Annotated in this window: 51 protein-coding genes and 1 other RNA gene (1 of these 52 only partly in view); 31 read left to right on the top strand and 21 right to left on the bottom strand. The window is 32.1% G+C overall.

Features of this window, described 5'->3' with window-relative positions; translation table 11 throughout:
• The 3 genes from HRU50_RS13655 to HRU50_RS13645 form a co-directional block, all read left to right on the top strand.
• On the top strand, positions 1-402 hold the 3' end of the coding sequence (locus tag HRU50_RS13655) for a T9SS type B sorting domain-containing protein (RefSeq protein ID WP_296351656.1). Its footprint begins 7905 nt before the window's first position; the window shows 402 of its 8307 coding nt (coding positions 7906-8307); its start codon lies off the left edge, out of view; it ends in the stop codon at positions 400-402.
• 72 nt (positions 403-474) lie between these two features.
• The gene (locus tag HRU50_RS13650) at positions 475-1278 is read left to right on the top strand and encodes a DUF1853 family protein (protein ID WP_296351655.1); all 804 of its coding nucleotides are present in this window, start codon (positions 475-477) and stop codon (positions 1276-1278) included.
• The gene (locus HRU50_RS13645) at positions 1269-1838 is read left to right on the top strand and encodes a pseudouridine synthase (RefSeq protein ID WP_296351654.1); all 570 of its coding nucleotides are present in this window, start codon (positions 1269-1271) and stop codon (positions 1836-1838) included. The genes HRU50_RS13650 and HRU50_RS13645 overlap by 10 nt, the downstream gene beginning before the upstream one ends.
• On the opposite strand, the gene HRU50_RS13640 is transcribed toward HRU50_RS13645, so the two are convergent.
• Positions 1828-2436, bottom strand: a complete 609-nt coding sequence (locus HRU50_RS13640; RefSeq protein ID WP_296351653.1) for a hypothetical protein — start codon at positions 2434-2436, stop codon at positions 1828-1830. The two genes, HRU50_RS13645 and HRU50_RS13640, sit on opposite strands and share 11 nt — an antisense overlap.
• 227 nt (positions 2437-2663) lie before the next feature.
• Positions 2664-4172: a DEAD/DEAH box helicase family protein gene (locus tag HRU50_RS13635; protein ID WP_296351652.1), complete on the bottom strand. Its 1509-nt coding sequence runs from the start codon at positions 4170-4172 to the stop codon at positions 2664-2666.
• Positions 4173-4310: 138 nt separating this feature from the next.
• Between HRU50_RS13635 and HRU50_RS13630 the strand changes: the two genes are divergently transcribed.
• Complete coding sequence (locus HRU50_RS13630) at positions 4311-4877, top strand: biopolymer transporter ExbD (protein WP_296351651.1); 567 nt, start codon at positions 4311-4313, stop codon at positions 4875-4877.
• A gap of 714 nt (positions 4878-5591) precedes the next feature.
• Here HRU50_RS13630 and HRU50_RS13625 read toward each other — a convergent pair.
• Entirely contained in the window at positions 5592-7904 is a 2313-nt protein-coding gene (locus tag HRU50_RS13625; protein WP_296351650.1) for a T9SS type A sorting domain-containing protein, read from the bottom strand.
• A gap of 133 nt (positions 7905-8037) precedes the next feature.
• Complete coding sequence (locus HRU50_RS13620; RefSeq protein WP_296351649.1) at positions 8038-10038, bottom strand: dehydrogenase E1 component subunit alpha/beta; 2001 nt, start codon at positions 10036-10038, stop codon at positions 8038-8040.
• 127 nt (positions 10039-10165) lie between these two features.
• On the opposite strand from HRU50_RS13620, the gene HRU50_RS13615 reads away from it, so the two are divergent.
• Genes HRU50_RS13615 through HRU50_RS13595 form a run of 5 tightly spaced genes read left to right on the top strand, consistent with a single transcriptional unit; the run spans position 10166 to position 14154 of the window.
• A complete protein-coding gene (locus HRU50_RS13615; RefSeq protein WP_296351648.1) occupies positions 10166-11116 on the top strand; it encodes a 2-oxoglutarate and iron-dependent oxygenase domain-containing protein in 951 nt (316 codons plus the stop codon).
• A 37-nt stretch (positions 11117-11153) separates the two neighbouring features.
• Positions 11154-11483 carry a translation initiation factor gene (locus HRU50_RS13610; protein WP_296351647.1) on the top strand — a complete coding sequence of 110 codons (330 nt, stop codon included), beginning with the start codon at positions 11154-11156 and terminating at the stop codon, positions 11481-11483.
• A gap of 3 nt (positions 11484-11486) precedes the next feature.
• Positions 11487-12428: a DUF1835 domain-containing protein gene (locus tag HRU50_RS13605; RefSeq protein WP_296351646.1), complete on the top strand. Its 942-nt coding sequence runs from the start codon at positions 11487-11489 to the stop codon at positions 12426-12428.
• Positions 12418-13290: a nucleoside phosphorylase gene (locus HRU50_RS13600; RefSeq protein ID WP_296351645.1), complete on the top strand. Its 873-nt coding sequence runs from the start codon at positions 12418-12420 to the stop codon at positions 13288-13290. Before HRU50_RS13605 ends, HRU50_RS13600 begins: the two co-directional genes overlap by 11 nt.
• Before the next feature lie 6 nt (positions 13291-13296).
• Positions 13297-14154, top strand: coding sequence for a substrate-binding domain-containing protein (locus HRU50_RS13595; RefSeq protein ID WP_296351644.1), 858 nt, complete (start codon positions 13297-13299; stop codon positions 14152-14154).
• A gap of 257 nt (positions 14155-14411) precedes the next feature.
• Here HRU50_RS13595 and ung read toward each other — a convergent pair whose 3' ends face one another.
• Positions 14412-15086 carry a uracil-DNA glycosylase gene (gene ung, locus HRU50_RS13590; RefSeq protein WP_296351643.1) on the bottom strand — a complete coding sequence of 225 codons (675 nt, stop codon included), beginning with the start codon at positions 15084-15086 and terminating at the stop codon, positions 14412-14414.
• A gap of 106 nt (positions 15087-15192) precedes the next feature.
• Between ung and HRU50_RS13585 the strand changes: the two genes are divergently transcribed.
• From HRU50_RS13585 to HRU50_RS13570, 4 genes are all read left to right on the top strand, one after another.
• Positions 15193-17358 carry a DNA mismatch repair protein MutS gene (locus HRU50_RS13585; RefSeq protein WP_296351702.1) on the top strand — a complete coding sequence of 722 codons (2166 nt, stop codon included), beginning with the start codon at positions 15193-15195 and terminating at the stop codon, positions 17356-17358.
• Positions 17359-17373: 15 nt separating this feature from the next.
• The gene (locus tag HRU50_RS13580; RefSeq protein ID WP_296351701.1) at positions 17374-17793 is read left to right on the top strand and encodes a thiol-disulfide oxidoreductase DCC family protein; all 420 of its coding nucleotides are present in this window, start codon (positions 17374-17376) and stop codon (positions 17791-17793) included.
• 297 nt (positions 17794-18090) lie between these two features.
• Positions 18091-20208 carry a mucoidy inhibitor MuiA family protein gene (locus HRU50_RS13575; protein ID WP_296351642.1) on the top strand — a complete coding sequence of 706 codons (2118 nt, stop codon included), beginning with the start codon at positions 18091-18093 and terminating at the stop codon, positions 20206-20208.
• Positions 20209-20537: 329 nt separating this feature from the next.
• Positions 20538-21233: an SIMPL domain-containing protein gene (locus HRU50_RS13570; RefSeq protein WP_296351641.1), complete on the top strand. Its 696-nt coding sequence runs from the start codon at positions 20538-20540 to the stop codon at positions 21231-21233.
• A 13-nt stretch (positions 21234-21246) separates the two neighbouring features.
• Here HRU50_RS13570 and HRU50_RS13565 read toward each other — a convergent pair whose 3' ends face one another.
• The 8 genes from HRU50_RS13565 to aroC form a co-directional block, all read right to left on the bottom strand.
• Entirely contained in the window at positions 21247-22407 is a 1161-nt protein-coding gene (locus HRU50_RS13565) for a flavohemoglobin expression-modulating QEGLA motif protein (protein ID WP_296351640.1), read from the bottom strand.
• A complete protein-coding gene (locus HRU50_RS13560) occupies positions 22407-23237 on the bottom strand; it encodes an N-formylglutamate amidohydrolase (RefSeq protein WP_296351639.1) in 831 nt (276 codons plus the stop codon). The genes HRU50_RS13565 and HRU50_RS13560 overlap by 1 nt, the downstream gene beginning before the upstream one ends.
• Before the next feature lies 1 nt (position 23238).
• Positions 23239-23568, bottom strand: a complete 330-nt coding sequence (locus HRU50_RS13555; protein WP_296351638.1) for a hypothetical protein — start codon at positions 23566-23568, stop codon at positions 23239-23241.
• A gap of 26 nt (positions 23569-23594) precedes the next feature.
• Positions 23595-24632 carry a glutathione synthase gene (gene gshB, locus HRU50_RS13550; RefSeq protein ID WP_296351637.1) on the bottom strand — a complete coding sequence of 346 codons (1038 nt, stop codon included), beginning with the start codon at positions 24630-24632 and terminating at the stop codon, positions 23595-23597.
• A gap of 84 nt (positions 24633-24716) precedes the next feature.
• On the bottom strand, positions 24717-26045 hold the full coding sequence (locus tag HRU50_RS13545) for a dicarboxylate/amino acid:cation symporter (RefSeq protein WP_296351636.1): 1329 nt from the start codon (positions 26043-26045) through the stop codon (positions 24717-24719).
• 10 nt (positions 26046-26055) lie between these two features.
• On the bottom strand, positions 26056-29259 hold the full coding sequence (locus HRU50_RS13540) for an AsmA-like C-terminal region-containing protein (RefSeq protein WP_296351635.1): 3204 nt from the start codon (positions 29257-29259) through the stop codon (positions 26056-26058).
• Between the two features lie 131 nt (positions 29260-29390).
• Positions 29391-31571, bottom strand: a complete 2181-nt coding sequence (locus tag HRU50_RS13535; RefSeq protein WP_296351634.1) for a S9 family peptidase — start codon at positions 31569-31571, stop codon at positions 29391-29393.
• 28 nt (positions 31572-31599) lie between these two features.
• The gene (aroC, locus tag HRU50_RS13530) at positions 31600-32661 is read right to left on the bottom strand and encodes a chorismate synthase (protein WP_296351633.1); all 1062 of its coding nucleotides are present in this window, start codon (positions 32659-32661) and stop codon (positions 31600-31602) included.
• Between the two features lie 211 nt (positions 32662-32872).
• On the opposite strand from aroC, the gene HRU50_RS13525 reads away from it, so the two are divergent.
• On the top strand, positions 32873-33727 hold the full coding sequence (locus tag HRU50_RS13525; protein WP_296351632.1) for a UDP-2,3-diacylglucosamine diphosphatase: 855 nt from the start codon (positions 32873-32875) through the stop codon (positions 33725-33727).
• Here HRU50_RS13525 and HRU50_RS13520 read toward each other — a convergent pair.
• Positions 33719-36649 (bottom strand): FAD-binding and (Fe-S)-binding domain-containing protein, encoded by a 2931-nt coding sequence (locus HRU50_RS13520; RefSeq protein WP_296351631.1) that lies wholly within the window; start codon positions 36647-36649, stop codon positions 33719-33721. The two genes, HRU50_RS13525 and HRU50_RS13520, sit on opposite strands and share 9 nt — an antisense overlap.
• Positions 36650-36753: 104 nt before the next feature.
• Between HRU50_RS13520 and HRU50_RS13515 the strand changes: the two genes are divergently transcribed.
• The 8 genes from HRU50_RS13515 (at position 36754) to HRU50_RS13480 (ending at position 44805) form a co-directional block, all read left to right on the top strand.
• On the top strand, positions 36754-37227 hold the full coding sequence (locus tag HRU50_RS13515) for a hypothetical protein (protein WP_296351630.1): 474 nt from the start codon (positions 36754-36756) through the stop codon (positions 37225-37227).
• A 103-nt stretch (positions 37228-37330) separates the two neighbouring features.
• On the top strand, positions 37331-38413 hold the full coding sequence (gcvT, locus tag HRU50_RS13510) for a glycine cleavage system aminomethyltransferase GcvT (RefSeq protein WP_296351629.1): 1083 nt from the start codon (positions 37331-37333) through the stop codon (positions 38411-38413).
• A 26-nt stretch (positions 38414-38439) separates the two neighbouring features.
• Positions 38440-39270: a sugar nucleotide-binding protein gene (locus tag HRU50_RS13505; protein ID WP_296351628.1), complete on the top strand. Its 831-nt coding sequence runs from the start codon at positions 38440-38442 to the stop codon at positions 39268-39270.
• Positions 39271-39318: 48 nt separating this feature from the next.
• On the top strand, positions 39319-39609 hold the full coding sequence (locus tag HRU50_RS13500) for a 4a-hydroxytetrahydrobiopterin dehydratase (protein ID WP_296351627.1): 291 nt from the start codon (positions 39319-39321) through the stop codon (positions 39607-39609).
• A gap of 3 nt (positions 39610-39612) precedes the next feature.
• Positions 39613-41658 (top strand): S41 family peptidase, encoded by a 2046-nt coding sequence (locus HRU50_RS13495; RefSeq protein WP_296351626.1) that lies wholly within the window; start codon positions 39613-39615, stop codon positions 41656-41658.
• Between the two features lie 13 nt (positions 41659-41671).
• Positions 41672-42697, top strand: coding sequence for a hypothetical protein (locus HRU50_RS13490; protein ID WP_296351625.1), 1026 nt, complete (start codon positions 41672-41674; stop codon positions 42695-42697).
• Between the two features lie 74 nt (positions 42698-42771).
• Entirely contained in the window at positions 42772-43509 is a 738-nt protein-coding gene (locus HRU50_RS13485) for a YebC/PmpR family DNA-binding transcriptional regulator (RefSeq protein ID WP_296351624.1), read from the top strand.
• Between the two features lie 129 nt (positions 43510-43638).
• Positions 43639-44805: a heparan-alpha-glucosaminide N-acetyltransferase domain-containing protein gene (locus HRU50_RS13480; protein ID WP_296351623.1), complete on the top strand. Its 1167-nt coding sequence runs from the start codon at positions 43639-43641 to the stop codon at positions 44803-44805.
• Here the strand turns inward: HRU50_RS13480 and HRU50_RS13475 are convergent.
• Positions 44771-45694, bottom strand: coding sequence for a LysR family transcriptional regulator (locus HRU50_RS13475; protein ID WP_296351622.1), 924 nt, complete (start codon positions 45692-45694; stop codon positions 44771-44773). The two genes, HRU50_RS13480 and HRU50_RS13475, sit on opposite strands and share 35 nt — an antisense overlap.
• Before the next feature lie 88 nt (positions 45695-45782).
• On the opposite strand from HRU50_RS13475, the gene HRU50_RS13470 reads away from it, so the two are divergent.
• The 4 genes from HRU50_RS13470 (at position 45783) to HRU50_RS13455 (ending at position 47926) form a co-directional block, all read left to right on the top strand.
• Positions 45783-46040, top strand: a complete 258-nt coding sequence (locus tag HRU50_RS13470; protein ID WP_296351621.1) for a hypothetical protein — start codon at positions 45783-45785, stop codon at positions 46038-46040.
• A gap of 18 nt (positions 46041-46058) precedes the next feature.
• Positions 46059-46370 carry a hypothetical protein gene (locus HRU50_RS13465; protein ID WP_296351620.1) on the top strand — a complete coding sequence of 104 codons (312 nt, stop codon included), beginning with the start codon at positions 46059-46061 and terminating at the stop codon, positions 46368-46370.
• A gap of 34 nt (positions 46371-46404) precedes the next feature.
• On the top strand, positions 46405-47376 hold the full coding sequence (locus tag HRU50_RS13460) for a sodium-dependent bicarbonate transport family permease (RefSeq protein ID WP_296351619.1): 972 nt from the start codon (positions 46405-46407) through the stop codon (positions 47374-47376).
• Between the two features lie 88 nt (positions 47377-47464).
• Positions 47465-47926, top strand: a complete 462-nt coding sequence (locus HRU50_RS13455) for a nuclear transport factor 2 family protein (RefSeq protein WP_296351618.1) — start codon at positions 47465-47467, stop codon at positions 47924-47926.
• Between the two features lie 109 nt (positions 47927-48035).
• Here HRU50_RS13455 and HRU50_RS13450 read toward each other — a convergent pair whose 3' ends face one another.
• The 5 genes from HRU50_RS13450 to HRU50_RS13430 all read right to left on the bottom strand — a co-directional run bounded on the left by HRU50_RS13450 (position 48036) and on the right by HRU50_RS13430 (position 52833).
• On the bottom strand, positions 48036-48584 hold the full coding sequence (locus tag HRU50_RS13450; protein WP_296351617.1) for a 1-acyl-sn-glycerol-3-phosphate acyltransferase: 549 nt from the start codon (positions 48582-48584) through the stop codon (positions 48036-48038).
• Between the two features lies 1 nt (position 48585).
• Positions 48586-49647, bottom strand: a complete 1062-nt coding sequence (locus HRU50_RS13445; protein ID WP_296351616.1) for an iron-containing alcohol dehydrogenase family protein — start codon at positions 49645-49647, stop codon at positions 48586-48588.
• Positions 49648-49813: 166 nt separating this feature from the next.
• The gene (locus tag HRU50_RS13440) at positions 49814-50512 is read right to left on the bottom strand and encodes an HAD family hydrolase (RefSeq protein WP_296351700.1); all 699 of its coding nucleotides are present in this window, start codon (positions 50510-50512) and stop codon (positions 49814-49816) included.
• A 3-nt stretch (positions 50513-50515) separates the two neighbouring features.
• Positions 50516-51244 carry a 3-deoxy-manno-octulosonate cytidylyltransferase gene (kdsB, locus tag HRU50_RS13435; RefSeq protein ID WP_296351615.1) on the bottom strand — a complete coding sequence of 243 codons (729 nt, stop codon included), beginning with the start codon at positions 51242-51244 and terminating at the stop codon, positions 50516-50518.
• A gap of 149 nt (positions 51245-51393) precedes the next feature.
• Positions 51394-52833, bottom strand: coding sequence for an AAA family ATPase (locus HRU50_RS13430; protein WP_296351614.1), 1440 nt, complete (start codon positions 52831-52833; stop codon positions 51394-51396).
• Between the two features lie 155 nt (positions 52834-52988).
• On the opposite strand from HRU50_RS13430, the gene HRU50_RS13425 reads away from it, so the two are divergent.
• Genes HRU50_RS13425 through rsmD form a run of 3 tightly spaced genes read left to right on the top strand, consistent with a single transcriptional unit; the run spans position 52989 to position 55063 of the window.
• Positions 52989-53717 (top strand): hypothetical protein, encoded by a 729-nt coding sequence (locus tag HRU50_RS13425; RefSeq protein ID WP_296351613.1) that lies wholly within the window; start codon positions 52989-52991, stop codon positions 53715-53717.
• 3 nt (positions 53718-53720) lie between these two features.
• The gene (locus HRU50_RS13420; RefSeq protein ID WP_296351612.1) at positions 53721-54524 is read left to right on the top strand and encodes a DUF3822 family protein; all 804 of its coding nucleotides are present in this window, start codon (positions 53721-53723) and stop codon (positions 54522-54524) included.
• On the top strand, positions 54524-55063 hold the full coding sequence (rsmD, locus tag HRU50_RS13415) for a 16S rRNA (guanine(966)-N(2))-methyltransferase RsmD (RefSeq protein WP_296351611.1): 540 nt from the start codon (positions 54524-54526) through the stop codon (positions 55061-55063). Before HRU50_RS13420 ends, rsmD begins: the two co-directional genes overlap by 1 nt.
• 43 nt (positions 55064-55106) lie before the next feature.
• Here the strand turns inward: rsmD and rnpB are convergent.
• Positions 55107-55424: RNase P RNA component class A (gene rnpB / locus HRU50_RS13410), an RNA gene on the bottom strand.
• Positions 55425-55532: 108 nt separating this feature from the next.
• Here rnpB and HRU50_RS13405 point away from each other — a divergent pair.
• Both HRU50_RS13405 and HRU50_RS13400 read left to right on the top strand, forming a co-directional pair.
• Positions 55533-57254: a DNA polymerase III subunit gamma/tau gene (locus HRU50_RS13405; protein ID WP_296351610.1), complete on the top strand. Its 1722-nt coding sequence runs from the start codon at positions 55533-55535 to the stop codon at positions 57252-57254.
• A gap of 3 nt (positions 57255-57257) precedes the next feature.
• A partial coding sequence (locus HRU50_RS13400) for a hypothetical protein (RefSeq protein WP_296351609.1) occupies positions 57258-57671 on the top strand: 414 nt, incomplete at its 3' end.

Raw genomic sequence — 57671 nt, 5'->3', positions numbered from 1 at the left:
TATGAATTTTGGATGGATGGACAAAGCTATGGCACTAATAATGAATTTTTAATTTCTGAAACTGGTATTTATAACGTTACTGTTACAGATGCTAATGGTTGTTCAGCTCAGGCTCAAATTGAAATGGAATTCTTTGATATTTGTATCCCTAACTGGTTTACACCTAATGGTGATGGTGAATATGACACCTGGGCGCCAGGATGCATTGAGAATTACCCAAATCTTACCTTCGATATATTTGATAGATATGGACGTAAAATAGCGACTTATAGAGTTGGTGAAGTATGGGATGGCAAATATAATGGCAACGAATTACCTACTGGTGATTACTGGTTCGTAGTTAAAACTAATGACCCTAATACTGATAGAGAATTTACTGGACATTTTACGTTATATAGATAATTTCATTTAGTTAAATCCACATAGAAAATCACTTATCGTATATTTGGTAAGTGATTTTTTAATTGAATTAATTTGACTGGTGCTGCACTTCTATATAAAATGTTTGAAGGTTATCAATCCACAGAATTGCTTTGGAATGATAATGAGTTAAACAATCTGAAGCAGCTAAAACTTCAGAGTTCTTTTGAAGAATTTAAGCCCAAAACATCTAAAAAACTGCGTTTGGGAAAATGGGTAGAGCAATTCGTTTCATTTTTGATACAAAATCAAAAAAAATCAGAATTATTAGCAGAAAGTATTCAAATTAAAAACGGAAAGATTACAATTGGTGAACTAGACTTTTTGTACGTTCAAAATAAAAATCCTATTCACCTTGAAGTCGTTTATAAGTTTTATCTCTATGATACAGCCAAAAAATATGATAATCCTTTAGAACATTGGATTGGCCCTAATCGAAAAGATGCTTTAACGCTTAAGTTAGATAAATTAAAAGAGAAACAATTACCTTTATTATACCATGAAGCTTGTACTGAGATCTTGAAACAACTTAACCTCAGACTACAAAATATTAAACAATATGTACATTTTAAAGCGCAATTGTTTGTACCGTATAATACTAATGTAAATACATCATTAAACGAAAATTGCATTGTAGGTTTTTATTTATCTATTGAACAATTAGATATATTTAAGAATCATCTATTTTACATACCAACAAAATTAGAATGGTTGGTACTACCCAATGATGCAGTGAATTGGCTTGGCTATGATGAGACAAAATATATAATTGAAGAGCAGCATAAGAGAAATCAATCGCCTTTGCTTTGGGTAAAGCAAGGTAATACAATTGAAAAATGTTTTGTCGTATGGTGGTAAAAAAACATTCTTATTATAAGCTATATAAACCCTACGGTTATCTCAGTCAATTTATTAACAATCAAAACAAAAGAAGAAATAAAAAGTTACTGAGTGATATTATTGATTTTAAGGAAAATTTAATGGCTATAGGTCGTTTAGATGAAAAATCTGAAGGACTATTACTCTTAACTACTGATGGTAAATTCAGTAATCATATTACAAGTGCTAAGTTTGAAAAGGAATATCATGTAATGGTTGATGGTGCTATTACTGAAAATGCAATTAGTCAATTAAGAAATGGAATTCAAATTACTGTTAATGGTAAACCATATGTAACCAAATCTTGTAAGGCAGAGATCTTAGAAGATACATCACATCTTTTGGAACGTTTTGTGAGAGATGAAAAGCACGGTAAAACGTCTTGGATTAGTATTACTTTAACCGAAGGTAAGTTCAGACAAGTACGTAAAATGACTGCTAAAGTAGGATTTCCTACCTTGCGTTTAGTGCGTGTACGCATTGGTGACTATAAATTGGAAAAGATGCAACCAAAAGATTTAGAAGCACTTAATTATTAGATACTTCGTCTTTGTCCTCTTCATTACTTTCTGAAGATCTTTCTTTGATGGTTACTTTTTCATTGTTAAATACAATGATGGCTTTCACACCTGTGAGTAAATTCCATTCTTTTGATGAAATAAGATTACCCTTATCATCATAGACCACAAATTCAGCAGTATTAGGTCCTGAATCACCTTGGTTGAGAGCTTCAATTTCAACAGTATTTTTACCTTGAACCAAGTCAACTTCAATTCTCCTGTAACTATTAGTAAGCGTAATACTTTGCCTCACTATTTGTTTGTTAATATATATTCTAACACGATCACCATCAGCATACTCGTGATCTCTACAAATAATATTTACAAATTTAGTGTCTACCCGATGTTCACCTAAGAATTGATCAGACATTGTTTTTATAATACCGCCTTTTTCAAGATCTTTATTCCAACGTTTCTCAAATATTTCACCAGAACTTTTTAGGCCATCTTTTTCAATCATAGAAAAAGGCTTGCGTTCAGATTTTTTCATAACAAACCTCTTATCCTCTTTCTTTTCGCCACTCGATTTATCTTCTTCTTTCTCTAGTTTAGGTTGCACCTTTATTTTTTCTGGCATTGAATCCTTCTTTGTCTCAGATGGTTCAGCAGGTATACGAATCGTTTTCCTTTCTCTATCCGGTACTTGAGAAAAGGCAACTGTACTGAAAGTTATACAGAATAAAGTGAATATGAGTCTAAAGGATTTCAATTAAAAAAACAATTCTATCTCTTACAAAGGTAAAATCAAAAACCATACCTATTTCAAATTAAACGTTTAAAAGTGGATTTCCTTACAAGAAAACGTTAAAACTTCCCGTTAAAACTTATGCGTAGTTTGCGGTTATATTCTTCAAACAACCAATCTTTATAATTTTGAGTACTATTCATTATACAATAGCAATACTGCTTAATTCTATAAGAGATATCATCTTGAAGCAGTTTTATAAGATCTCTTGCCTCATAAACATCTTCACTATTCTCAATACAAATACGAGAATGTTGGGCGATAGAGTTTTCAATAACTTTAAATGATTTTTTACCTGAAGCTACTACCTTTTTATATTCTTCTTTAATGTCGAACTCAATTGAGTCTGACTTTCTGAATTTGTCTCTAACATTTTTTGGCATTTCATAAACAAAATCACGCTCTAAAATGTCATCATCAATGATATTTTCTAAGTATAAATCTGGATATTTAAAAATGTGTTGCCAATCTACCGGCTGATTCCAAGGTCCAAACCTCGAAATATTATTACCTAAATCAATAACCTGAAATGTATTACGGTTTTGATAAATTCGACTACCACGACCAATCATCTGAAAATATAATGTTAAAGATCGTGTTGCTCTATTGAGAATTATAGATTCTACCGATGGTTCATCAAAACCTGTGGTTAGTATACTTACCGAAGTTAGCACTGCATTTGGAGTTTCTTTAAACCATTTTAAAATGTCCTTACGCTCTTGTTTACTTGCTGTATTATCAAGATGCTCAACATTATAACCGGCTTTTTTAAAGGTATAATAAACCTCTCGAGACGTGTATATACCATTATTAAAAATGAGGGTCTTTTTACCTTTTGCTAGTTCTTCATAGGCTGTCAAAAGTTTAGACTGCATTAGTGAGTTAGTATATAAAGCTTCAGAAGATTTTACTGTATAATCTCCATTAATACCAATCTTTAATGAAGTTAGACCAACATCGTAATGATAAAGTTCAGCATTGGCCAAAAAGCCATTTTTGATTAAAGTAGATATATCATCACCAACTATAAGTTTATCATAGTTATCCTTCATTGGTAATTTAATATTACTACTCAGTGGTGTAGCAGTTACACCTAGGATAAAACAATTTTCAAAAAACTTAAATAGCTTTCTAAAGGAGTTGTAATGGGCTTCATCTATAATAACAAGACCAATATCTTTAAGCTCAAAATCTTTATCCGACAGTCTATTATTTAAAGTTTCTACCATTGCCACAAAACATTGATATTCGTCTTGGTCTGGTAATGTTTTCACCTTACTATTAATAACCTTGTTTTTAACTTTAAAGCCCGAAAGTACATTTGAAGTTTGCTTGCATAACTCAATTCTGTGAGTTAGAATAACAACCTTTTTATTTTTCTTCTCAATGTAACGTCTAACTATTTCAGAAAAAATAACGGTCTTACCGCCACCTGTTGGCAGTTGATATAATAAGTTAAAATCATCAGCTTCTTCATACATCACATCAAAAATGCGATGCAAATCTCTTACCTGATAATCATATAGGTTTTTCTCTTTTAAAGTATTTTGAACTGTATCTACAGACATATAATGCTTAACACATGTGTTGATTTTTGCAAAAATAGCACATTGTAAGTGTTTTAGATTGAAATTGTTAATAACCTTTAACAAGATTGGTATTGTTCTTGTGCTTATGAAAATATTAACATTTTAAATACTTTAATTATGAAATCATTTAGAAGACATTCTGCGACGGTCAACGCAGGATCTATGGCAGACATTGCCTTTTTGTTACTTATTTTCTTTTTAATTACTACAACTATTTCTGCAGATAAAGGCATTATTAGAAAACTGCCGAGCGATTGCCCAAATATTGATGATTGTGTAAAGGATACTTACGAAAGGAACATTTTGAGAATTGAATTAAATAAAAATCAAGATATTTTTATTGAAGATAAGTTAGTTGCACTCAAAGATGTTAAACAAATGGTCATTGATTTTGTTGATAACAACGGTAAATCTAATTGCGATTATTGTCTAGGATCAAAAAAACCTGAATTATCAGACCATCCTAAAGAAGCTATAATCTCCTTAAGTCATGATGCATTTACAAAATATCAACTGTTTATTTCTGTTCAGGATGAAATTACGAAAGGATATTATGAGTTAAGGTCTAAATATGTAAAAAACACTTTTAATAAGGACATAAATAGTATTTCTGAAGATGAGTTGCTAAAAGTTAGAAAAGCATATCCATTTATAGTGTCTGAAGTCATGGTTAAAAGGGATTAATTCCCTTTTGACTTTTTATTGAGATAATTCTCTGAATAGTTAAAATTTGTTAAATCGGTACTATGTTTTACAAAGTACTGTAACAAAATTATTTTTCTATCGTCTATTTGGTGTAATCAATTAAAAAACGAATAATCATGAGAACTTTAAACAACAATCAATTAACGAGTACATCTTCAGAAACTAAAAGTTATACTTGGAACAGCAAAAGACGTTATAGATAAATAACGGATTAAATCAATCATTTTATCAATCAATCAAAAAACAAACAATTATGAGAACTTTAAACAGCAATCAAATCACAAGTACATCTACCGAAACTAAAAGTTATACTTGGAACAGTAAAAGACGTTATAGATAAATAACGGATTAAATCAATCATTTTATCAATCAATCAAAAAACAAACAATTATGAGAACGTTAAACAATAATCAAATCACAAGTACATCTTCAGAAACAAAAAGTTATACTTGGAACAGTAAAAGAAGATATAGATAAATAACCTATTTCATCAATCAAAAGCATCAATCAAATTATCAATCAATCAAAAAAAAGAACAATTATGAGGACTTTATCTAAAATTATCAATACGTCTAATAGCTTAGATGATGACTTAGAAAATTCAGTTAAATGATGAGGAATAATCAACCCTATCAGATAGAATAAAAAAGCGGATGTATAATTACAACCGCTTTTTTTATAATGTATTATAGATTATTTCTTTACAATCTTTTTTGTGAAACTACTGTTACCTGAAGTTAACTTAATAAAATACACACCGCTTTCTTGCTGTGACATATCTAATGTATGGTTTCCACCTACGTTAAAACTGCCCTTCAATAAGGACTGCCCTAAAAGATTAATAATTTCGTAGTTGACATCTTCACTTATATTTAAATCAATATTTAGCTTATTCTTTACTGGATTAGGATATATACGTACAACACTTTCCAAACCAAATTCATATATACTAAGTGGATTTAAAGCGCTAAAAATAATAGATTCTGATGAGTTAAATTCACCTCCAGAAATAATAATATTACCATTGTCATCCTCTAAACTGTAACTACCGTTTCCAAATGCACAACAAATACCGTCACCATAAGAATCAAAAATCGTAAACGTATAACATTCATCTAAGACAGGTATTGCAATCGTCTCTTGATAGTTTGTTCCATTTGCATAATTTGATGTAGGTCCGCTACTCACCACAATATCAGAACTATTCCTTAATTCCCAAGATGTTTCACCTCCATAATTATCTGTTAGTATATTTAGGATAACATTATTAGTAGCGAATGCTGGCGACACATTAAAGTTAAATGTAAAACTATCATTAGCAGGGTTTTCATCAGTTACACCGCCATTAATATTAGACACTGTAATACTAAATGAATGTGCACCTGCCGATAAATTGTTATATGATGGTGTAGCTACAATTGTATTTTGACCTTCTGTAAGTGAACCTGTCCAATTTACAACAGAATTAGTACCTGAATCTAAATTATAAGTTATTGTCGCTGAGTTTAAAGTGTTTGTACCGTTATTAACTAAAGTTACTTCTGGTGTAAATGCAGTACCACATAATTCTGAAGTTACATTTGCTCCAGCGTTTACGGAAGCATCATTTGCCAAGGCCTGAATCGTAGGAAAAATATCCACCGTTGTTGCACCAGTGTTTCCTGGATCTAACCAATCGCTTAACCTAGATGCAGCATTACTACCAAAATTCCAAGCTACACCAAAACGACCATAAATATCCGAACCTCCGTTATCATTTGTTCCAGCACATGCAGCGGAACCACCTGACAACATACCCACTATACGACCATTTTGATCAAATAATCCAGATCCTGAAGAACCAGGTTCAGTAACACCTAAATCCCAATCAGAAACCAACCACATCTGAGCATCAGGATCACCATTGAAACCAGTTGTCACTCTTGATGGAGCTTGGTCATCTCTACATGTTTTTTGTATATCTCCACTCGGGTGATGAATTCCGAAGGTTGTATTTGGTATTTGAGAAGTCGATCTGTTCCAACCAGCCCAAACAACATCAGGGTTATTATTAAAGAAATTTGTATCATTAATTTGAACTAACTCCATATCTGACTGAGAACTTGCGGCTCTTAATGTTGAGCCACTTACAGTTTGGTTCCAAGATCCATTTGTACTATTAGTGTTTGTACCACAAGAAGGATTTGGGCTTCTCCAATTAAATCTAAATGCCCAACCTGCTTCACCACCACCGCAATGATTTGCAGTTAAAAAATAGGGTGTACCATCATTATTTGTGTTATTAACTAAAGTACCTGTACAAAAACCATTTGCACCTGTAACCATCATGCCAACAGCCTTTTTTACTTCCTCTTTACGTGTATTTAATTGAAAAGGATCACTTGCAGGTGTAATATCACAATCAACATCCTGATTACAAGGTCCTGAATCATTTAATGCTTTTTGAAAACTATTTAAGGTTCTGTATCCGTGAACAACAGAACCAACCACGATCCTAGATTGTCCCACAACATTTGCTGGTTCATATAATTCTATCCAAGCATGATCACCATTTACTAACCATGTACCTAGAACCTCTTCTGGATTATTATTATGATGCGTAAAAGGTCTAATTAAATCTGTTTTATCATCATTGTAGACATATAGTTTGGCACCTATTGGTAAATAAAATGTATCGAACATAAAATTTAAGGTATTCGCACCATCAGACTTGTAATTCATTCTCCATATACGATCTCCATTATCAAGGGTCGTCCAATTACCGTAGCTGTTTATATCATGATCTACATAAAGCTCATGTCCAAAACGCCAAGGTTTTGATTTGTCTAAATCATTGATTACATCTTCATCTTGCAAGGTTTTTAAATCAAAAGAAGGTAATTTATGAGCTCTAAAATTATCTAAACTTGTCATTGACCAGCTAGGTGGTTTAATGTCATTGGGAATTTGTTGTGCAAAGGATACTACAGTAAAAACCATAGTAACTAAAAGTAATATTCGTTTCATAATTAGTATTGGAAATTTTTGCTAAAAATAAAACAAATAATAAGATTACAAGAAAAATATCTATTTGGAAATTAAATTCTCAAAAACCTCATAAGATATTCATTAAAATAAAAATAGAAACACCAATAAAATATTAATACTGCAAAAGACTTAACAATTCGTTTTTAAACCTTCCTTTTGCTAAATATTGATTTTCTAATTGAGTAGCAAAAGGGATTGGTGTTTCAATACTTGCCACACGTTTAACAGGTGCATCTAAATATTCAAAACAGTTTTCCATAATCAATGAAGAGATATCACTAGATATTCCTCCAAATAGAGAATCTTCTTGAAGAATGATTGCCTTGCCTGTTTTCTTAACAGAGGCATAAATAGTTTTAGTATCTAAAGGTTGTAAGCTTCTTAGATCAATTAAATCAGCATTTATATTAGCATTATCATTTAGCACCTCTAGTGCCCAATGCACTCCTGCTCCATAGGTTATTATAGTAATTGCTTCACCATTTCTCAATGTTGAGGCCTTTCCAAAAGGTAAATTATAATACTCTGTCGGTACATCTTGCCTAATACTTCTATACAAACCTTTATGCTCGAAAAACAAAACTGGATTAGGATCTTCAATTGCAGTTGCTAATAAACCTTTTGCATCATATGGAAATGCAGGGTAAATTACTTTAAGTCCTGGTGTTTTGGTAAACCAAGCCTCATTAGTCTGAGAGTGAAATGGACCAGCAGAAACACCACCACCACAAGGCATTCTTATGACTACATCTGCGTGTTGTGACCATCTATAATGGGATTTTGCTAAATAATTAACTATAGGGTTAAAACCAGAGGTTACAAAGTCAGAAAATTGCATTTCCATTACAGCTTTCATTCCGGCAATTGAAAGTCCCATTGCAGTTTCTACTATAGCAGATTCACAAATTGGCGTATTTCTTACTCTTTCTTTACCAAACTCTTCAACAAAGCCTTCAGTGATTTTAAAAACACCGCCATATTCTGCTATATCTTGTCCCATTATTACGAGATCATCATACCGTTGCATAGATTGATTTAATCCTTCAGATATAGCATCTACCAACCTTATTTCTTTAGTTATATTATTACCTTTAATTTCTTGATATACAAATGATTTGTAAACATCATTTAATTCATCAGTTAAATTAGGGTCTATGAATTCTTCATTAAAGGCAATTTCGAGATTATCATGAATTTCTTGCATGATTTCCTCTTTCATTTTCACCTCTTCTTCTTCTGTTAAAACGCCATGATCTCGCAAGAAAGATTGGTAGTTTTCAATAGGATCTTTTTTAGCCCATTCTTCCATCAATTCTTTTGGAACATATTTAGTACCACTCGCCTCTTCATGACCGCGCATTCTGAAAGTCTTAAACTCTATAAGAACTGGCCTTGGGTTTTTTCTAATACTTTCGGCCAAAGTATTAACCTTTGTATATACTTCAATTACATTATTACCATCAATAATATGTGATTCTATACCATAGCCTTTTCCTCTATCAGCTAGATCTTTACAATAGTATTGTTCACTTGTAGGCGTTGACAAACCATATCCGTTGTTTTCAATACAAAACAGCACTGGCAATTGCCACACAGAAGCTACGTTTAAAGCTTCATGAAAGTCACCTTCACTAGTGCCACCTTCACCAGTAAAAACGGCAGTCACTCTATTATTTTTCTTTAATAAATTTGCTAAAGCGATACCATCAGCAACCCCTAATTGTGGTCCTAAATGCGAAATCATTCCGACAATTTTATAATCTTGAGTACCAAAATGAAATGAACGATCTCTCCCCTTTGTAAACCCACTAGCTTTTCCTTGCCATTGTCCAAATAAACGATTTAGTGGAATGTCTCGAGTTGTAAATACACCAAGATTTCTATGCATTGGTAATATATACTCTTCTTTATCAAGCGCCATGGTAACACCTACAGCAATAGCTTCTTGCCCTATGCCAGAAAACCATTTAGATATTTTTCCCTGCCTAAGTAGAATAAGCATTTTTTCTTCTATCATCCTTGGTTTAAGCATGCTTTTATAAAGTTTTAAAAGCATTTCATTATTCAAGTTATTGGTATTGAATTCAATATTATTCTTGATAATTAAAGACATCTTTTGTTATTTATTTAGTTCATCAAATGTAACTAAAAATGATTCAAAAGTTGTCGCATATTTTCAAATTTAAAGGGCCTTTTTCAGTACATTTTGTATATTCAACCAAAATTTAAATTCGAGCCTAATGGACAGAATACCTAGTGTGGATTTAAAAGATTTCTTATCTGAAGATCCAAAACGAAAGCAAAAATTTATTGACGAAATTGGCCAGGCTTATCAAGACATTGGTTTTGTTGCGCTTAAAGGACATTTTTTAGATGATGAACTCGTAGATAAACTATACGATGAAGTAAAAAACTTTTTTAATCTACCTCTAGATATAAAGGAAAGTTATGAAATACCTGGCATTGGTGGACAAAGAGGTTATGTGTCTTTTGGAAAAGAAAGTGCTAAAGGTAAAAAAGAAGGTGATTTAAAAGAGTTTTGGCATTTTGGACAATATGTTGAAGATGATGATGTTCGTAAAAAAGAATATCCAGAAAATGTTGAAGTAAAGGAATTACCAGAATTTAACAACGTAGGTAAGCAAGCGTATCAAATGCTTGAAAAAACGGCAAAATACGTACTTAGAGCCTTAGCATTACATTTAGACTTGGAAGAAACGTATTTTGATGGTTATATACACAATGGAAATTCAATATTAAGACCTATTCATTATCCACCAATATTAGAAGAGCCTAATGATGCTGTTAGAGCTGCTGCACATGGTGATATTAACCTAATTACACTGTTAATGGGTGCTCAAGGTCGTGGATTACAAGTGCAAAGACATGATGGTGAATGGCTAGATGCTATTGCTGAGCCTGATGAATTAATGATTAATGTTGGAGACATGCTTTCAAGACATTCTAATAACAAGTTAAAGTCTACCATTCATCGTGTTGTGAATCCACCAAGAGAACTTTGGGGAACATCTCGTTATTCTATACCTTTCTTTATGCATCCAATCAGTGAAATGAAATTAGATGTTCTAGAAAGCTGTATCGATGAGAATAATCCAAAACAATTTAATGATATAACTGCTGGTGAATTTTTAAATGAACGTTTAATTGAATTAGGTTTAATAAAGAAATAACGCTTTCCTAATTAAAAACTAATTATCTTAATTACTAATGGATTTAAAAGATCAATTAAAGAACTTATTTCCAGACCATATTGAAGAGCCTTCAGAAGATGAAAACATTGAAGGAAGTGATATTTGGCTTCAAGACGAGCCAATTATATGCAAGTATGAAAAACGAAAAGGCAAACCTATAACAATTCTTGAAGGCTATAATGGTGCTAATGAAGACTTTAAAAAGTTGGCTAAAGAAATAAAATCTAAACTCAGTGTTGGAGGAAGTTTTAAAGATGAGAAAATCATTATTCAAGGAGATTATAGAGATAAAATTATGACAATACTGAAAGATAAAGGATTTAAAGTAAAACGTGTTGGAGGTTAATACATGGCAAAAGAAATTCTACATATTACAAACGGCAGTGCCGTAACCAATTTTTTAAAAGACTTAGATTTTAAAGACGATATTTTGACATGGCAAGAAATGTTGTGTGAAGGTCCTACTATCGCTAAAATAGATTCAAAAGAGTTCTTTAATATAAGACGCGAATTCCTGAATGATCACTATGATATTGAGGTCGATCAAAATGCATTAGAAGCAGAACTCTCAAAATTAGACAACATCGATAAATACTCTGAAATCAACCTTTGGTTTGAGTATGATTTGTTTTGTCATATTAACTTAATTGGTGTACTTAATTTATTACACCAAAAAGAAATAGATCTGCCACTTTACTTAATTTGTAGCGGAAGAGTTGAAGGCGAAAAGAATCTTAAGGGTCTCGCAGAACTAAGTCCAAGTCAATTGAGAAAACACTATAATGACAAGGTATTACTTACACGAGAGGACAAAGAATTAGCAGTCGCATTATGGCGCACGTATTGTGGAACTGACCATAATATACTTAAGCCATATATAGTCACAAATTCGAGCTTTAAATACATGACTAACTGCCTAAAGGCACACTTAAAACGATTCCCGCATCAAAAAAGTGGCTTAAGCGTATTAGAAGATAATATTTTACGAATCATTAGAGATAATGATATTAAATCTAGGCATCATTTGCTGGGTTATAGCTTAAATTATCAAGGTTATTATGGGTTTGGTGATTTGCAGCTAAAAAGAATGATAGACAAATTATCCATCTTTTTTGAAGAAACTGAAGATAGTCTTACACTCAATAGAAAAGGACATACCGCACTTTTGAGGCAAAATAATTTTGCGACAGAAGTTGGAAATGATATGACCTATGGTGGCGTCGATCGTTTGGAATTTCAATTTAGTGTGGATCAAAATAAACTCATAAAGACCATTATACATGTCGATTAAAAATTCTGAACTTATTTTAAACCCAGATGGAAGTGTGTATCACTTAAACCTAAAGCCTGAGAATATTTCAGACACTATTATTTTTGTTGGTGACCAAGATAGGGTTGAAAAAATCACAAAACATTTCGACAGTATTGAATTTAGTACACAAAAAAGAGAATTTAAAACTCAAACAGGTTATTATAAAGACCGAAGAATAAGTGTTATTTCTACAGGAATTGGTCCTGATAATATCGATATTGTTTTAAATGAACTTGATGCCTTAGTTAATATAGATCTCAACACTAGAATACCAAAGTCGACCTTAACTCATTTAAATATAATAAGAATTGGTACTTCGGGTTCTTTGCAAGCAGATATACCTGTAGATTCTTTTTTAATTAGTACTCATGGGCTTGATGTGAATGGTATGCTACATTTTTATCAAATAAAGGATATCTGCAATCCTGAAATTGAAGATGCCTTTATAAAACACACCAATTGGGATACAAACAAAGCCAGACCACTTATTATTGATAATAGCAAATATTTACAAAAATATTTTGAAAGTGATACTGTTTACACTGGTATGACTGGAACTGCTGGTGGTTTTTATGGACCTCAAGGAAGGGTTTTAAGGTTACCATTGCATGATGCCAATTTAAATTCTAAACTAGACAGCTTTAAGCATAAAGATTTTAGAATCACCAATTTTGAAATGGAAACCTCAGTAATCTATGGACTGTCTAAACTGCTAGGTCATGAGGCTTTATCCTTAAATGCAATTATAGCAAACCGTGCTACTGGTAATTTTAGTAAGGACCCAAAAAAAGCTGTTGAGAAACTTATTGTTTATGCTTTAGAGCGCATCGTAAATATCTAGTTAAACATGAAAAAAGTTAATATTGGTGGAGTACCTGAGCATTTCAATTTAGCATGGTATTTAACTTTAAAAAATGGTGAATATAAATCTGAGGATATCAATCTTAGATGGCATGACTATTATGGTGGAACCGGTGAAATGTGTAAAGGGTTAAGAAATGGTGATATTGATATTGCCGTTATTCTTACCGAAGGCATTATCAAAGACATTATTGCAGGAAACCCTTCAAAAATTGTTCAGACCTTTGTGCAATCCCCACTTATATGGGGAATTCATGTAGCTTCTGGGTCTAATTACGAATCAATTAATGAATTAAAAGGAACTAAAGCAGCAATCAGTAGATTTGGTTCTGGATCGCACTTAATGGCCTATATAAATGCTAAAAACCACAATTGGGACTTAGATAAAGATTTAAACTTTGAAGTTATAAGAAATTTAACTGGTGCTGTGGAAGGATTGACTAATGGTGATGCTGATTATTTTATGTGGGAAAAATTTACAACAAAACCATTGGTTGATGATGGAACATTTAGACGTATCGGAAACTGTCCATCGCCATGGCCATGTTTTGTAATTGCCGTGAGGGAAGAATTTATAAACAACAATAGAAAAGACTTAAAAACGATCTTAGATATTATCAACAATACAACCATCGACTTTAAATCTATACCTAGTATAGACCGCACTATTGCAAATAGATACGAACAAAAATTAGAAGATGTACAAGAATGGTTATCTCTAACAGAATGGTCCCAAGAACTCATTGATGGAGATACAATTTCTAAAGTTCAGGACGAATTATTTAAATTAGATATCATTCCAAGTAAAGCCAAATACTATGATCTTATAGAAGATTTAAACTAACCAAATTGTTATTAACCAGAGTTTTACTTTTAAGAAATAATTAGGTTTTTTTGGGATAAAACATGTAATTCGAAAAATTCTTTATATTTGTATCAAGCTGCTGCTATTAACTGCTTTTAATTAATTTATGATCCTAACTATCTCCCTTGTCATATTAGCTTTGGTTGCACTAAATTTTCTGTTGTTATGCTTTAGTTGTAATAAAATAACTAAGCAATCTAAACAAGCAAAGCCAAAAGTTATTAGAAATGAAAAACCTAAAGTAGCTTCCACTCAATTGCAGGCAAACCCACTTGCACCAACTGGCAGTTAGTTTTACTAAAGTGTCTATTCCCGAACCAATAACCTCTATTTGCACTTAATGGTGAAGGATGACCTGTTTCAAAAACAAAATGTTTTTTAGTGTCTATTAGTTTCTTTTTCTTCTTAGCATAACCACCCCAAAGTAGAAATACAACATTACTTTTTTGTTCACTTACTATTTGAATCACTGTATCAGTAAATTGCTCCCAACCTTGTTTTTGATGACTACCAGCTTTATGAGCTCTTACGGTTAAGGTTGCATTAAGTAATAAAACACCTTGGTTTGCCCATGTCGTTAAATCGCCACTTTTGGGGTAAGGTATGTTCAAGTCGTTTTCAATCTCTTTAAAGATATTTATCAATGAAGGCGGATGCTTAATTCCTTTTTTAACAGAGAAACATAAGCCATTTGCTTGTCCTACTCCATGGTATGGATCCTGACCAATAATCACAACTTTAAGGTTATCTAAAGGGCAAAGATTAAAGGCATTAAAAATGGCATTGCCAGGTGGAAAACATTGATGGTTTTTGTATTCCTGCTTCACAAAATCTGTCAAATTTTTAAAATAAGGTTTTTCAAATTCTGACTGTAATAAGGTTTTCCAGCTAGGATGAATATCAACATTCATAACACAAATTTTTATTCAAAAATAAGGATATCAACAAGAAGTTAAACCTTAATGATATCACTAATAATTAACATAACTTTGCATGACAACAATCTATAAAATCAACATGATTCGTATTCACGAAAAAACCTTAAAAGACCTTGAGTTTTTTTCAGTTTTAGAACAACTTAGTGAACACACAATAACAGCACTTGGTAAGGAAGCTGTATTATCTATTCTACCAATTGAAGTTGAAGCACAACTCAAACGCGAATTAGATTATGTAAACGAATATTTATCATCGTTTGAAAATGATAATCGTATTCCAAATCATGGTTTTGAAAGTATTTCTAAAGAGATTAAACTTTTAAATATTGAAAATACCTTTTTAGAAGTACCAAGTTTTCAAAAACTTGTGAGTATCTCCATCACCGTAAACGACATTGTAAAATTCTTAAATAAATTTATTGAATATTACCCGAAGTTACAGCAATATAGTCAGCATATTGAGGTGACTACGGCTATTATTGAACAAGTGGATGCTGTTATAGATCGTTTTGGCGATATTAAGGATAATGCCTCAACTACCTTACAAGAGTTAAGAAGAGAAATCAATAAACTGAAAGGAAAAATTAACAGTAGTTTTTCATCAGCGCTTAATACATATCATAGATTAGACTATTTAGATGACATTAGAGAATCTGTAGTTGAAAACAGACGTGTTTTGGCGGTAAAAGCCATGTATCGTAGAAAAGTTAGAGGTGCTATAATGGGAGGTAGTAAAACTGGAAGTATCGTTTATATTGAACCAGAAACTACCTTGCAATACACCAGAGAACTCAATAATTTAGAATACGAGGAAAAAGAGGAAGTTATTAAGATTCTCCGAGAGCTTACTGATTATATAAGACTGTTTTTACCGTTAATTAACGACTATCAGTCTTTTTTAACTAAAATTGATGTCATTTCGGCTAAGGCAAAATATGCAAGTAGCATAAACGGAATTTTACCAAAATTGAATGTTGACCGAGACATTTATCTAAGAGACGCCTATCATCCTCTACTCTATCTCACCAATAAAGAAAAAGGAGAAAAAACGTTTCCTCAAACAATCAGCCTTAACAAAGACAATAGGATTATTGTTATCTCTGGACCAAATGCTGGTGGTAAAAGTATCACTTTAAAAACAGTCGGACTGCTACAAGTAATGCTACAAAGCGGTATGTTAATTCCTGTTCACGAAAGAAGTTCTACCTGTTTATTTGAACGTGTACTTAGCGATATTGGTGACAACCAATCTATAGAAAATCATTTAAGTACATATAGTTACCGTTTAAAGCAGATGAATTATTTTCTAAAAAAATGTAATTCTAAAACACTGTTTTTAATCGATGAGTTTGGTACAGGTAGTGATCCTGAACTTGGTGGTGCATTGGCAGAAACATTTTTAGAAGTCTTTTATGATAGAAAGGCATACGGAATTATCACAACGCATTACTCAAATTTAAAGCTTTTGGCTAATGAGCTACCTAATATGCAAAATGCAAATATGTTGTTTAATGAAAAAAGTCTTGAGCCAATGTACAAGCTAGTGACAGGACAAGCAGGTAGTTCTTTTACTTTCGAAGTTGCTCAAAAAAATGGTATACCATACAATTTAATTAATAAGTCTAAAAAGAAAATAGAGCGTGGCAAGGTTAGATTTGACGCGACTATAGCAAAGCTTCAAAAAGAACGAAGTAAATTAGAACGTACAGAACGTTCTTTAAAAGAAAACGAAAAAAAGAAGCTTTCTGAGGCCGAAAAATTAGAAGAAACTAATGCTAAAATTCAAAAGAAATTAGAAAGCTTTCAAGAATTATACGACAGTAATCAACGTTTAATTTATTTAGGTCAAAAAGTTTATGACTTATCCGAAAAGTATTTTGAAAATAAACGTAAACGAGAACTCATGGCTGAGTTGTTTAGATTAGTACAAATAGAAAATGCTAAGCGTAAAAAAATGTCTGCCAAGCAAAAACGTGCAGAAAAAGCCAAGGAAAAACAGATAAAGCAAGAAGCTGAAAAGAAAGTTGAGGTCATACGACAAAAGAAAAAGGCAGCTAAGAAAAAAGAGGTTGTCATTGAAAAACCTAAGCCAATATTAAAAATTGGCGATCGTGTACGAATGCATGATGGTAAAGCCGTTGGTAGTATTGATGATCTTGAAAAAGGTAAGGCGACGGTTAACTATGGCTTGTTTACAACCAATGTAAGTGTAGATTTACTTGAGCTAGTTGAAGCCAAAAAATAATATCTTTGTAATATGATGGATAACATGCCAAAAGATAAAGAATTAATACTATTTGATGGTGTCTGTAATTTATGTAACAGTAGTGTGCTTTATGTTATTAAGAGAGACCAAAATAATAGGTTTTTATTCGCTCCACTAGAAAGTGAAACCGGACAAGCGGTTATTAAAAAGTTTAATATAGATACTGATGCGATCGACTCTATTTTACTTTATAAACCAAAGAATGATAAAATATTTTTTAAATCAACTGCGGCATTGCAAGTAGGTAAACACCTTGGTTTTCCTTTAAACCTTGCTTCAATATTTTTTATCATACCAACATTTATAAGAAATTGGGTATACGACTACGTTGCAAAAAATAGATATAAGTGGTACGGAAAAAAAGATGCCTGCATGATTCCTACACCTGAATTGAAATCAAAATTCTTATCATAATAAAAAAGCCTTTTAGGGATCAACTAAAAGGCTTCTTTGAATTAACAACTTACTTAAAAAAACTAATTTCTCTTAACAGAAAAGAGTTTTGAAGACAGATGTAATCATCTATCAATAACAAATATATTTGATTGATTGTTTTCCACTAAAAAAACTCGACATAAGGCTAATTATCAATGATTAATACAAAAATTAGTCTAAATTCATTTCACTCATTCAAACAGTTAATACACTCATTTTAGTTTTATTCCAAATCCCTCATAGTATAGTTTTGAGTAAACTTTTAACTATATCACCATGAAATTAACTATTATCTCAATTCTATTTCTAGTATCATTAATTACGACTACAGAAGCTCAAGAAAAAACCAAAATTACTGATGTTACAGTGTATTTAGACGGAGCAGAAATTACCAGAATCGCAGAAGTTACGGTTCCGAAAGGCAACACCGAATTTATCTTTAACAAACTATCGCCTCTTATAGAGGAAAGTAGTATTCAAGTTTCTGGATTAAACAATACTTCTATCCTATCTATTAATTACGGCATTAATTATCTTACTAAGCAAAAACAGAATGATTCTATTACAGAGCTTCAAAATGAACTAAAAGTTATTCAAAACGAGATTCAGCACCAATACAATTTAATTGAAGGTTATAATGAAGAACTTAGCCTTATAAAACATAATAAAAGCCTTAGTACAGAAACAGAAGCTGTCACTCTAGAAGAGTTAAAGAAGTTTGCTAGTTATTACAGAGCTAGGGTTACCGAAATCAAAACCGATATTAATACATCTAATATTAAGATTACAGAATTAAACAAGACTAAGATTGCAATTAACAAACAACTTAATGAGCTTAATGTGGATGAAAAAGTACAAACAGGTGAAATTAAAATAAAATTGAATTCGGATGAATTGACTAAAGTAAACCTTAAACTAACTTATAATGTTAAAGACGCTGGTTGGTTTCCTATCTATGATTTGAAAGCTACAAAAATTAATGAACCAATTCAATTAGAATATAAGGCGCATATATACCAAAATACAGGTTGCGACTGGGAAGATGTTAATTTAGTTTTATCAACGAATGATCCGAATACAAATAATGAAAAACCAATCTTAAACCCTAAGTATCTTAATTTTATAAATGCGTATAGTAATTATACCTCACAAAGAGCTACAAAAAGCTATAATTATAAATATAATCCGTTGGTAAAGAACGTTTCAGGTATTGTAACATCATCTTCTGACGGATTACCATTACCTGGTGTAAATATTATTGAAAAAGGTACATCTAATGGCACTTCTACAGATTTTGATGGTCACTATTCACTAAAAACTACAACTGGTAATACTTTGCAATTTTCTTATTTAGGCTTCGAAATTGAAGAACTGCCGATTCACTCAAGTATTATGAATGTAAGTCTTAATGAAGACACAAATGCATTAGAAGAAGTAGTCGTAGTAGGTTATAGCACAACTAATTCAAGTTCATCATACGTAAAACCAGAATATAATTCTCAAGAAATTGTAAATCGATTATACGGAAAAGCTGCAGGCGTTACAATCAGAGGTGCAAGTACAATCAACAATAAAAATAATCCACTCTTTATTATAGATGGTGTCGCTGTAAAGTCAAATGCAGCTAAAAATATTGATCCAAATTCAATAGCAGACATAGAAGTATTAAAAGGTACGAATGCCACATCAATATATGGAAATAGAGCTTCTGATGGTGTTATTGTAATCACTACAAAAAATCACTCCACAAGAAAAACAAATGACCTAGGCATTGTAGTAGATACCGGAATCACAAACACAAGATTTGAAATAGACAAGACCTACTCTATTCCATCAGATGGTGACATTACTGTTATTGATATTGATAAGTTTTCACTACCAGCAACTTACGATTATTTTGCTGCACCAATACTAAATGAAAATGTATTTCTCACTGCCAAAATTGGTAATTGGGAAAAGTATAACTTACTACCTGCAGAAGCCAACGTTTACTTTGAAGGTAGTTTTTCTGGTAAGACAAATATAAATCCCAATGCTACAACAGATAGCCTAACAATATCATTAGGTGTAGATCCTAATATTAGTGTAAAAAGAAAACAGCTTAATGATTTTAAAAAATCAACATTTATAGGTAATAATAAAGTGATTTATAAAGGTTTTGAAATTGAAATTAAAAACAATAAAACTTCAGCTATAAAGCTCACATTATTAGACAGAATTCCAATAACACAAAACAGAGCAATTAAAGTTGATGATATTATCACCGGTAACTCTATCTACAATAAAGACAAAGGTATATTAGAATGGCAGATTAATCTAGAATCTGGCGAGCAAGAAAAGGTTGAATATTCGTATTCAGTAAAGTATCCAAAAGAAAAGCGTGTCAATCTTTAACTCATTGAAATGGATAGTTCACTCAAAACAATGTGCGAGTTACTCAATATGACTTTTACACTTCCTGTAGTCATCATATCTTAGCAGTATACTTATTATAAGTTAATGGTTTTTAAGATTAGTAATGAGAAACCTCAAAGCAAAATAGTTAGTTCAACCCTATCTTCTGTTAGATAGGAAAGAGTTGAGCTCTATTAAAAAGGAAGTCTAACTTTTTAATAGGATCATAGAAAATGATAGACACCTATATTGAGCTTTGAGGTTTTCTTATTACTTTACACTTGAACGTTCAAGTCTCTTGAAAGCAATAACCAAAACATTTAAATTCTATGAAATTAAAAGCATTATCAATTCTATGTTTATTTATCGTTCTGCAACTATCAGCGCAAGAAACGAAATTTATAGAAGTTACCGGAAGTGCAGAAATGTACGTTGTACCAGATGAAATTACATTTATTATTGGGATTGAAGAATATTGGGAAGAAGAATTTAAAAACAAGAAAGCAAAACATTATAAGACCAAGGTAGAAATTAGCACTATTGAAAACCAATTACTTACAGACCTTAATGAATTAGGAATAGTAACAGATAAAGTAAAATCAACTGAAGTTGGTAATTACTGGCGACAACGCGGAAAAGAATTTCTGATAAGCAAAAGATTAGAAATATCACTTAATGGTTTTAGTTTAATCAATTCAATCATTTCTAAATTAGATAGAAAAGGTATTCAATATATGAGAATTGGTGAACTTAAAAACAAAGAGCTTTCCAAATATAGAAAAGAAGTAAAGAAAAAGGCGTTACTAGCAGCTAAAGAAAAGGCAGCATACCTTTTAGAAACCTTGGATAAAAAACTTGGTGATGTTATTTCAATTACAGAGATAAATGGAGATAATTACTTCTGGAGAAGTCCATCATTTGCTGCGAGCAATACGCTTGTTGAATCTAACGACTCACAGAGTGCCGATAATGAAAAGAAAATAAAACTGCGTTTTGAGATTAAAGCTAAGTTTGAGATTCAATAAGTAAAAGTTTAAACTACTTTAAACCACTTAATATAAAATCTAAATTTGGGTTTTTGTTATCGTTATTAACGTAAGAATCGGTAAAATATTTAGGACCAATGGCTAAACCTAAATCTTGAAGTTTATGAATGGTTGGCACATAATCTAAGGTTACTTTACCCGTAAGTATTACACCTAAATCATCGCCTTTTTTAGCACGTTGATATACTTTCTTTAATCCTTTAAGATATAAATGGTCTTTTGTAAATCCGCCACCACGATGCACTCGTAATGTTATTGCAAAAGCCTTATCTCTTTGTAATTTATGATTATTATGTAGCAAATGAAATGTATCTGCAAAACTATAACCTTTAGCCAAGCTATCTACGGCAATTACTCTAAATGCTAATTCTTTTAAACGCTCAATGGTTAAGCAACCGCTCATAAATTCTGAATAGACTGCTAAACCTTCTTGTGTTTCTACATTATTTGGAAACCCGTTAGAAAACACCTTTAAAGGTTGCGCCAAACCGTTAAACGTAGTCACCAAATGCACACCAATTTCGTGATTAGCTAATACTTTCAATTGGTTTAAACTATATTTATGACTCTTCTTCAACACTAATGTTTGCGTATTATTAAGAACCATTGCAGCAGCTGAAAGATTATTAGAAATCTTTAAATTGTACTTAAAATCATAGCGTTTAGAAAATTCTTCAAAATATTCCTTTGCTTCCATAGAAGAATACATTGGTAACATTTCCTCGTCAAATTCAGAATCATCAAAACGCAACAAAAATTTGGCGTTTTCAATGTCTTTTTCAGTTGGTGTTCCGAAGCTTTTTAAGCTATTAAAATAAAACTTTCTACCTTGACCAATGGTTTGAATACACTCAATTAAGCCAGAATATTCATAGATAATATCTTCATACAACTGACGAATATCTTCATCTTCAATGCGCTCTAGGCGTTGGGAGAAGAATAAACGATGTAATTTGTAGCCATTAAATCGAATTTTAGGATACTTAAACTGTGGTTCATAATTGTATTTTCCTGCAAAGAACTTCTTCTTCTCAGAAGCTATATTAAGTGGATTTATATAGTTCAGAAGTTCTATATTCTTAACCAATCGGTTAAGGTTTGCATCAATTTCAAATAAATTTTGATACTTCTCTGTGAGTTTTTCCTTCGACATTAATTCTTAAAGCGCTTATAAAATTCATCAGCATGCTTTGGGATAAGTACTTGTAATTGTTGTTCTACAGCAGAAACAACTTCAGGGTAATTAATCTGCTTGTACTCATCACAATACACCTTTGCGATTTCAGTTGCCAAAACTAATGTATTCTTGAAGTTTTTGGTAATAAATTTTAAAAAATATCCATTACCTTGAAAGGTGTCATTAATCAATGCGGTTTGTATAATATTATGAGGTAATTCAATGGATAAAAGCATTTCACGCCATGACTCAATAATATCTCCAAATCTATCATTATCAATGTTAGAGGTACCTAGATTCCATGTAGGTACTTCTCTATCCCAACGTTTCCAGTTGTAGCTGTGCATATCATAGACCACACAAACACCAAATTTAGATTCTAGCTTTGACATTAATGCGTCAACTACCTTGTAAAACGCTGTGTGTTTTTGAAGACTCTTTTGTTTTGCTGATTCTGATAAAGGCTTTTCCCAAAGTTGTTTTCCCCATGCTGTGTCAAAAACGGCATTTTCTGGGTCGCGGTTTAAATCATACTCAAAGCGCGAATCGCAACCAGCAATTAAAATAGGATGCGAAATCACCATGTTTTTTGTCTGAGGATCTTCTTCATACCAGCGATCGTACTCAGAATGCAAGCAGTTATCCCACAACTCTTTTCTAAATTGATGACCGTCATGCACCGCACCACAGACATATGGCACGTATTTGTCTATTTTTAAAGTGAATGAGTAATCTTCTGCTACGGCATGAAATACTTGCTCAGCTTCAATCTTAGAAACTATAGCATCTATTGAAAGTCTTTGCATATTAACTTTTTAGAAGTCGTTTAATAGAATTATACACTGTTTGTTCCATTTGATGAAACTCGCCATCAGCAAATGCCATAAGTTTAATTTCTGCAAACAATTCTTCAAACGACGAAAACAATTTTTGATGCTTTACTGCATCAGTTATCTTTGTGATACTTTGATAATCATTATCATCACTAAATTCTTTATACACGGATTCATAAACTTCTTTATCAACTCTAGATAATATATAAGTCTTTTCTTTAGAACTTTCTACCAAATCAATATTGGCTACATAAAGTAAAATGTAAGCTACAAGTTCGTTTTTTGTCCATCTAGTTTCACTCATACTATTAGGTTATTTACTCATGTCATTTAAGCCTCATCAACTGCCTTACGTAGTCTCGCTCTTCTATCAAAAGCCTGAAGTTTATCTAATACTTTGCTTTCTAAGAAATCAATAACACGCTCTTCTACTCTAGTTTTAGATTTGTATACTTTATTGATGTAAGTAATTCCACCAGGTGACATTACATTAACTTCAACTAGTTTTCCACCAATAACATCAATACCTACAAAGTATAATCCATCATTGACAAGTTTAGGTCCTATTTGTTTACATAATGCTTTTTCTGCTTTAGTTAATGAATGGCGTTGAACGCTTCCGCCAGCAGAAACATTTGAGCGATGGTCATCAGAACCAGGAACACGTTTCATTGCTCCTACAGGTTCACCATTGAGTAGCAATATGCGCACATCGCCTTGATCTGCTCCTTCTATATAGTCTTGTAAAATCACGTAGTTAGACGTACCGTCGCCATTTGTTATATAAAAGTCTAATAACGAATTGATATTACTCATTGCAGATTTTTCAATTAAAATAACACCAGAACCACCAAAACCATTCAATGGTTTAAGAATCATTTTATCAGCCTTTGATTCTTTAATTTGCTGGATTAGGTATTTCTTGTTTTTTGATACATGCGTATTTGGTATAATATTGCTGTGAGCATCTCCAAAAGCAGCTGTATATAGTTTATTATTCGCTTCACGCATGCCTTGTAAAGAATTTACAATAAATACATCATCTTTAACAGAATCTAAGAAGTTCAGCATAATAGGATCTAAAGGCGGATTTGCTCTAAAAAAGATAGCATCAAAACCTGCTAGAGGCAACATTTCTTCTCTAAGTTTTGCCTTATTATAAAACGATTTTAAAGTCGAAGGCACTTTGTCCATTCGGCTAATAACATTACAAGTTGCACTTGTAACACTATCTCTAATGGTAAGATTAGAAGGTGTACACATAGCAACTCCATGCCCACGTTTTGCACATTCTTTTATTAAGGCTAAGCTTGTGTCATTTTCTGGGTCGATAGTTTCCCAAGGATACATAATAAAGCAAACGTTCATTTGAATAATATTTAGTTGGTTAGAGAAATCTAAATTTAAAAATAAAATTATTCTTTCAATATAAGATTGAAAAAATTAGGGCAATTATTTTACTGCCTCATAATTATCGTCCCAATTTTTCACTTTGGGATTACCTAGTTTACCTTCAGATTTAGCAATTATTGTTGATACTGTCGCATCACCAGTGACATTTACTGTCGTTCTGCACATATCTAAAGGTCTATCTACTGCAAAAATCAAAGCTAAGGCAATAGGTAATAAATCTGATGGAAAACCTACGGCTTCAAGAACAATTACCAGCATTACCATACCAGCACCAGGAACAGCTGCACTACCAATTGAGGCAAGCAATGCCGTTAAAATTATCACCAATTGATTACTAAATACTAAACCTTCTGGCCAAAGTACTTGCATAATAAATACTGCTGCAACACCTTGATATAAACTTGTGCCGTCCATATTTATGGTTGCACCAACTGGTAACACAAAACTAGACACTTCTTTATCTACACCAATATGTTCTTCTACGCGTTCCATAGTTACCGGTAAAGTTGCAGCACTACTACTTGTGGAAAATGCTAATAATTGCGCTGGACTTATTTGCTTTAAAAACCAAAATGGTGATTTTTTTGCATAGACTGATACAATAGTCATGTAAAATACAATCATTAAGAATAAACCTAAAACTACAACACCTGCATAACGCATTAATGCCAACAAAATATCTGGGTCATCTGCCGAAACAATGACATTTGCAAGTAAAGCAAATACCGCATATGGTGCTGTGAGCATTATGAGGTCAACCATTTTTAGCACCACTTCATTTAGAGAGTCAAAGAAATCTTTGAGTGGCTTAGCTTGTTCTTCACCAATTAGAAGCATACATATACCAAGAAAAATAGCAAAGAATATAACCTGTAGCATGAGTTTATTATTACTCATAGCTGCTACCGCATTATCTGGCACCATATCTTCTAAAAACTTTAATGGACCAGCGTCTTTGGTCTTTTTTGCATTAGATATGATAGTCGCTGCTTTGTCGGTTTCTGAGTATTTATCTTTAAGAACTTGAACCGTTTCTTGAGTAATTCCTTCACCAGGTTTTATGACATTAACCAATCCTAAACCTATTGTAATGGCAATCACTGTGGTTAAGACATAAATAACAATGGTCTTTAGACCCATTGATCTAAATTTTGAAATGTCTTTTAAGTCCGAAATACCTTTAATCAATGATGCTAGTATCAATGGTACTGCGATGAGTTTTAGCATCTTTACAAAGATGGTTCCGATTGGTGCAATCCAATCAGTAACGAAATCTTCACCACCAGAAACTGAAGTCATTATTAGACCGAAAACGACACCAAGTACCATTCCGATTAATATCTTCCAATGTAAAGCGAGTTTCTTCATATGTTATTGTCTAGTTTTTCTTTTGTTTTTTCTTTTTTAATGATATGTCGTAATCATCAGTTGTTCCAGAAATATTCAAATTTAAATATCTGGTTCGTTTCTTTTTGTTAGCCTTAATGATTTCTTCTTCACCAAATACAGAATCTGCCTTTTTCTTATTGCCAAAAACCTTATAAAGCGCAGCCTTTTTAACGGTTTTCCATGGCACTCTTAAATAGTAATCGATATTATGATTTCGGTCATGAGTACCAGAAAATTCAATATGTCCTAAGGTAGATTCAATAGTCATATTAGGTATAACAACTTTACCTTTTTCTATATCAATTTTATTCTGTAGTGTGTCAAATCTAACCTTTTTAAGATTCTTATCACCAAAATAATCAGACAACATATACATAGGCTCGTAATTTTCTAATTGACCGTTTAGTACTTTTACATTCATATGAATTTCTGATTGATCTAAATCTGGCACCATATCTGGATATAATCTAATATTTCCTGTAATGGAAGATGTGAGTTTACCATGTAAGTTCTCGGACAATAAATGATCTTGCCCATAATTTTCGAACTTATACGCCAATCTATCAATATCAACATTGGTCATTTTTAGATTTGGCTTTAAATAAATATGCTTTGGATCACTACCATTAAAATAACCTGACAGTTCAAAAGTACCACCAGCAGATTCTAAATTTAATGTATCTACATAGATATAATGATTTTGAGTAGTACGTAATTTCCCTTTTACATTCTTTAAGTCAAGATTATGATATATTAATCGCTTAACATCTGCATTAAAAGTCATATCTGGAAAAGACAATTCGTATATATTAAATGCTTCGGCATGTGCTTTTACGTCTTTTAACTCATCTTCTACAACATCTTGTTCAGGTGCTTCTGAATTGAACTTTATAAACGAATCAAAATCTATATAGTTAGATGTAATAGCTAGTGAATTATCTGTTTTGTTGTCAGTATTTTTTCCAAAATAATACTCTAAATCTACATTAAAATCTGTGCTACCAATTTTACCTACAAAATCATTAACAACAAGTTGGTCGTTTTCATAATGAAAATGACCACTAAAATCTTCAAACTTATGCGGATGAAGTAACATCTTAGTAGATAGCTTATCTACATCTAATTCTATTGAGTGTAATACTGAATCTTTATAATGCATTGAAGAATTTAAATGCAATAGGAGATTTTTAAACAACTCATGACGATACTCTTCTGGCACATAGTTTTCACCTTTATAGGTAAATAAATCTTCTATTCTCAGCTGATTTGAACTTAACGTCATATCTACATCTACATCACCATTTAATGTCTCTTTAAACCAGAATTCATAATTATGAGCATAACCGTTTAAGTGAAAATCTGAATCATCAATAAAGCCTGTGAAATCAATAATTTTTAAATCTTCGTTATCAATAAGTACATCTGCGTGAAAATCATGCAAGTTGTGTGGGTAATGGTTAAGGTCTGCATAGAAATCATCAATAAAAAATTCACCTATTGGTAGATTTTTATACTCTGTGATATCTTTCGCTAGTGCCTTAAAAGACAAACCTGTTTTTAAATTCTTTATCTGTTCATTAATGCCTACACTATCCCTTTTAGAATAATGTGATAATTCGGCTAAATCAATAAGCTTTGAAGCTATATCTACATGTAATTTTATAGAATCATTTGTATGATGAATAATAGATGGGAAATTAGATAATTTACCAGAGACAGAAAAGTCAGACTTTCCTAATAGCATGTCACAACGCTTTATTTGTGCTGTTTTTCCATTTAAAGTAATGTGAGCATCTAAACGCTCAATTGGCACAGGTAAATCCTCAGATTGTATGTTAAGTTCTTCAACTTTCAATTCACTAAAATAGGCTTGCTCTAAATTATTAAGAACTAATTCTGGATTGTTTAAATCCACAATATCATGAAAATTCATTTTCAAGGCAATATTACCCGAAGCATCTTGAATACTATTTATATTAAAAAAGTCGGCAATGAACTTTAAATTGAAATCTACATCTACTTGGGCATTGACATCTGGATGCTCAAAGTTTTTAACGACCAAAGCACCTTTAAAATTTCCACGCTCTAACCTTGCATTCATCTTGGTTAATGAAAACTCCATAGTTTCTAAACTACGTTTTTCACCATTTGTAAAATGTCCTTCGAAGCCAAGGTCACTTATCCGTTTTTGCTTTTGAGTGTTTTCTAGATAGGCCTCATCAGTGCCAAAAGTGGCATCTATAAACGGCATCTTGTTATTTGCTAAAGAACCTTTTACTATACCATTAAAGTAAATATTACCAGCGTTCTCATAACTTTCTAAAACCGGAATTAAATCATGTGGTGCAAAAGCAATGAGCATATCAAAATTAGACTTATCACCTTTCAAAATAAGGTCTAAATCCATGTCATTTTTGGTGTCTAATGTGCCTTCTAATTGAAAGTTTGCATGCTCTAATTGCATCGTGGTTGGCTCTAAACTCAGCAAACCTGTTGATGTATTAAAGCTTAAATCAGTATCAAATTCAAAATGTTTATGTTTTATGTAGGTCGTATCTAAGTCTTTAATGATATTGAGTTCAAAATGGGTTTCTACATGTGCGTTTATAATATCGCCTTTAGATTTAAAACCACCTGAACCATTATAAATAAAAGTTTCAACATCTATATTATTAGACTCGTCGAGTTTATGGACATCTAAATTCTTGATTTTTATCTTTTTAAGATGTATATCAGTTGCTGCAGAACTTTCATTAGAATCACCGCTAAGACTTAAAGCATTTTCTAAATTACTTATACCATCTTTATGCAGAATAAAATTAAAGAATCCTTCTTCTAACGCTAGAGATTTAATATCGTAATTGCCTTTAATAATATCCCAAAAATTAAACCCGATATAAATGTCATCTAAGTCTGCAATTACTGGTGCATCTTTCGCTTTAGATTCAAGTATTTTGAGATCATTTATTCTTACTGAGACATAAGGGAAATTTTTAAATAGTGAAATATTGCTCTTACCAACTTTTACAAGTCCAGCGTGCTCTTTATTAAGATTAACTATTTGACTTTGTAGAATATCCTCTTGGTTAGTGTAGACATAGGCAAACGCAATACTTAAGACTAAAAGTGGGATTAATCCTAAATACAAGAATAATTTCCATAAACGTTTTCTACTTGGTACTAAACGATTCATTATGCTTTTTAGACAATAAACGTGAATAAAAATACTTTCTATTTATACTCTGAAAAGATACTATTAAATAAAAACATAGCAACTCAATGTGCAGAATTGCTATGTTCTATTTATTATTTTATCGCGTCAAATTATTCTGTGATTCCTTCTAAATCTAATAAAAAGGCATAGTTTAAAGCAGTCTTCTTATAGCGTTTAAAACGACCAGAGGCGCCACCATGACCAGATTCCATATCACAGTCTAAAATAAGTAAGTTATCATCAGTTTTTAACTCACGTAATTTTGCCACCCATTTAGCAGGCTCCCAATATTGTACTTGACTATCCCAATAACCAGTTGTTACCAACAAGTTAGGATATTCCTTTGCTTCTACATTGTCATATGGTGAATATGACAACATATAGTCATAATATTCTTTGTTCTTCGGATTTCCCCATTCATCAAACTCAAAAGTGGTTAAAGGAATAGTTTCATCCCACATTGTAGAGATAACATCTACAAAAGGCACAGCAGCAACCACTCCATTCCATAATTGAGGTTCCATATTTAAAATGGCACCCATTAATAATCCGCCTGCTGAACCACCATAAGCATATAAATGATCTTTACTTGTATACTTCTCAGCAACTAAATATTTACCGACATCTATAAAATCTGTAAAGGTATTTTTCTTATTTAAAAGTTTACCGTTCTCATACCAATTATAGCCCATTTCTTGGCCACCTCGAATATGTGCAATAGCATACACAAACCCTCTATCTAAAAGACTTAATCTAGAGATATTAAAGGTAGGATCCATACTACTACCATAACTTCCGTAAGCATAAAGTAATAATGGTGTGTTTTCATTTAAGATTAAACCTTTCTTATGCACTAATGACACTGGAACCTGTTCTCCATCTCTAGCAGAAACGAAAAAACGTTTGCTTTCATAATTACCCGGATCAAAATCACCAACTACCTCAACTTGTTTTAATTGTGTTTGTTCTTTTGTACTCATATTATAATCATATGTGGTACCAGGTGTTGTCAATGATGTGTAATAATATCTGAATAATTCGGTGTCAAAATCTAAATTTGCACTCATATAGGCAGCATAAGCTGGATCATTGAATTCTATGTAATGGTCATCCGATCCATCCCATTTTTTAACGCGTAAAGTTCTTAGGCCATCTTTTCTCTCACTTATTACCAAATGGTTCTTAAACAATTCAAATCCTTGGAAAAACGCATCATCTCTGTGTGTAATAACATCTTCCCAATTGTCCATAGATGTGTTATCTATTGGTGTTTTTACCAATTTGTAGTTTTCGGCACCATCAGCATTAGTTCTAATGTAAAAATGATCACCATAATGATCTACACTATATTTTAAATCTCTTTCTCTCGGTTGTATAATCTGCCAATCTGCATTAGGTGTATTGGCATCTAAAAAACGTACCTCTGTTGAAACCGTTTGAGAACTGTATATAAACATATAGTCTCTCGATTTTGATTTTCCTATAAAACAATTAAATGTTTCATCTGTCTCTTCAAACACCAACTCATCTTCCGATTGTGGTGTTCCTAAAACGTGCTTGTATATCTTATTGTTTCTAAGCGTTTGAGAGTCTTTAGCTATATAAAACAAAGTCTTATTGTCATTTGCCCAAACATAACTACCAGATGTATTATCTAATTTATCGGCTAACATTGTACCATTCTTTACATCTTTAAAATGTGCAGTGTATTGTCGTCTAGAAATTGTATCTACGGCATAAGCTAAGATTTCGTTGTTTACACTAAAGGTTGAAGATCCTAAACCAAAATAAGATTTACCTTTTGCCAATTCTGGTGCATTAATGTAAATTTCCTCCTCTTCAGAGCCTATTTTCTTTCTGCAGTACAAAGCATAATCAGATCCTTTCTCATAACGCGTGTAATATGTATAACCGTTAAAATTGTACGGTAATGATTCTTCATCTTCCTTTATCTTACTTGTTATCTCTTCATAAAGTATATGCTGTAAAGAATCTGTATGCTTCATAGCCTTATCTGTATAGGCATTTTCAGCATTTAAATAATCTAATACATCTTGAGTTTGCGCATCTGGAGATTCTGCATTTTTTTGTTCATCGCTTAAACGCATCCAAAAGTAATTATCAATCCTCTTATTATCATGTTCAACCAATGTATCTGCCTTTTTCTTTGCAACAGGTTGTTCAATAGTCATATATTTCATATTGCGTTCCGCTTTATTATCCTCATTTTCTTGGCAACTTGTAAAACATACAATAGCCCCGAGTAATGAAAATAGTTTAATCTGTTTCATAACATTTAGTGTTTTAGTTATTAGATATTTATTTTTCTTGTTTACGTAAAAGTGTGTAATCTGCAATTACAAGTGCAGCCATAGCTTCAACAATAGGTACTGCTCTTGGTACAACACAAGGATCATGACGACCTTTACCCTGCATTTCTACAATCTCACCAGAACTATTAAGCGCATCTTGCTTCTGAATAACAGTTGCAACAGGTTTAAAAGCGACTCTGAAATAAATGTCCATTCCATTGCTTATGCCACCTTGTACGCCTCCAGAAAGATTAGTTTTTGTAGTACCGTCTTCATTAAATAAATCATTGTGTTCGCTTCCTTTCATTTTAGCACCACAAAACCCACTACCATACTCAAAGCCCTTAACAGCATTTATAGACAACATTGCTTTACCCAACTCAGCGTGAAGTTTATCAAAAACAGGTTCACCTAATCCGACAGGTACATTTTGAATAACACAAGTAATTGTACCACCAATAGTATCACCTTGCTTTTTTATTTCTTTGATTTTTGCAATCATCTTTTCAGCTGAAGCTTCATCTGGGCAACGCACATCATTAGCATCTATTTTTGAAAAATCTAACTCTTGGTACATTTTATCAATAAAAATATCTCCAACAGAAGATGTAAAGGCATGGATTTTTATATCGGATAACATTTGTTTTGCGATGGCACCAGCTACTACTCTACTTGCCGTTTCCCTAGCAGAACTTCTTCCGCCACCTCTATAGTCTCTTATACCATACTTTTGGTCATATGTATAATCGGCGTGACTTGGTCGATAAACATCTTTTATATGCGAATAATCCTTAGATTTTTGATTTGTATTCTTAATTACAAAACCAATTGGTGTTCCTGTAGTTTGACCTTCAAATATTCCTGAATAAAAATCTACAGTATCTGGTTCTTTACGTTGGGTTACAATTTTAGATTGCCCAGGTTTACGGCGATTCATTTCATTTTTAATGGCATCAAAATCAAGAGTGATTCCCGCAGGACAACCATCAATTATTCCACCGATTGCTTCGCCATGTGATTCGCCAAATGTTGTTAGTTTAAATACCTTTCCGAAAGAATTTCCAGCCATGAATCAATTTTTTCTGCTAATGTAATTCTTCTGCACTAACAATCAAAAAGAGAACTACGTTTTTGGTATGTTATTTCAATGTTAACTGACAGCATTACAACTACTTCATAGTCTAACAATTAGATAACATTTTCCTCATAAACTTTTAATTATTCTATTACTGTAAGTTAATAACAGTTAATGTTATTTGCAGTATCGATTAATATTAGATTTGAACCTCAAGAGAAAAGTAGAAGTAGCTGTAATTTCAGATGTGCATTTAGGCACCTACGGTTGTCATGCCAAGCAGTTATTAACCTATTTAAATAGTATAGAGCCTAAGAGGTTGATACTTAATGGTGATATTATTGATATATGGCAGTTCAAAAAAAGATACTTCCCTAAAGCTCATATGAGTGTTATCAAAAAGATTATGGATTTGGCTGCTAACGGTACAGAAGTCATCTACATTACGGGTAATCACGACGAAATGCTTCGGAAGTTTACCGATTGTGAAATTGGAAACATTTCTATCGTCAACAAAATTGTTCTTGAACTTGACGGTAAAAAAGCATGGTTTTTCCATGGCGATGTTTTTGACATTTCTATACAAAATGCAAAATGGTTAGCAAAACTTGGTGGTTGGGGCTATGATCTATTAATTCTGTTAAATAGTGGAGTCAATTGGTTTTTAGAGAAGTCTGGCAAAGAACGTTATTCATTGTCTAAAAAGATTAAAAACAGTGTAAAGGGCGCTATAAAATATATTAATGATTTTGAGACAGTTGCCACGGATTTAGCAATAGAAAATGGTTATGATTATGTGGTCTGTGGACATATACATCAGCCCAAAATGATTGTTAAAGAAAATAAGCATGGAAAGACAATCTACTTAAATTCTGGAGATTGGGTTGAAAACTTCACAGCATTAGAGTACCAATTTAAACGTTGGAAAATCTATAACTATGATGAAGACAAGCTCGCGCCATTTCACGCTGATGAGGACATTAAAGAAATTGATGTAAAGGACTTAATTGCAGCTATTACTATCGTTGAACCACCAAAGAAAAAAAACAAATCAAATTAAAGCTTCTTTAAGAATTGTTATTGGATGTTTTGCTAATCTTCCTGTACCATCCTTTATTTGATGTCTACAACTTGTGCCATTTGCAGCAATAATAACATCAGCATTAGCTTTTTGTACTGCAGGAAATAAAGTTTGCTCACCAATAGCCATACTAACATCATAATGCTCTTTCTCGTAACCAAAGCTTCCTGCCATACCGCAGCAACCACTTGGAATAATTGTAACCTTGTAATTCTTAGGAAGGTTTAAAACATCAAAACTTGACTTTTGGTTTGCTAATGCTTTTTGATAACAATGCCCATGAAATTTTATGGTTTTCGCTTCGGTTGTAAATTGTTCTGAAGTAATATTACCAAGTTCTATTTCTTTTTGAATAAAGTCTTCAATCAAAAATGTATGCTTTGCTATTTCTTTAGCTGTATCTTTATCATCAGCTAATCGTATATATTCGTCTTTAAATGTAAGAATTGCTGAAGGTTCAATACCTACTAAAGACACATCTTCTGATAACTTATTTTTAAAGTATGAAATATTAGTATTGGCAAGTGTTTTTGCTTTTTCTAAAAAGCCTTTTGAAATATAAGACCTGCCAGATTCTAAATGCGATATTGGCAGAACATTAAAACCTAAACATTCTAAGAGAAGTTTGGCATCTAGAGCAATATCGGATTCTAAATAGTTAGTAAATTCATCTACGTAAAGAAATACCTTTTTTATAGGCTTTGTATGAAGCAAACTTTCATCTAAATATTCATTTTGAACTTGAATACTAGAAAATGCCTTAGTAACTTTTGGTAAACTTCTCTGAGGATGAATGCTAGAAAACTTTTTAATAATCTTTGAAGCGAATGAATTTTCAAACAAAGAATTATAAAACTTAGGCATTCGCGATGCTATCTTATTATATCTCGTTGCATTGGCAAAAAAGCGTTGCCTTAAGGTTGTCCCATTAACTTTTTGATATTGATACTGAAACTCTGCTTTAAGACTAGCTACATCAACACTACTTGGACATTCTGTTTTACAAGCTTTACAGCTTAAACATAAATCAAAAACATCTTTTAGCTCTTCATGGTTAAAACGGTTTGGTTTTTCAGAATGTGTTAAAAATTCTCGCAGTGCATTTGCTCTTGCTCGTGTTGTGTCTTTTTCATTTCGAGTAGCACGATAGCTCGGACACATGGTACCACCAAATTCTGGTAACTTTCTACAATCACCAGAACCATTGCATTTCTCAGCTTCTCTTAATATACCTTCTGAAACAGAAAAGTCTAAAATGGTATCAATTTCTACTTCTTTCTCGCTAAAATCGGATCTTAACGACGCATCCATAGGTAACGCATCCACTATTTTACCTGGATTAAAGATGTTTTTTGGGTCAAAAACAGACTTTATCTGTCTTAGTAATTGATAATTCTTATCACCTATCATCATCTTAACAAACTCACCTCTAACAATACCATCACCATGTTCACCAGACATAGAACCACCATATTTTTTAACCAATTGTGCAACTTCTGTTGTAATGGTTCTAAAGTGTTTTACATCTTCTTTATCCTTAAGGTTAAGAATTGGTCTCAAATGTAATTCACCAGCACCAGCATGCGCATAATAGACCGCTTTTTGTTGATAACGCTTCATTAAAGCTGTAAAATCATCAATATAATCGGCCAAATCATCTAATTCAACCGCAGTATCCTCAATACAAGCCACAGCTTTTTTATCACCAACCATATTACCCAATAAGCCTAAGCCAGCTTTACGAAGTTCGAAGGCTTGAGTAATGGCTTCACCTTTTAATACCGGATAAGCGTAGCTAAGTTTAGCTTCATTTATATGAATTAAAAACTTTTCTATTTGAGATTGTAAATCTTCATTAGAGTGTGAACGTAATTCACATAACAAAATCGCTTCTGGGTCACCTTCAATAAATGCTCTATTTTTTTGCTGTTCTTTATTATGCTTGGTTAAATCTAAAATTGTTTTATCCAACATTTCACACATGAATAAATCATGTCGCATAGCAGGTTTAACAGCTTTTAAACAGCTCGAAATAGAATCAAAATGTAATGCAATTGTCACATTTTCTTTCGGCGGTAAATCATCTAGTTGTAAGGTAATTTTTGTTGTGAATGCAAGTGTACCTTCACTACCAGATAATAGTTTACAAAAGTTGAAAGATTCAGAAGAATTTTCATCAAAAACTTCAGAAGCAATAAGCTCATCTAAAGCATAACCTGTGTTACGTCTATGAATATTACTATTTGGAAATTCTTTTTGAATTTCATCAATCACGTCTGAATTGTTAAGCAATTGATATAGTGTTTTATAGATATTTCTTTCTAAAGTTTTTAATGAAGTGTAATTTTGAAACTCAGTTTTTGATTTCGAGTTAAAAACAACACTTGAACCATCGCATAAAATGGTCCTTAACGAAATGACTTTATCACGAGTTACACCATACTTTATTGAGGTTGTTCCTGAAGAATTATTACCAACCATTCCACCAATCATACAACGATTAGAAGTTGATGTATTTGGCCCAAAAAACAAACCAAAAGGTTTTAGATAATTATTCAATTCATCTCTAACAACACCAGGTTGAACAGTTACTGTTTTATTAGCTTCATCTAGACTAATTATTTTAGTGAAGTATTTTGATACATCTACAACTATTCCTTCACCAACACACTGACCTGCTAATGATGTTCCTGCAGTTCTAGGAATTAATGACGTTTGATGTTCAGTAGCAAACGCTATAAGAGTCTTAATATCATTTTCATTCTTCGGATAAGCAACTGCCAGAGGTAAAATGCGATATACTGAAGCATCTGTTGCGTAGAGCCGTTTCATTAAATCATCATAAAACAACTCACCTTCTAACTGATTTTTTAATACTTGTAATGTGTTATTATTACTCATCTAGGAATTAAAATGCGTATAAATCTATAAAGAAATCTAATATATCTTTTCTTTTGGCGTTATTTTTGTAATCATTATTCCATTCAATTTAAAAACGAAAAATTATGAAGAAATTATTTTTAACCTTTTTTGCCCTTACACTTGGTTTAACTCTAGCTACTGCTCAAAACATTTCTGAAAATGCCATAGGACTTAGACTAGGTGATAGTGATGGATTTGGTGCTGAAGTATCATACCAACGTGCATTAAATGATAACAATCGTCTAGAAGCTAACTTAGGATGGCGCAGTGGTAAAAATTATGATGGTTTTAAACTTACTGGTTTATACCAATGGGTTTGGGAATTAGATGGTGATTTTAATTGGTATGCTGGTGCTGGTGGCGGAATTGGTTCATATAGTGTTGATGAGTTAGATGATAGCGATACATTTTTAGTTGCGGCAGGTAATGTAGGTATTGAATACAACTTTGATATTCCACTACTACTATCCTTAGATTTTAGACCAGAACTTGGTTTTGGGGATTTTAATGACGATTTAGATTTTGATATCGCATTAGGTATTAGATATCAATTTTAATATCATCAACATAGATAAATTAACCACCTTTTTAGGTGGTTTTTTTGTGAATTTAAGCTATAAATTTCCTTAATTTTGCGAATCTAATATTTACAGACACATTATGAAGAATACAGCTCTAACAGAAATACATAAAGCTTTAGGTGCCAAAATGGTACCATTTGCAGGATATAACATGCCTGTACAGTATGAAGGTGTTAATATAGAACACGACACCGTAAGGAAAGCAGTTGGTGTTTTTGATGTGTCTCACATGGGCGAATTCTTAATTGAAGGTCCTAAAGCATTAGAGTTAATTCAGAAAGTAAGTAGTAATGACGCATCTAAACTAGAAATCGGAAAAGCGCAATACAGCTGTTTACCAAATGATGATGGTGGCATTGTTGATGATTTAATCATTTACAAGGTCAAAGAAGAAACTTACCTTTTAGTTGTAAATGCCAGTAATATTGAAAAAGATTGGAACTGGATATCATCTAAGAATGATGTTGGTGCAGAAATGCGAGATTTGAGTGAAGACTATTCACTACTTGCAATTCAAGGTCCAAAAGCTGTTGAAGCTATGCAATCCTTGTCTAGCCATGATTTGTCTGCTATTAAATTCTACAACTTTGTTGTTGGGGATTTTGCAGGTATAGAACACGTTATTATTTCAGCTACTGGTTATACTGGTAGTGGCGGTTTTGAAATTTATTGCAAGAATTCTGAAGTACAACAGATTTGGGATAAAGTATTAGAAGCTGGCGCAGATTTTGGCATTAAACCAATTGGTTTAGCAGCAAGAGACACATTACGATTAGAGATGGGTTACTGTTTGTATGGTAATGATATAGATGACACAACTTCACCTATTGAAGCTGGATTAAGCTGGATTTGTAAATTCAATAAACCATTTACAAATAGCGAAGCCTTACAAGCGGAGAAAGAGCGCTCACCAGAGCGCAAGCTTGTAGCCTTTAAATTAGATGAAAGAGGTATTCCGAGACATGGCTATGATATTGTTGACAGTAACGGAAATATTATCGGTAATGTAACTTCTGGTACAATGAGCCCAAGCCTAAGTGTTGGTATCGGTTTAGGTTATGTACCAAAGGTATTTTCAAAGGTTGATAGTAAAATCAATATTCAAGTAAGAAAAAAAGCGATCCCAGCGACAGTAGTAAAACTGCCGTTCTACAAAGGTTAAGTTTTCAGGTTTATGCTGTTTGATTAATGAAGAAAGACTTGCAGAAATATCGCATATTAATTCTTGGTGCTAGCGGTTATTTAGGTAACGCTATTTATAAAGAACTTGCTCCCTATTTTAAGACATTTGGCACCTATAGGAAACCAAAAAAGGCTTTTGTAGATAATAATCAATTTTTACAATATAATGTTGAGGAAGATGATGTCTACGAAGTTCTTGAAGTCTGCAAACCAGATATTATCATCTCGGCATTAAGAGGTGATTTTAATGCCCAAACCATTGCACATCAACATATCGCAGAATATGCTACAGCGTTTGGATGTAAGATTATATTTTTATCCTCTGCCAACGCCTTTGATGCTTACAGTAAATTTCCTAGTTACGAACTAGACAAAACCTTAAGTCATAGCAAGTATGGGCATTTTAAGATTAAAATTGAAAACTTGCTTTTGCGTTTACCTAAGAAACAAGTCGCCGTTTTAAGACTGCCGATGGTTTTTGGTAATAATTGCCCAAGAATCGTTGAAATGAAACAACGCATTTCTGAAAATGAATCTGTAGAAATCTTTCCAAATTTAATCATGAACGTGACTTTAGATAAAAAAGTCACACAACAAATTCATTACATTATTAACCGAAAGAAATACGGTATTTTTCATTTAGGCAGTACCGATTTAGTGCATCACGATGAATTTGTAAAAAACATATTAGAGTTTATATCGTCTAAAAAAGTAAAGCTAAAACATGTTTATACTACCAATGAAGACAGGTATTTAGCGGTTTTACCAAAATTCAACACATTACCTAAACACTTGCAAATTACATCTGAAATGGTATTACAAGAACTTCAAAAATAAGCTTGTTGTATAATTCTTATTTTCTTAATTTAGGAGAAATTATTTACAATGAAGCTAGACGAATCTACAATAGAAAAAAAACTACTACACTTTCCAGAATGGGAATATTACGATAATGGCATACATGTTGAATATGAATTTGAAAATTTCAAAGATTGTTTTAGTGCAATGAGTAGAATTGCTTTTGAATGTGAAGCTCATAACCATCATCCAGATTGGAGTAACGTTTACAACGTTTTAAAGATTTCTTTATCTACACATGATGCTGGTGGTGTCACCGAAAAAGATTTTAAGCTTGCTCAAGCCATTGAAGCTATTGTTGTTGAAGAAGAAGATTAATTAATGATTAGAACATATATTCTTACTGTATTCACAGTAAGTTTTTGCCTTATTGCGTCTTCACAAGATATTTCGTTTTGTTATGAACTGGGGAAGATTAACGGTTTAGTTGAAACTTCGCATTACAGTCCTAAACCACTTAACGACAGTCTTTCCAAAGGTGTGTTTTCACTCTTTTTAAAAAGTATTGATGAAAATCAGACGTTTTTTACTCAAGAAGATGTTAATACATTTAAATCGGATGAATACTTAATTGACGACTACATTAAAAGTAAAGACTGTGACTTTATTGAAAAGTACAGTACCACACTACAAGAACGTATAAATAAGTCTAAACGAATTCTTGAAGATTTAAAAAAACAAAAACTAGATTATACCGGAAAAGATAGCTTACTTTATAGCAAAGATGATGATGTTGAATATTTTAAAAATGATACTAAAGTTTTAAAATATTGGAATAAGAAAGTGCGATACAAATTACTACGTAAGCTTGTAGAAAATGATAGTGTTCTCGATAATATCAAAAATAATTTTAATGCACTTGAAGCAGAAATAAAAGATAAGATTATTCAGAATGAGATTTGCCTTTTAGATGAATTGCTTCAAACTAAAGGTTCAGTTCCAAATATGGTAGAATCTGCTTTTTTAGATGCATTTTTAAAATATCAAGACCCTAATTCTAGTTACTTTCTAGCTTCAGAAAAGAATATTTTTTATCAATCCTTATCCAATTCAAAACTGTCTTTCGGAATTACAACCAGTAAGAAAAAAAATGGTGATATCGTCATTTCATTCATTACGCCTGGTAGTGCAGCCTTTAAAAATGGCGGATTAGATGTTGAGGATGTCATATTAGAAATTCAAAATAAAAACAAAACCTTAGAAACCTATTGCACTTCTAATGAAACCATTAGGAATTTTATTGATGACGTATCATCTAACGTTATGACCTTCAAAATAAAAAAACAAGATGGTCAAATAAAGTCAATAAAACTTAGAAAAACAGAAATTGAAGTTGAAGAAAACTCAATAACTGGTTATGTTTTAACTGGTGATGAAGCCATAGGTTACATTAACATTCCGAGCTTTTATACCGACACAGAATCCCTTAATGGCTTAGGTGTCGCAAACGATGTGGCTAAGCAACTTTATAAGCTTCAAAAAGAAAATATTCAAGGACTTATTATAGACTTAAGATTTAATGGTGGTGGTTCTATGAAAGAAGCTGCTGATTTATCTGGTATGTTTATAGATCGCGGTCCTGTGGCGATTTCAAAATACCGAAACGAAGATTTATATACAATAAGAGATCCTAATAGAGGTTCCTTATTTACAAAACCAATTGTGATTCTCATCAATCAATTTAGTGCCTCAGCATCAGAATTTTTTGCCGGTGCTTTGCAAGATTACAATAGAGCAATCGTTGTTGGTACTGCGACCCATGGTAAAGCTACTTCACAAGTGGTATTGCCTGTTGAAAATTCACAGAATTCGAATTATATAAAAATTACTACTGGCAAATTTTTTAGAGTCACAGGTCAGAGTCATCAGCAAACTGGTGTTATGCCAGATATTGTAATAAAAGATATCTATCACAATTATGAATCGCAAGAATTTTTTAAAGCATTCTCATTATCTAACGAAACGGTTCAAGTAACTTTAAAACATAGACCAAAGCTTAAAAAAGACTTAACTTCAATATTAGAAAATAGTAGAGCACGTATTACGAATAACAGTATATTTAAATCCATTGAATCTTTCAATGCGATTTTCATCAATGATTATGTCAAAAAAGAAGGTATATTTCCACTAACTCTAGATTACATCTTTAACGATAACAAAAGATACAATGATGCTTGGAAAACATATAATGACAGTATTGAAAACAACACAACTCTTATTGATGTTAAGAACACAAGTTCAACAACTGCTATTTTAGGGTATAATGAAGATTCCAAAAACTTAAATCAACAATTACTTAAAGAACTTAAAACAGACCCACACATACAAGAAGCATATTTTATTATCAATGATATCATCAACTTATAAACTAAATCTAAACATGAAACATTTAATTACAGTACTTTGCCTAATCTGCACCTTTACTCTAAGTGCGCAAAAATTTGATTCAGCATTAGAATATCTCGATTTTGTGAGCGAACAACAAGAAGGTATCTCTAAAAAAATGTGGAAATACACTAAAGCGATTGCGCACAGCAGAAGTGATCGAAGCGTTGAAAACAAAAGAAAAAGTCTTGTTAAGACTTTAGATAAGGCCATTAGCAAAATAAGATCTGCTTCTGGTTATGACGGTAATGAGTTTAAGAATCAATTATTACAACGTTTACAATTTAATAAGGATTTATTAAACGATGAATATGCTAAAATTATAGACATGAAAGCTGTGGCAGAGCAATCTTATGATGCTATGGAAGCTTATATGTTAGCACAAGAGTTAGCAGACAAGAAGATGGAAGAAGTGCAACAAGAATATGAAAAGAATTACTATGCTTTTGCTGAAAAACACAACATCAAAATCATAGAAAGCGAAAATGATTTGAGTAAAAAAATGACACTTTCAAATGAGGTTTTTGCGCACTATAAAAAAATGTACTTAATATATTTTAAGGTTTATATCAACGAAGTTTACCTTATGGAAGCATTAAATAAAGGGGATGTTAATGCTATTCAACAAAATGCAAATGCCCTATCAGAAAGCGCCAAAGAAGGCCTAGAAGTTTTAAACATTACAGAAGCATATAAGAATGACAAATCTATACATCTGGCCACCAAAAAAGCTTTTGAATTCTTTATTGACGAAGCTGATAACAAGATTTCAACTTTAACAGACTTCTTGGTGTTAGGTGAAGACCTACAAAAAGCGCAAGCTACATTAGAAAAAACACCACAAAGAAAGCGTACAGAAGAGCAAATAAACAATTACAATCAGATGGTGAATGATTACAATAAAGGTGTAGAAACATACAATAGCACCAACGAAAATCTTAATAACAGAAGACAAAAAGTTATTGAATCATTAAACAAAACCAATCAAAACTTTTTGAGTAAGCATATACCAAACGATTAATAGAATTATTTAGATTTGTAAAAAATTAGTGTTAACTACGTTCCGATGACGTCGGATTAAAAAATAGAATTTCAATGGGAAGAGCTTTTGAATTTAGAAAAGCAAGAAAAATGAAACGTTGGGCAGCCATGAGCAAAGCCTTTACTCGTATTGGTAAAGACATTGTTATGGCAGTGAAAGAAGGTGGCCCAGATCCAGATAGTAACGCACGTTTAAGAGCTGTAATTCAGAATGCAAAGGCAGTAAACATGCCTAAAGACAATATAGAACGTGCTATAAAACGTGCCAGCGATAAAAATCAAGGCGATTTTAAAGAAGTTTTGTTTGAAGGTTATGCACCTCATGGTATTGCTATCTTAGTAGAGACTGCTACCGATAATAACACCAGAACAGTTGCTAATATTCGTTCTTACTTTAATAAATGTGATGGTAGTTTAGGTACGCAAGGTTCTGTTTCATTTATGTTTGACCACACTTGTAATTTTAAAATAAAAGGTGATGACTTAGATCTTGAAGAATTAGAATTAGAATTGATTGATTTTGGTGTTGAAGAAATATTTGAAGATACGGATGAAGATGCTGACGGTAATGAAGTAAAAAGCATTATGGTTTATGCACCATTTGAAAGTTTTGGAAATATTCAATCTTATTTAGAAGAAAACAGTATTGAAATTATTTCGTCAGGTTTTGAACGAATTCCGCAAGTCACTAAACAACTTAATGAGGAACAAGTGGCTGATGTAGAGAAACTATTAGAAAAAATTGAAGAAGACGACGATGTACAAAACGTATATCATACCATGGAAGAATAATATATTCTAATTTAATACAAAAATTCACAATATTACCTTTGTCTTTAGCTTTAATTTTTGAAGTCTTTTATATTTTTAATTAGCTTAAATTGATTAGAACTATGGAATGTCTTTAACATATCATTATGATTGTCAGTACTAAATCTTATATTTGAAAACATTGAATATACATTGAGTACTTCTAAAAGACTATATTTTATTGATGCAGTAAGAGCTTTTGCAATTTTAATGATGTTGCAAGGTCATTTTATTGACACCTTGCTCGAAGCTCAATACAGAGATGATTCAAATTTACCTTATCAAATTTGGTCTTACTTTAGAGGTATTACTGCTCCTACTTTCTTCACTATTTCTGGTCTCATTTTTACCTATTTATTGATTAAAGCAAAACAGAAAGGAAATTCTAAGCAAAGAATGAAAAAAGGTCTGGTGAGAGGCTTAATGCTCATTGGAATAGGCTATGCTTTACGTGCACCTATTTTTGAGTGGCTAATGGGTGAATTTAGAACATATGTTTTAGTAGTTGATGTATTACAGTGCATAGGATTGTCTTTAATTTTAATTGTAGCTTTATACAATATTACCTTTAAGAAAACCTTTATTTTTTCAATCCTCACTCTTATTATAGGCGTTATAATTTTCTCTACAGAACCGCTTTATAGAACATTGGAAGTTAATAATATTCCTTTGGTATTTACTAACTATATAAGTAAAGCTAATGGATCTGTATTTACAATAATACCGTGGTTTGGGTATATGTGTTTTGGAGCTTTTATTGCAACACTTTTTTATAAATACGTTGAAAGACCAAGATTTAAAATTGCTACTGTTCCAGGATTTTTTGTAGTTGGTTTACTTCTAATTTTTCAATCTTCTCAGATACTTAAATATCTTTCTTACAAATTAGATTTTCAACTTTTATTAGATGTTGCTAATTATAACTACCTATACATTCGGCTTGGTGATGTTTTAGTTTTATTCGGCCTTTTCTTCTTATTTGAAAAATATATTAAACAACCGTTAATTCTTAAAATTGGACAAAAGACACTCTCTATATATGTCATTCATTTTATTATAATCTATGGAAGTTTTACAGGGATAGGACTTAATACTATTATTGGTAAAACATTAAACCCTTGGCAAGCCATAATTGGCGCAATCGTTTTCCTATCAACAGTATGTTTTATTTCATTTTATTATGTTAAAACCAATGCCTTCGTTTATTCTGGAATACGAAAGCTCATTGAGAAAATAAAAGCTATTAATAATCCTGATACCAATCAAAACTCTCTTTAATAATCCTGTCTTTTTCGGCTTGAATAAACTCTAAATATGCCTGCGCAGTAGGCGACAAATTTTTGGATTTATGCCATACCAAATGCCAGGTAGTGACTATTGGTAAATCCTCAAATGGTATAATTTGCAAATCACCATTTTTAAGTTCATTTTTTATACCTATAATTGGCATTATAGAATATCCAAGACCTGCAATTACAGCTTGTTTAAGTGCTTCATTTGAGGTTAATTCCATGCGCTTTGGTGTGGCAATATGATGACTAGCAATATACGCTTCCATGGCATTTCTGGTTGCTGATCCTTCTTCTCTATACAACATAGGGTAAGTTTCAAATATTTTCTTTTTCGCCACTCGCCTATTGAACTTTTCTTTGGTTCCACCAACCAAATACAATTTATTTTCCATCAGTTCTACCTTGTTTAAATTAAGTTGATCAGGAACCACTGATACCAATGAAAAGTCAACCTTATTATTTTCTAAACTTTTTATAACGCTAGTTTTATTAGTCACATCCATGACCAAATCAACTCCTCTATTTTGATTTGTAAAATCCGATAAAAAGTATGGCATTACGTATTTACCAGTTGATACTACAGATATTTTTAATCTTCCAGCAATTTGCCCCTTAAAGGCTAAGGTTTTGTAATTAATTGCTTGTACTTCATTCAGAATTTTCTCAGCAGCCTCTGCAATTTCTTTTCCAAAATCAGTAACGTATAACTGGCGACCAACCACTTCTGTTAATGGTATAGAAAATTGATCTTGAAATTTCTTTAATTGAATAGAAACCGCCGGTTGACTTAAAAACAATGCTTCTGACGCTTTGGTAATGCTTTTTAACTGCGTGATTTTTAGAAATATTTGAAGTTGATGTAATGTATAATTCATAATGTTTACTTATGCATGTTATAAAAAAGATATATAAAAATAAATAAATTATTTATATAAACTTTGCAGCAGAAAAAAAAAGCACATTATGGAACATTACAGACAAAATTATTCGAAGGTGCAGGTTGACAGCGTTGATAAAGCTAGGCAAAGTGCTAAGCATGTTGATAAAAAAAGACTAAATCCTAAAATCGTTATTAGCATTGTAATTTTAGCACTTACAGGTCTTATTACGCTTTCTTATATGAATGGTAATATTTTTATAGAAAAAATTGCTATTTGTTCTTTCATTATATCTTGTTTACTTCTAATCAAATTATCTAACGATAGCGTGGTTAAAAAGTAATCACTAACATTAAAGTGTATGTCAGATTCTCACCCTCATAATGACGTAAAGAACGCTGTTCAAAAAGTACAATTAGTTGAAGGTCTTTTTACACCACAAGAAGGCAATCATATTGTAAATGTTTTAATTGAGCAAAAAGTAAACTTCCATAAATTACAGAGAATAAAAATTCGTGAAAATTCTGAAGAAGCCGATACCACATACGAGGATAAACGTATTGAAGAATTAATCCATGAGAAACACACTGCAAAAAGCTACCTAGAAAAAGCGAGAAAAGAAGGTTATAACGTTGTCATCAACGGAACCTTGAATATTTCTTTTGTAAAATAACAGTATCACAACAACTGATAAATCATTTTTATTAATGGACTTACATTTATTATTCGATAATTTAACGAATCCAGCACTCTTGTTCTTTTTTCTTGGAATAATTGCTGTACAACTTAAAAGTGACTTAGAGATTCCGCCTAATTCATCAAAATTTATTTCTCTCTATTTATTATTATCAATTGGTTTTAAAGGTGGACAAGAACTTTCTCATAGCGACTTAAATTTAGAAATTATTTGGTCGCTTTTATTTGGAATATTCTTAGCCGTAATCGTACCTATTTACACCTACTTTATTCTTAGAAGAAAGTTTAACGTTGTTAACTCTGGTGCAATTGCTGCAGCTTACGGTTCAGTGAGTGCTGTAACATTTGTAACTGCAATATCGTTTTTAGAAATTGAGCAAATTTCATTTGGTGGTCATATGGTTGCCGTGATGGCATTGATGGAAGCACCTTCTATTATAGTTGGTCTTTTATTAATTAATATTTATGACAAAGAAAATGCTGTAAAAATAAAAATGGGAAAAGTTGTAAAGCATGCATTAACAAATAGAAGTGTGTTATTAATACTTGGTAGCTTAGTGGTTGGGTATTTAGCTAGTGCCCAACAGGCTGAAGGTATCAAACCATTTACAACTGATATTTTTAAAGGATTCTTAGCAGTGTTCTTATTAGATATGGGAATAACTAGTGGTAAAAAACTGGGTTCATTCTTAAAAAAGGGATGGTTTGCTTTAATATTCGCGCTTATCATACCTATTATTAATGGCTGTTTAGTTGCCGTAATCAGTTCTGCATTTACGGATAGTGAAGGCAACAGATTACTATTTGCAATATTAGCTGCGAGTGCTTCTTATATTGCTGTACCTGCTGCAATGAGAATTGCCGTTCCCAAGGCAAACCCAAGTTTGTATTTACCTATGGCATTAGCTATAACATTCCCTTTTAATATTACATTAGGGATGCCATTGTATTTATGTATTATTCAAGCGTGTAATTGGTTTTAAAACAATTAATTAGGTTTTAATTATTATAATTAGGCTTTCGACTTCGGAAGCCTTTTTTTATTTATATTTAGACAAATACTTTAATTTTATGAGTGTAGCAACCATTGAAAATTTTTATGAGGCGTTCAATAATTTAGATGCTAAAGCTATGTGTTCATTTTACCATGATGCTATTGTTTTTGAAGATCCAGCTTTTGGTAAATTGCAAGGAGACAGAGCTAAAGCCATGTGGTTTATGTTATGTGAATCTCAACAAGGAAAATCGTTTAAAGTTGAAGCATCAGACATAACAGCAAACTCAGCACATTGGGAAGCATATTATACATTTAGTAAAACAGGTAGAAGAATTCATAATAGAATTGATGCTTCATTTGAATTTAAAGATGGTCTAATCTTAGAACATTCAGATCACTTTAATCTGCATAGATGGGCAAAGCAAGCATTAGGATTTAAGGGTTTAATACTTGGTGGAACCGGATTTTTTAAATCTAAATTGAATAAACAAACCAACTATTTGTTGGATAAGTATATAAATAAAAAAGCTATCTGATTTGAGGAAAAAGATAGCTTTCTTAATAGCAATGTTTCTTTTTAGGGACTTTATCTAAAGTTTACTTTATGTTTCATTACGGTTTATAATAATCAAACCTTATGCCATACTAACTATATTCTGGTACTTTACCTTTCACACCTTCAAAAAAAGATTTCATAAACTTAAAATCTTCTTCTATGTTTTCTGTTGGATAAAATGGCTCTGAAACATGATTCGTTTTATTTTCAAAATCTAGCGTAAACATAACTATAGGCACGTTAGCAGCCTTTGCGATGTAATAGAAACCTGTTTTCCACTGTTCTACTTTTTTCCTTGTGCCTTCAGGTGATAACGCAACTCTGAATTCATCTTTACCTTCAAACATCGCTGAAATTTGTTCTACAGAATTCTTTTTTGATGTTCTATCAACAGGCGAACCACCTACCGATTTGAGATACCAACCTAAAGGACCTACAAACAATTCTTTTTTTCCAATAAAATTGGCTTTAACACCAACTACTTTGCGCATAATTACTGCTATAGTAAAATCGTGCCAGCTCGTATGAGGTGCAGCAATAATGACACACTTTTTAATGGAATCACTAGAAAAATTTGTGTTTCCTGTAACTTTCCAGCCTAAAACTTTAGAATAAATAAATTTAGCTAACCAACGCATACTACATCTTCTTGTACAGCGTTTTCAATTTCTCCGAAGTAATCACTTTTTTCCAGCTTTTACCAATAGCATTTTCCCAAAGTGGCTCTAGACTAAGAGCAACATTTATCATAATGTCTATTTCCTCTTCTTCTAGATTTGAACAAACACCTTTTGGCAATTCTATTTGATGCTTTGCTTTCATTTCCTTAAACATAGCTACGCCATCTGGATAAAATTCTTCTAGATGATCAAAAACAATACAATTACCAATTCCATGTTTTATGCCTAATAAATAACTAAGTCCATAACTCATAGCATGAGCTACACCAACTTGCGAGTAAGCGATACTCATACCACCATGCCAAGATGCCATCATTAGCTTATCTTGTGCGTCTTCAGCAGATAAATAATCCCCTAAAAAGATTTCTTTACATAAATCGTAGGCTTTCTCACCATAACTCTGACTAAATGCATTTAAATACGTACCATTTAAGGACTCAATACAATGGACGAAGCAGTCCATGCCAGTATAAAACCACTGATCTTTTGGTACATCTTTAGTTAATTCTGGATCTAAAATAACCTGATCAAAAGGTGTAAAATCACTGTTAATACCTAATTTACGTTCTGGACCTGTAAGAATTGTTGTTCTAGAGACTTCAGCGCCTGTTCCAGATATTGTAGGTACTCCGACATGATATATTGCAGGATTTTTGATTAAATCCCAACCTTGATAGTCTTTAGATTCACCAGGATTTGTTAACATAAGAGATACGGCTTTTGCGATATCCATCACAATTCCTCCACCAATACCAATTATTCCAGAAGGTAACTCACTATATTCTAGAATGATTTCTTCTACTAATTGATCTATCTGAGAAGTTTTTGGTTCTTCATCTGTTGGTACATAGATAATTTTATCACTGTAGGACAACGATATTCTAGAAGTCAACCAATGGTTACCTTTAAAAACATCATCAACATAATAGATAAATGGTGCATTGCGCCCATTGCGTTTTGGTGCAATTATGTCTTCTAGTTGATTAAAACTCCCACGACCAAATACAACTCTGGAAACCATGGGATAATTCTTATATGTCATCTACTTAGTAATCTTTAACAAAAATAAAAACTTCATTCTTTTATTCTAACGAATACACGTAATTTTAAAAGTTCTTTATGATACTTCTAAAATGCTCTGTTTTTAATCTTACATGAACTTTTAGAACTATAATTATCTAAAGCTTTTACTCTAAATACTTTAAAATATCTTTTACATTATTAACTGTCAAATATGACTTTCCTTCCGATTCTTTCTCTGTAACTAATTCGTGCGCCCACGTTGTATGAAATGGAACGTGAATGGCTTGGGCACCAATATTTAACAATGGCAGTATATCACTCTTTAACGAGTTACCTATCATTAAAAACTCGGCCGGATTTATGTCTAAATGATTTAATAAATTTTGATAATTCTCTTCTTTTTTATCGCTTAAAACTTCAATATGATGAAAGTAACCGTTTAAATTAGATTTCTCTAACTTTCTTTCTTGATCTAATAAATCGCCTTTGGTAGCAACTATTAATCTGTAATTCTTACTTAAAATATCTAAAACTTCGGTAACTCCATCTAGTAATTCAACAGGTTTATTCAACATGTCTTTTCCAATATCTAGAATAGCTCCTATAGTTTTGTTTGACACCTCACCATTAGATAGCTCTAATGCCATTTCTACCATTGACAACATAAAACCCTTTACACCATAACCATATAATGGAAGATTTTTAATTTCCATTTTAAACAGTTCTTGATCTATTTTATTTATAGTTTCATATTGTGATAACAGCTTAGCAAATTCTATCTCAGCGTCTCTAAAATAGGTTTCATTCACCCAAAGTGTATCATCTGCATCAAAACCAATAACTTTTATATTAGAATAATCCATCATTTACTTCCAAAGTTTTTTAGCGCGTTCTAAATCTTCAGGAGTGTCAATTTCAACACCTTGTATAGTTGTTTCAACCATTTTTATGCGCTTTCCATATTCTAGATAGCGTATACATTCAATTTTTTCAGTGGCTTCCAAAAATTGCATTGGTAAGGTTGTAAATTCTAGCAAAGCCTCTTTTCTAAAAGCGTAAATACCTTTATGCTTAAAGTATCTCGCATTTGCTTCTTTATCTCTTGGGTACGGAATTGGACTTCTTGAGAAGTATAAGGCAAAATTATTTTGATCTACTATGACCTTAACTGTATTTGGGTTATTGATTTCGTCCCAATCCTTAATTTCTACCATTAATGAAGCTAAATCTATCTCTTTCTTAGCATCAGTCTTAAAAACACTTAAAACTTTCTCTAAGCTTTCTCGTTCGGTGAAAGGTTCATCGCCTTGAACATTTACAACAATATCACAATCAACATTTGCAACGGCTTCTGCTATTCTGTCACTTCCAGATTCATATTCTTGAATGCTCATTATAGCTCTACCTCCATGATTTGTAATCTCATCATAAATAATTTCACTATCAGTTACTACGTATACTTCACTAAACAAACCTGTTGCTACTGTCGCCTCATAAGTTCTAAGTATTACTGACTTTCCTGCTAAATTCTGCATAAGTTTACCAGGAAATCGTGACGCACTATAACGTGCAGGAATCATTGAAATAATCTTCATAAAAATTGTACTGTACGAGTCACAAATATATTATTAATATTCGGTAACTGAACCTTAGTTTTTACCAGAACTGATTCGCTGTAATAATAATTATTTAAATGAAAGCAGTGAATATTTGTTAGATTCCAAAGAGAAATTACTTATTTGTATTACAGAAGACCTTCATTGAACATATCATCCTTAAAACCTATAAGGTATAACTTTTCTTTTGCTCTTGTAACCGCAGTGTATAACCAACGTATATAGTCTTTATCCATTCCATTAGGTAGATAAGGTTGTTCAACAAAAATGGTGTTCCATTGTCCACCTTGTGACTTATGACATGTAATAGCGTAAGAAAACTTTACCTGTAAAGCATTGAAGTATTTATTATTCTTAACGCCTAAAAAACGCTTGTAATTTGATTTTTCATTTGCAAAATCCTTCGATACCTCTTGGTATAATCTGTTTGACTCTTCGTAAGTTAAAGAAGCACTCTCGGCATTGATAGTATCTAGCAATAACACAGTTTCAAAAGGTCTCATACGTGGATAATCTACCATCTTCGCCTTTACTTCAGCAAATTTAAACCCATAAAGTTCTTTAATACTAAAGATTTCTAAAACTTCAATAATATCACCATTTGCTATAAACCCAGCTTCTGTTGTTGGTTTAACCCAGAAATAGTTGTTCTTAACCACCATTAGATAATCACCCGCAGAGATTTCACTCTCATTAAAAAGAATACGCTCTCTTATTTGTTTATTATAGAGGTTGGCTCTTTTATTGCTTCGTACTATTATCGCTGTTTCTTCATAACCATCATTACTGAAAGATTCGTTGATGGCATCCATAATTTCATGACCATCTACCAATCTAACAATATCACTGTAATTGCTAACATCAAACTTAAAACTATCATAAAAACTAGATTCTAAAACAGATCTCAGTTCTGTGGCATTAGCTAGTATGCCTGAATTTTCTTCCTGTCGTACAACTTCATCTAATTCTAAACCTTTTACGTTTTTATTATAGTTAAGATCTAATTTAGTGGCATCTAAAGCAGGACTCAAATCTGATTTAACAGGTGGTAACTGTGCCTTATCACCTATTAACAGCAATTTACATTGATGTCCTGAATACACATATTGCATTAAATCGTCGAGCAGAGATCCATTTTCAAACAATTTAGAATCAGAAGGAACATCTGGAATCATTGAAGCTTCATCAACTATGAAAATTGTGTTTCTATGCTTGTTTGGTTGCATCACAAATTTTACTCCACCACCTTTTTCTTTTTTGGGGAAATATATTTTTTTGTGAATGGTAAAAGCTTCCTTTTTAGAATAATTAGAAATCACCTTAGCTGCTCTTCCAGTAGGTGCTAGTAAAACCGCACTTTTTTTTGATTGCCAAAGGTTAGCAACAATGGTCCCTATTATACTAGTTTTACCAGTACCTGCGTACCCTTTTAGCAGATATAAATTGTTTGATGCCTGATCAAAAATGAACTCTGATAACTGCATTAAGACTTCATCTTGTTTTGAGGTCGGTTGAAATGGAAATTTAGATTTAAGAAGTGTGTAAAATGCAGAAGCATTAGTAACCATAGGACATATTAAATATGTAGCAATATACCATTATTATCTATTTTAGAACTGATTAACTTTTCCACATATTTATTTTGATGATTTTTGTTTCTTATAGTTTTTACGAATAAAAAAAAATTGTAGATTTGCGAGACACCTAACTAATAAATAAAAGTATGTTAAATATCGTTATAGCCGTTGTAGTTATTATTCTCTTAACCATTTTAATCGTTTGGTTAATTGATAAATTTGTACCGAAAAAACTGAAGCCTGTTATTAATCTTGCGCTTTGGGGTTTAATTATATTTTTAGGATACATGACTTTTATGTCAGTTTATGAAGAAATTCAGTTTAATCAGTTAAAAACTGAGCGTTACAAAAAGGTAATTGATCGCCTTGTAGATATTAGAGATTCTCAACTGGCTTACAAAGAAGTTAAAGGAGAATATGCAAACTCGTTTGATAAGCTTATTTCTTTTGTTGAAAATGATAGTGTGCCTATTACGCAGCGTAGAGATACACTTGTATTAGATGAAGAACGTACACGTGCTTATGGAGGAGTTGAAGCATTTAAGACACTTACTTTAATAGACACCTTAAATTATTGGACTGTAAGAGATTCTATATTTAAAGGTAGTGATCGATTTAAAACTATGGACAATATTGGTATTGATGGTATTGACGCTAAATTTAAGCTAGAAGCTGGTAAACTAGATGAGATCCCAGTTTTTGAAGCCAGTGTTGATAAATCAGTTGTTTTATTTGATCAAGACAAAAATCTTATTAAGAACGAAAAGGAAGCTTTCTCAATTGCAGGTGTTAAAGGAGAGTCTGTTAAGATTGGTTCAATGGAAGAGGTAAATACCAGTGGAAACTGGGGTAAAGATCTTTCAAATAAGGAGTAAATTTTGAAAAATATTAATATTAAAGAGTTGTCCATTCAAATAAGTTTGAATGGACTTTCTTTTTGTATCTTAAATAGAACTACTTCTACTATCGAAGTTTTAAAGTCTGTAGCTTTTGAAGAAAAACTTACACCATTTACTGCACTCAATCGCTTAAAAACAGAGTTAGATGATTCAGTTTATAATCAAAATTTTCATTCTGTAAATATCATTCATCAGAATGACTTAGTTGCTCTTGTTCCGGTGGAAATGTACGATGAGAATTATAAAGCTGACTATTTAAAATTCAACAATAAAATACTGAAAACAGATTTTATCACAACTGATGAAATTGCAGTTAATAATGGCATTAATGTTTATATTCCATATGTAAATATCAATAACTATATTTTTGAAAGGTTTGGGGAATTCAGTTATAAACACGCATCTTCTATACTCATAGATAATGTCTTACAAGAAACTAAACCAAAAACGACTCCGCAAGTCTTTATTAACGTTAACTATAGTAACATTGAAGTCATGGTGATAGGTAATAACTCTGATCTCATGCTATTCAATATTTTTGAGAGTACTTGCAAAGAAGACTTTATTTATTATGTACTTTTTGTTTTTGAACAACTTGGACTAGATACCGAACTTTCTGTCATCAAATTATCTGGTTTAATATCTGAAGGAGACGAGTACTATAATCTGCTTTACACCTACGTGAGATATATAGAAATCATTGAGCCTAAACTGAGTTTCAACTTTTCAAATATAACATCTTCTAATCTTCATAATCATTACTTGATTTTAAATTCGTTTTAATGAGAATTATTTCAGGACTATACAAAGGACGAAAAATTGTTGCTCCAAAAAATTTACCTGTCAGACCAACTACAGACATGTCTAAAGAGGCCTTATTCAATATCTTAAATAACCAATATTACTTCGATGATATTTCTGTATTAGATTTATTCTCAGGTACCGGAAACATTAGCTATGAATTCGCATCAAGAGGCACAGAAAATATAACTGCCGTTGATAGTCATTACGACTGCATTAAATTCATCAACCAAACAGCAGAATCTTTTGAGATGCTTTTACAAACAATTAAAAGTGATGTATTTAAATTTTTAGAAACAAATAAAAACAAATACGATATCATTTTTGCTGATCCACCTTATGATTTTGATAAAGAAACGTTTTCAAAAATTCCGAAATTAGTGTTTGAAAATCAACTCTTAGACGAAGAAGGTGTTTTAATTATAGAGCATTCTAAGCATACAGACTTAAGTGATGTAAAGTACTTTTCACAATCAAAAAATTACGGTGGAAATGCTTTTAGTTTTTTTAGATATAATTAGAAGAAAAAATAAAAACCCTTTACAATTTGTAAAGGGTTTTATGTTTCTAAGCAAATCTATAAGCCGAATTCTGTACTCAAAGAGCCCTTATCATTTATCTGAGTTTACTGTTACCAGCAAACTTTAGCTGTCTACCCTCCAACAATCGAACGTGCCACTCTCAAGCGTTGGTTTACATGACATTGCACCACATAGAGTTTACCTGATTTCACTACAGCATTACCTGTACATACTTTCTGTTGCACTTTTCCTAACCTCTCAGCTGGTGGTCATTAACCACTATGTTTGCACTATGGTGTTCGGACTTTCCTACCTTATTTTAAACTCAGTTTAAAACAAGATCGATAAGGCAATCTACTCGTAGCAAAAGTAACTAAATTGTTAATAAATAGTCTTATTTTCTGAGTATTGAATTCTAATTTTTAGATTGAATGTGTAACTTTGTTTTATAATCAATAGCTTCATTTTTTTGGAACATTTTGTAGTATCGGCACGTAAGTATAGACCACAGACATTCAAGGATGTTGTTGGGCAGCAAGCTATTACAAACACGTTACTTAATGCTATTGAAAATAACCATTTAGCCCAGGCTTTATTATTTACAGGTCCACGTGGTGTTGGTAAAACAACTTGCGCTCGTATTCTCGCTAAAATGATTAATAGTGATGGCAATACAAGTGAAGACGAGGATTTTGCATTTAATATTTTTGAGCTCGATGCTGCATCTAACAACTCTGTGGATGACATTAGAAATCTAACCGACCAAGTTAGAATTCCACCTCAAGTTGGTAAATACAAGGTTTATATTATAGATGAGGTACATATGCTATCTCAGGCAGCATTTAATGCCTTTCTAAAAACTTTAGAAGAACCACCAAAGCACTGTATTTTCATTCTTGCGACTACTGAAAAACATAAAATTATCCCTACAATTTTATCGCGTTGTCAGATTTTTGATTTTAAACGCATTACAGTTACTGACGCCAAGGAATATTTAAAATACATTGCAGATGAACAAGGTATCACGGCAGAAGATGATGCACTACATATCATTGCTCAAAAAGCTGATGGTGCTATGCGTGATGCACTTTCAATTTTTGATCGCGTGGTGAGTTTCTCTGGTAAGAATTTAACAAGACAAGCCGTTACAGAAAACCTTAACGTACTAGATTACGAGACTTATTTTAGGAGTACTGACTTTATACTAGAAAATAAGATACCTGAATTATTGGTTCAGTTTAATTCTATCCTTTCAAAGGGATTTGACGGTCATCATTATATTGCTGGTTTAGCCTCGCATTTTAGAGACCTAATGGTTTGTAAAAATCAATCTACTATAGAACTTTTAGAAGTCGGTGAAGAAACCAAACAAAAATATCAAGAGCAATGTGTTAAAACATCTAATGTATTTTTAATGAAAGGTATTCAACTTGCGAATGACTGTGATCTTAAATATAAAACTAGTAAAAATCAACGCTTACTTGTTGAATTAACGCTTATGCAACTTGCCTCTATCACTTATGATGGAGAAAAAAAAAATCATAGACATTTCATAATTCCTCCTTCTTATTTCAGAACTAAAGGCATTAAACCTATTCCAATAAAAAAACCTCTTACTTCAGAATCCTTTGAAGTGAAGACCGTTGCTAAATCACAGGGAAAAGTTCAGACTGAACAAATAAAAGTTGAAACCTCTGCACCAATTCCGACTTTAAGTATTGGTACAAAAAAGAAATCTACATCTGGTCTTTCTCTAAAAAGTATAAGAGAGAAAAAAGCCCATCAAATAAAACAACTAGATGTCGTTGTTGATGAAGAAAATCTACCAAAAGAGCCAGTTGAACAAGAAGAATTGGCAACCGCATGGAATGAATACATTCAATCCCTACATCGTAAAGGTGAAAAAATTATGGCTTCTATTTTAGAAATGGAGGCACCTCATTTAGAAGGAACAGCAATTAAACTGACTTACTCTAATGACACCAACAAAATTGAGTTAGAGCGTTCTCAGTACCCATTGATGGCTTATTTAAAGCAACGTTTAAAAAATTATGACTTGCATTTAGATATATCGGTGAATGAGGAAATAGCAAAGAAATATGCATTCACACCACAAGAAAAATATGATAAACTCAAAGAAAAAAATCCTAACTTAGAGTTGTTACGAAAAACTTTTGGTCTAGACATATAGGTTATGAAAAAATTAGTTGGACTTTTTGTTATTATATGCGCTATTCTTGCCAGTTGTGAAGGCAGACGCTCAAAAAACCAGGCACTTAAAAATAGTATTGAAGAATATAATAAGAGGGTTAATGTGCAAGTTGACGTATTTGAGCCTCTAAATTACAGTGAGCGCGAAGTTGACACCATAATGAGTAATGGTTTTAGAGTAAAGATTAAGTCTTACACTGATATGAATCATAGTGTACTACTTACTAAAATCAAAGACACCATTAATTACCAAACGAGTTATAGAAATTTTAAGTTTGATATTCGAGTAGAGAAAGATGGAAAACTCTTATGTAATGAAACTTACAATAAACAAAAGGTAAACGAATTGTTTGGTTTCAATGATAAGTATTTAGAAAATGATGACCTATATAGTTTT

The sequence above is a fragment of the Winogradskyella sp. genome, assembly GCF_013213835.1.
Classification (GTDB): Bacteria; Bacteroidota; Bacteroidia; order Flavobacteriales; family Flavobacteriaceae; genus Winogradskyella.
This window is presented reverse-complemented; position numbering and strand designations above follow the sequence as displayed.

What these genes read in the sequence shown, in the direction of transcription:
- HRU50_RS13645 (WP_296351654.1), top strand. Translation starts at nt 1,269, where the DNA reads ATGGTGGTAAAAAAACATTCTTATTATAAGCTATATAAACCCTACGGT.
- HRU50_RS13640 (WP_296351653.1), bottom strand. Translation starts at nt 2,436, where the DNA reads ATGCCAGAAAAAATAAAGGTGCAACCTAAACTAGAGAAAGAAGAAGAT.
- HRU50_RS13635 (WP_296351652.1), bottom strand. Translation starts at nt 4,172, where the DNA reads ATGTCTGTAGATACAGTTCAAAATACTTTAAAAGAGAAAAACCTATAT.
- HRU50_RS13630 (WP_296351651.1), top strand. Translation starts at nt 4,311, where the DNA reads ATGAAATCATTTAGAAGACATTCTGCGACGGTCAACGCAGGATCTATG.
- HRU50_RS13625 (WP_296351650.1), bottom strand. Translation starts at nt 7,904, where the DNA reads ATGAAACGAATATTACTTTTAGTTACTATGGTTTTTACTGTAGTATCC.
- HRU50_RS13620 (WP_296351649.1), bottom strand. Translation starts at nt 10,038, where the DNA reads ATGTCTTTAATTATCAAGAATAATATTGAATTCAATACCAATAACTTG.
- HRU50_RS13615 (WP_296351648.1), top strand. Translation starts at nt 10,166, where the DNA reads ATGGACAGAATACCTAGTGTGGATTTAAAAGATTTCTTATCTGAAGAT.
- HRU50_RS13610 (WP_296351647.1), top strand. Translation starts at nt 11,154, where the DNA reads ATGGATTTAAAAGATCAATTAAAGAACTTATTTCCAGACCATATTGAA.
- HRU50_RS13605 (WP_296351646.1), top strand. Translation starts at nt 11,487, where the DNA reads ATGGCAAAAGAAATTCTACATATTACAAACGGCAGTGCCGTAACCAAT.
- HRU50_RS13600 (WP_296351645.1), top strand. Translation starts at nt 12,418, where the DNA reads ATGTCGATTAAAAATTCTGAACTTATTTTAAACCCAGATGGAAGTGTG.
- HRU50_RS13595 (WP_296351644.1), top strand. Translation starts at nt 13,297, where the DNA reads ATGAAAAAAGTTAATATTGGTGGAGTACCTGAGCATTTCAATTTAGCA.
- ung (WP_296351643.1), bottom strand. Translation starts at nt 15,086, where the DNA reads ATGAATGTTGATATTCATCCTAGCTGGAAAACCTTATTACAGTCAGAA.
- HRU50_RS13585 (WP_296351702.1), top strand. Translation starts at nt 15,193, where the DNA reads ATGATTCGTATTCACGAAAAAACCTTAAAAGACCTTGAGTTTTTTTCA.
- HRU50_RS13580 (WP_296351701.1), top strand. Translation starts at nt 17,374, where the DNA reads ATGGATAACATGCCAAAAGATAAAGAATTAATACTATTTGATGGTGTC.
- HRU50_RS13575 (WP_296351642.1), top strand. Translation starts at nt 18,091, where the DNA reads ATGAAATTAACTATTATCTCAATTCTATTTCTAGTATCATTAATTACG.
- HRU50_RS13570 (WP_296351641.1), top strand. Translation starts at nt 20,538, where the DNA reads ATGAAATTAAAAGCATTATCAATTCTATGTTTATTTATCGTTCTGCAA.
- HRU50_RS13565 (WP_296351640.1), bottom strand. Translation starts at nt 22,407, where the DNA reads ATGTCGAAGGAAAAACTCACAGAGAAGTATCAAAATTTATTTGAAATT.
- HRU50_RS13560 (WP_296351639.1), bottom strand. Translation starts at nt 23,237, where the DNA reads ATGCAAAGACTTTCAATAGATGCTATAGTTTCTAAGATTGAAGCTGAG.
- HRU50_RS13555 (WP_296351638.1), bottom strand. Translation starts at nt 23,568, where the DNA reads ATGAGTGAAACTAGATGGACAAAAAACGAACTTGTAGCTTACATTTTA.
- gshB (WP_296351637.1), bottom strand. Translation starts at nt 24,632, where the DNA reads ATGAACGTTTGCTTTATTATGTATCCTTGGGAAACTATCGACCCAGAA.
- HRU50_RS13545 (WP_296351636.1), bottom strand. Translation starts at nt 26,045, where the DNA reads ATGAAGAAACTCGCTTTACATTGGAAGATATTAATCGGAATGGTACTT.
- HRU50_RS13540 (WP_296351635.1), bottom strand. Translation starts at nt 29,259, where the DNA reads ATGAATCGTTTAGTACCAAGTAGAAAACGTTTATGGAAATTATTCTTG.
- HRU50_RS13535 (WP_296351634.1), bottom strand. Translation starts at nt 31,571, where the DNA reads ATGAAACAGATTAAACTATTTTCATTACTCGGGGCTATTGTATGTTTT.
- aroC (WP_296351633.1), bottom strand. Translation starts at nt 32,661, where the DNA reads ATGGCTGGAAATTCTTTCGGAAAGGTATTTAAACTAACAACATTTGGC.
- HRU50_RS13520 (WP_296351631.1), bottom strand. Translation starts at nt 36,649, where the DNA reads ATGAGTAATAATAACACATTACAAGTATTAAAAAATCAGTTAGAAGGT.
- HRU50_RS13515 (WP_296351630.1), top strand. Translation starts at nt 36,754, where the DNA reads ATGAAGAAATTATTTTTAACCTTTTTTGCCCTTACACTTGGTTTAACT.
- gcvT (WP_296351629.1), top strand. Translation starts at nt 37,331, where the DNA reads ATGAAGAATACAGCTCTAACAGAAATACATAAAGCTTTAGGTGCCAAA.
- HRU50_RS13505 (WP_296351628.1), top strand. Translation starts at nt 38,440, where the DNA reads ATGAAGAAAGACTTGCAGAAATATCGCATATTAATTCTTGGTGCTAGC.
- HRU50_RS13500 (WP_296351627.1), top strand. Translation starts at nt 39,319, where the DNA reads ATGAAGCTAGACGAATCTACAATAGAAAAAAAACTACTACACTTTCCA.
- HRU50_RS13495 (WP_296351626.1), top strand. Translation starts at nt 39,613, where the DNA reads ATGATTAGAACATATATTCTTACTGTATTCACAGTAAGTTTTTGCCTT.
- HRU50_RS13490 (WP_296351625.1), top strand. Translation starts at nt 41,672, where the DNA reads ATGAAACATTTAATTACAGTACTTTGCCTAATCTGCACCTTTACTCTA.
- HRU50_RS13485 (WP_296351624.1), top strand. Translation starts at nt 42,772, where the DNA reads ATGGGAAGAGCTTTTGAATTTAGAAAAGCAAGAAAAATGAAACGTTGG.
- HRU50_RS13475 (WP_296351622.1), bottom strand. Translation starts at nt 45,694, where the DNA reads ATGAATTATACATTACATCAACTTCAAATATTTCTAAAAATCACGCAG.
- HRU50_RS13470 (WP_296351621.1), top strand. Translation starts at nt 45,783, where the DNA reads ATGGAACATTACAGACAAAATTATTCGAAGGTGCAGGTTGACAGCGTT.
- HRU50_RS13465 (WP_296351620.1), top strand. Translation starts at nt 46,059, where the DNA reads ATGTCAGATTCTCACCCTCATAATGACGTAAAGAACGCTGTTCAAAAA.
- HRU50_RS13460 (WP_296351619.1), top strand. Translation starts at nt 46,405, where the DNA reads ATGGACTTACATTTATTATTCGATAATTTAACGAATCCAGCACTCTTG.
- HRU50_RS13455 (WP_296351618.1), top strand. Translation starts at nt 47,465, where the DNA reads ATGAGTGTAGCAACCATTGAAAATTTTTATGAGGCGTTCAATAATTTA.
- HRU50_RS13450 (WP_296351617.1), bottom strand. Translation starts at nt 48,584, where the DNA reads ATGCGTTGGTTAGCTAAATTTATTTATTCTAAAGTTTTAGGCTGGAAA.
- HRU50_RS13445 (WP_296351616.1), bottom strand. Translation starts at nt 49,647, where the DNA reads ATGGTTTCCAGAGTTGTATTTGGTCGTGGGAGTTTTAATCAACTAGAA.
- HRU50_RS13440 (WP_296351700.1), bottom strand. Translation starts at nt 50,512, where the DNA reads ATGGATTATTCTAATATAAAAGTTATTGGTTTTGATGCAGATGATACA.
- kdsB (WP_296351615.1), bottom strand. Translation starts at nt 51,244, where the DNA reads ATGAAGATTATTTCAATGATTCCTGCACGTTATAGTGCGTCACGATTT.
- HRU50_RS13430 (WP_296351614.1), bottom strand. Translation starts at nt 52,833, where the DNA reads ATGGTTACTAATGCTTCTGCATTTTACACACTTCTTAAATCTAAATTT.
- HRU50_RS13425 (WP_296351613.1), top strand. Translation starts at nt 52,989, where the DNA reads ATGTTAAATATCGTTATAGCCGTTGTAGTTATTATTCTCTTAACCATT.
- rsmD (WP_296351611.1), top strand. Translation starts at nt 54,524, where the DNA reads ATGAGAATTATTTCAGGACTATACAAAGGACGAAAAATTGTTGCTCCA.